Here is a 52,511-nt window from a genome sequence, read left to right on the forward strand (position 1 = left end):
CTACTTACCAGAGTAGAAGGTTTTTTGATTTCAATTATTCATAAAGATTAATATTAATCGCCGGGGTGTCTATATTGTTTAAAATAGTTTTATTTTTTGTAATCCTACCTGACAAACAATCGTTCTTTTTCAAGTACACCAAAAACATACATTTATAATACATAGATTTTGATATAATCTCTGGAACATTTCTACCCGTACTAGAGGAGCAATAGAGGGGGGGAGAAAGAGGGTCCCCCTCGCTTAACTCAGTTATATAAACAAACAATCCTCATATACATTTATTGAATGGCTTCTTTAAACTTGTCACGAAATAAAACATAATTCGATAAAGAGTACATAGGAGGAAAAAACATGTTTGTTCATATAGTTCAACCGGGTGATACCCTGTCTTCAATAAGCAGCAGATATGATTACCCCATTGCGCAGCTTAGGAGAGTAAATGGGTTAGAAGAAACAAATATTGTTCCAGGTCAAGCCTTACTTATAGCTTCTTATGTGTACACAGTTCAACCGGGTGACACGATGAGGAGTATTGCTAAAAAAGCTTATGTATCTCTAGAACAATTAAAAAGGGCTAATCCTTCAGCCCATTATCATTATTTGCAGGTGGGAATGAAAATAAAAATTCCTAATATATCAGACTATATTGCAGGTACACTGGAGTATTATGCCGTTCGAAATCCAGAATTAGATCGCGATTTAATTACTGATTTTGCAACTTATTCCTCGTCCATCTCTATCTTTGAATATCATTTTGGCAGCAATGGAGATATTATGAATGATTTAAACGATTTAGTAGCGATTGAAACGACTTGGAAAAACCGAGTTACACCGTTAGTTACGATTACTAATCTAACTTCTGAAGGATTTAGTTCTGATCTTGCCCATCAAGTTTTAAATAATCCTCAGGCACGAAAAAACCTTGTCGATAATATCTTTTATTTAGTATCTAGAAAAGGATACGGCGGGGTGAATATTGATTTTGAACGTGTGAAAACCGAAGATAGAGATCTTTTTACGGGATTTTTACGTCAGCTGAGTGAACGTTTAAAACCTGCAGGGTACGTACTGACCATAGCGGTTCCAGCCAAGACAAGCGAAGATATTCCTTGGTTAAAAGGGTATGATTACGGGGGAATAGGTGCCGTTGTTAACTATATGTTCATTATGGCATATGATTGGCATCATGCAGGCAGCGAACCAGGGCCTGTTGCACCTATTACTGAAGTAAAAAGAACAATAGAATTTGCGATAAAAAGTGTTCCGCGAAGAAAACTCATCATTGGAGTCCCTTTGTATGGATATAACTGGTCAATTCCTTACAAGCCTGGCACAGTAGCATCTGCTATATCCAATCAAAATGCGATTAAAACAGCGATGAGATATCAGTCGCCCGTCCAATATTCTAAGGAGTATAAATCCCCATTTTTTCAGTATAGAGATCAAGAGGGACAGATGCATGAAGTATGGTTTGAAGATGTAAGAAGCATGAGTGAAAAAATGGTGTTAGTTCGTAAATTTGGTTTGCAAGCAATAGGAGCTTGGCAATTAACACTTGGATTTACGCCAGGGCCTTGGCTTTTAAAGAAATTTTTCACTATTAGAACGGTATAAATAGCACTAATTTTTATGAATCAATTTAAATATTTTTCAGTTAATAGTTATTCGATATACGTTATTAACAATAAAAAAATTCTATTTATAGTAACTTATAAGAAGTTGGAGGTACTGCCATGGCAAAAAGGATAGATGTCTCAATAAAGCAGCATCAATTAAAACTATATGATGGAGCTAAATTAGTAAAGGCATATCCTATTGCTGTAGGGAAAATGATCACTCCAACTCCAACTGGAAAATTTAAAATCATTAATAAAGATACTACCCCTCCAGCTGTATTTGGCCCCTTATGGATGGGACTGTCAAAACCCACATATGGAATACACGGGACTAATGATCCAGCTTCTATTGGCAGAGATATGTCACATGGATGTGTAAGAATGGACAATGAAGATATTTTAGAACTTTCCTCTGCAGTTCCTATTGGAACACCGGTGTATATACATAAATAATAGGTTAAGAAGAGTACGACTGTTTATATTCAGCTAATTGTCGAGGTCGAGGTTATCAAAGTTTGAGTAGATGCTATACAATCGTGGGTTTTTATGTAATACAAAAAAGTACCCCGATTAACAGAGGTACTTTTAGCATTTTAACTTATTTTGATGCTGGAGACGTAGTAACTTCTGGAGACGTTACTTTGTCATAAAAATCTACGAATTTGTCACGATCTTCGCTATCCCGGTAAGCCATAGCAACACGTGGATGTTCATTCAGCACACCAGAAATCATGTAAGGAATGATATACCCCCACTCCCACTTTTGACGCATTTCAAGCATATGCTTTTCAATTACTCCAAGAATCGGCTTCATCTCATAGCTTGGTTTTGGTATGTAGCTAACAAGCAGCTCTGTGTTACAGTTACCAGCTGCACGGCCCATACCATAAACAGATGAATCAAGGAATGTAACGCCATTACGCATCGCAGTTAATGTATTGGCAAAAGCTAGCTGCATGTTGTTATGCGTATGGATCCCAAGCTGTTTGCTAGGAATCATGGCTTGGAACTTTTTCACTTGATGCTCAATATCCGCAGGGTCTAGGCTTCCAAAGGAGTCAACAATATATACAACATCTACGGGGCTTTTCTTTACCATTTCAAATGCTTCAATAAGCTGATTTTCCGGTACGCTAGATAGTGCCATGATGTTAAGTGAAGTCTCATAGCCTAAATCGTGAAACATTTTTATAAGCTCTAATCCTTTATCTACTTCGCGAATATAGCATGCCACTCGAATCATATCTAACATACTTTGTTCACGCGGCAGGATGTCATTTGGATCTACACGCCCAATATCTACTAAAGCAGATAGCTTCGTGAACTTTTTCTCAGGGATAATTTCTTTGAGAAAGTTATCGTCAAGAAATCTCCATGGATTGGGCTCAGTTGCTTGAAGAAGCTTAGGTGAATTTTTATAACCAATCTCCATATATTCAACGCCGGCTGCGCTTAGGCCGTTATATAAGTCTTGCACAAACTCAACGCTAAAATCCCAATTATTAATTAAACCTCCGTCACGAATGGTACAGTCTATAATTTTGCTAGTATGTTCCATGATAGTGATTTCCTCCTATGTAGTCTATTTATGTATTATTTTAAACTTTATCGCTTTTATGCTTTTAAGCACTAAACTCTCCTACTGTGTTTATACCATGACTGATTCAAAGGCGTCAATGTATTTTCTGCATGTGTCTCTGCTTTACTGTATTTTATGGGTAGGAGATGATTCAGCTTTTTATCCGATTGATGCTCTTAAAACAACACCAAGTTCAGCAGTACAACCCCTAGTATATACAAACACAACCTTTATTACATCACTACCTACTGCAAAAAAGGTTGTTTTTTAAGTGAAACTGTTTATTAAGGAGGGAACTGCCATTAGTACCTAGGTTATAGGTTTAGAGTGCTCTATAATTAATCGATAAATTTAGGAAGAGATTTAAAACATGAGAAATAAGAGACTTTTTCCGCATTAACAGTTGTATAGGAAGTATTAGCTGTTGCTTAATCATTCTAACTTACTTGTCTTTACATCGTCCAAAATGTAAGGAATGATAAGAGTATAGAGGTAATAAACATCGCAATCAAAGGCTTTAATGCTTTTGTTCGAAGAACCCTTATACTTACATTTAACCCTAATCCGACCATAGCCATTGTTAAAAGAAAGGTAGTTAGAGTTGAAATATTATTCATGATCGTTTTAGGTATTATAAGGTGCTTACCAACGACATAACTCCCAAAAATACTCATGATTATAAAGCCTATTAAAAACCATGGGAATTCAATCTTCGTATCCTTTTCAATTTTTCCTGTTCGCTTCATCCAGTACATTAAGATAAAGCTTAATGGTACAAGTAAGAGCACTCTGCCTAACTTAGCCAACAGGCCAATAGCCAGGGCATCGCGTCCAGCCGGTGCTGCAGCTAGAGCTACATGCGCAATTTCATGGAGGCCCACGCCTGACCAAATTCCATATTGAATATTCGTTAAATGTATATAAGGTCTTAAAATGGTATACCCAATGGCAAATAGGGTTCCCACTAAAGCAATAACACCAGCTCCGATAGCTGTATCTTCTTCTTTTGCTTTTACAATTGGAGAAACAGCTGCAATAGCTGCAGCACCGCATATTCCTGTTCCTATCCCTAAAAGAAGGGATAAACCGCTATCAGCCTTCATCCATTTGGCTAGAAAAACCGTTAAAACAATCGCAAATATAGCCGTTCCCACATCGCGAAGCAACAATCCTAACCCGTGATGAATAACAACATCAATATTAAGCTTTAGTCCATATAAAACAATCGCATAGCGCAACACCTTTTTAGAAGAAAACTCAATTCCACATCTTATTTTTTCAGGGTACCCCCAAATTTGACGATAAATGACTGCTATTATAATTGAACAGGCTAGTGGACCAATATGATCGAATCCCGGGACTTTCGCTAATCCATAAGCAAGTAAAGCAAAAAGAAAAGTAAAAGCAATTCCTCCAGCCCACAAAAAAACATTCGGTGACATCTGGACATTTATTCGCGAGAATAGATTTTGTTTGTGAGCTTTATTTATATTTATCATACCTTTCATCTCCAATATAGATTTTTATCAAGCAAAGTTTCACACAAGAAATATGTACTTTAACTATAAAAGACAGTTTATTATTAGTAAAATATAGATAAATCATAACTATAATTAAAAATATTAATAATAGACACAACAAAGCAGCAACTTGATTTTCAATGACTCTGAAGATCAAGCTGCTGCTTTTATTGGTTTTTATTCTTTAATACCCGCTTTTATATTTAAAGCATCGTCCATAGACTACTAATTTCACAGCCAAAATGAAAATATATATTCTTATGAGAGAGAGGCAGCCTTGCTAGTTGCTAAACCTTTTTTGCGTCTATACCATAGCAATATCAAACTGCCTAATACGCAAAGGAAAGACACTAATTGAGCTATTCTGATATGAGAAGTTAGCATTAAGCTATCCGTACGCAATCCCTCTATGAAAAATCTTCCTATCGAATACCATAGTAGGTAAGTAAGAAAGACTTCGCCTCTTTTTAACAAGGATTTTCTTAGTACGATTAGGACAAGAACACCTATGATGTTCCAAAGTGATTCATAGAGGAACGTAGGATGATAATAAGTTCCATTGATATACATTTGATTAACAATAAAATCTGGTAAATGTAAAGCTTCTAAGAACTGCCGTGTAACAGGTCCGCCATGTGCTTCTTGATTCATGAAGTTTCCCCACCGGCCAATAGCTTGGCCTAATAATAAGCTAGGAGCTAAAACATCAGCCATTTTCCAAAAAGAAAGATTCTTTTTTCTGCAAAACCATATAGCTGTTAATACAGATCCAATAATTCCACCGTGAATAGCTATGCCTCCATGCCAAATTGCGATAATTTCACTCGGGTGTTCTTTATAATAACTCCATTCAAAAAGTACGTAGTAAATTCGAGCTGTAATGATAGCAATGGGGAGTGCTAGCAGAAGTAAATCAGAGATGGTTTCTGAAGAGATACCTCGTTTCTTTCCTTCTTTCGAGGCTAACAAAAAGCCTAAGAAAGCTCCTATCCCTATGATAATTCCATACCAATGGACCTCAAGTGGGCCAAGGTGGAAGGCGATAGGGTTTAAAGGTTGTGTGTGTTGGTTCATGTTTTTTCTCCTTTACTTCATATCGGTTTTCTTACATTTTTTAGAGTAATATTAAATTAGAGTGCCTTTTTAGTATATCTAATTAAATAAAGAAAGGACAACTTTTGCTTACGAACGTCCACTACTTCTTTGCCTACTTTAGTGTAACAGAATAGTCTCCTTAGAATTGTCAAAATTAAAATAGACAGTACATTGACTTAATTACCAAAATACACTATTCTTGTTTTAGACAACATACTGTCTAAAATGGAGTGTGAATATGAATATTTATAAAGAGCTTTTTTTAATGCAGCAAACTTACGCTACTTTATTTTCTCTGGCAAATAAAGTCCAGGTGAAAGGAGATCAATCTCTTGAGCTCTTAACATCAAGACAGCATATGGCGATGGTGGCAATTGCTCATTTACCTGAAGATGAAACAACGTTAAATAATATTTCCAGAAAATTAGGAACTACAAAACAAAGCGTCAAACAGTTAATTACCATTATGGAAAAGAAGGGGTATATTGACGTGGTTCCTAGCAGTAAAGACAAGCGTGCAGTTAACGTAAAAATTACAACAGCGGGAAAAGAGGCACTGCTTGTTGTTTCAGAAAAAGGAATCTTCTTTTTAGAAGAACTTTTTAACAAGTTTTCAACCGAAGAGCTGGAAATAATGTGGAAGCTTTTAAAGAAACTTTATAGCTTTGATGGGGAAGAACATGACGGATTTGAAGAAGAAGGCAACATAAAAATGGATGAAGATCACAATGAATTACAGTTGAGAGTGATAAGGGAGCTTGAAAGTCGCAGAGTTCAAGCAATTAATAATATAAAAAAGAACATATAAAAATAAATCTGATAGGCTCATTTATCTTAAAGCATATCGATCAATTCTTTTAACAATTTTTAAATGAAGGGTGAGGGAGAGCACTCATTATGTTCGAAATCAGCGATGAAACAGTACGATTAATTAACAAGACCTGCAAAGGAAAAAAGCATTTGAAATTAACCGTTGGCTACTTAACGGACAGCCAATGTGTTATCAAAATTTATAATGAAAGCGGTGAAATTGACTCATCCAAAAAATATCATTATGAAATTGGTTCTATTACCAAGACTTTCACTATATCACTGCTATCAAAATACATATCTGAAAACAAGTTGACACTAAACGATTCTATACAAAAGTACATAAAAGAACTTAAGGAAGACATGCATTATCCTACATTGCTCCGCCTCGCTACTCACTCTTCTGGATATTCAGGAAGCTTACCTTTAAATAAACGGGAATATTTTAAAATAATTTTAGGTTTGATTTTTGGCGGAAGTGATTTGAACAAAGATAATCCGTTGCATATGGATTTTAATAAAATGAAGATGCTAATCGAAAGTAATAAATTGAAAGAAGTAGATTATTCATGGAAATATTCCAATTTCGGCATCTCACTTATTGGATACGTGTTGGGAACGGTATCGGGCAGGGGATATTGGGATACTATGAATGACTTTTTTCATAATGAGCTTGGACTAAAGAATACTTGTTTAGGCGCTTCAAACAATAATCTACATGGCTATGACCGCAAAAATAATGATTGCGGCAACTGGCAGTGGGACAAAGAAAACTTTATATCACCTGCAGGGGCAGTATCCTCAACCGCTGACGATTTACTTAAATACGCAAAAATAAATATGGACGAAGATAAACCATATTTGTCTTTTTGTCATAAAAAACACGGTAATGGAACAAAGAAGTTTGATATGGGGCTTGGGTGGTTGCTTTTAAAGAAAAACAATAATGTGATATTACACGGCGGTGGAACTGGATGCTTCAGCTCATTTTTAGGGATTGATAAAGAAAAGAAAGTTGCTTCCGTCGTTTTGGCTAATTATAGACTAGGCAGAAATAATGATGAACATATAGGGATGGCTTTATTAGAAAGCCTGCAAAAGTCAAAAGAGATATAAGAAGGGTCTACAAAAGTGATGAGAATTAATCGATAAAGTTATTGAGACGCCTTCTTAACTAGAAGATAATTTGAAAGGCTATCGCCGAATATAACAGATCTTCAAGAAACGTAGATACCGCTTCTTTTTTTGATGAAACCGTGCTATTATCATTAAGGTTTGTAAGGAACAGAAGATTTTTGTCTTTCCGTACATTCTTTTGGTATAGTGTTAGAAATAAGGAGTGGGTAAGTTGGCTTTTACTGAATTTTTTCAGCAGTTTCCCGTAAAGGTTTTAACGGTAGGGCTGCTGATTGTACTTATCGTTTATTTTATTCGCAAATTCATTAAGCTTTTCTTTGATAAAACGAGCTTTTTAGATGAAAAACGAGAAGAGACGCTCATGCACTTTTCTAATCAGGTCACAAGAGTATTGGGGCTGACTTTTTTCTTTATTTATGTGCTTAGCCATTTCTTTGACTTCGGAAAGATTCTCACTAGTTCGGTAGTGTTGGCCAGTGCCTTGGCAATAATCCTTCAGCATATCATCCGTGATTATATAATGGGACTGACTTACTTGTTTGAACGCCAGATCCACCACGGAGATTATGTTATTCTCAACGGAAATCGTCAAGGGAAAATAGAAGAAATTACGATGCGCTACTTAAAGATTCGCCAGTATGACGGCTACCTCTATACCGTCTCATATAGCAACATTACAGAACTTCAGAACGGAACCCGAGGAAGACGCCGGGTAAATGAAAGTCTTATTCTCAACTATAGACAAAACCCGGACGATGCTTTCAAAGTAATGGAGCAGGTAGCACAAACATGTAACGAGAAATATGGCCAATATTTGCTGAAAGATGTGAATGGAATTCCTATAGAAAGTTTTCAATTCAATCAAATTACTGAACTGAACGTAGGTTTTAAAGGTCATCAATATTCATTATCAGGCCTTGTGAAGGAAGCTGATTTTGTTGAAGCGAGCCAAAAGGTGCGATATGAACTCGCAATGGCTGCCTACAAAAATGACCTAATGATGGCTGAAAGCTTCGAGACAAGCCATTAAAAATAAAACTCGTACCTTGTTTATATACAAGCTTTTATATTTAAGATACAAACACCCTTGTGATTTTTCAAAAGGGTGTTTTTTATTTTTAAAAATATCTATTAAGTACTTCTCCAGTAAAGATTAATTATCTGAAACAGAACAAATTAATTAGTACATCTAAATTATTCTTCTAGTGACATGGTAAAATTAAACAAAGAACGTAAAAAGGTAAAGGGGGATTAACTATGGCGCAAAAATCTAATTATACAAAAATTAACTCCAAAATGTGGGATGAATGGGCTTCAGCTGGAGGAGAATGGTCATTAGCTATTAATCATCAAGATTTTGTAGATGCAATTCAAGGTAATTTTAATATCTACTTAACACCTTGTAAGCCTGTTCCACATAACTGGTTTATTCCATTTGAAAAAGCGAAAATATTGGGACTTGCTAGCGGAGGAGGACAGCAGTGCCCAGTCTTTGCAGCCCAACATGCGCAAGTTACGGTTTTTGACTACTCTGATAAGCAATTAGAATTAGAAAAAATGGTGTCCACTAGAGAAGGTTATTCTATTGATTTAGTTAAAGGGGATATGAGTAAGACATTTCCCTTTGAAGATGAGACGTTCGATATGATTTTTAACCCTGTATCAAACTGCTATATTCAAGATGTTGAACACGTCTGGCAAGAATGTTTTAGAGTTCTAAAAAAAGGTGGCGTTCTGCTATCTGGCTTTGCAAATCCTGCTCTTTATTTATTTGGAGAAGATGAGGAAGCATTACAAGTGGTTAATAAATTACCTTATGATGGAACGAAAAACACCGTAGAAAATGATGAAGAACTTATAAAAAATGGCGGTGTACAGTTTAGCCATTCATTAGAAACTCAAATTGGCGGACAACTAAAAGCTGGATTCACCTTACAAGATCTTTATGAAGATCATCATCACAAGGGGAAAATCACTGAATATATGCCTTGTTATATTGCTACTAAATCTATTAAATATTAGTTATCATATCGAATGAGCTACCTCAATTTTTTCCAATACGGCATCATAGTAGAATAATGGCTCAAAAATGAGATGCCATGTTCACCGAGAGAAATGGTAGAAAAAGTGGGAGAGCTTTTAGAAAGAAACTTATAAGCCTATGTTTGGTTGAACGGATGCTTCAAAAGAATGAAATGGTCTACCTCCTATTTTTAATTACAGTATTTTTTGTTTTAACGTGGAAAAAAAGGGTAAATATTCTAAGAATCACCTAAAAATAGGAGGAGATCAAATGAGAAGAGCGAAACAAGCTGTTGTAGCTTCTGCCGTAGGTTTAGCTGTGTTAGCGACGCCATTAGCTCTACCGAATTTAGGAGGTTCTGCAGGCTCCGCAGAAGCTGCAGAAGTTGGAGGAGACGTAACAGTTGATCCCGTAGCCATAGGACAAGCGATTGCAGATGCGGCTAAAACAGCCGACAATCGAAGTGGGTTCGTCAAGGGAGCAATGGAAAAAGCGTTTTTTGAATCGGGTCAACAATATAATGTAATGGTCATGAATTTGAGTCAAAGTTATAATTCAGATCAATTACAAGGTGTTCAGTATTTTGATACCGTAGATTATGATGGCATTACGTATGGAGTCTGGATATTTGAAGAAGGAACATTTATTAATGAAGGTGATGGAGGTTATGATAACTGGGCCTTCAGAGGTTGGTTTGAACGCACAGGAGAGGACGAGAAAACAGTCAATTTTCATAGACCTTAATTAAAAATAGAGATGAAGATAACACAAGATTCCCTTCAGGGAAGAGCGTATGAAGAGCCTTTACCGTCATGGTAAAGGCTCTTCTCATTTAATAAGCTTTCGTTTTAATTAAAGAAGAGGTGAAATTAGTATAGTTTCATGGACACCACTTAATTAATTTCCTAGATTATAAAAAACAAGCCGTCATTAAAACGCTACCTTTAGATGTATATTTAACACCCGGTCATACACCAGGACATGTGATATACCACCATAAAGATGACAATGTGCTGCTGACTGGAGACTTATTCTTTTCGAAGGCTGAATCTTTACATCCACCGATTCGAAAGTTCACAGTTGATATGAATGAAAACATTAATAGTGGACGAATTATAGATAAATTTCTTCATCACATGGCCAAGATGTCAAATATAACTGTGGTTTATATCCTATTTATAAACTTATATATGAATAAGAGGGAGGAGATCAAGAAGAGATTGATTATAACAGCGGAAATCCATATACAGAAAGTGACAGAGCAACAAAAATACATCCTAATATTTAGAAGTCTGAGACCGGATGTTTATAAGCATGCAGAATAGAAATTTGTATATCATATACAGCTTACAAAGAGAAAAACTCTTGTTGCGTCTGAACAGGAGTTTTTCTCTTTGTATTAACAGAAGCCCACTCTCATTCTTTCTTCTTTTTTAATGAGCAGGAAGCTTATACTAATTCAACCTTAGTTTTTATTTTTGGTTTGTAAATATTCTTTTTGAAACATACACATTCTTATAGCGTTATGATAGCTTCCATCAACAAAAAATTCATCCTTTAACTCGCCTTCAATAGAAAAACCAACCTTCTTATAGATATGAATGGCTTTTTCATTTTCCTTGTCTACAATTAAGTAAAGTTTATGCATATTTAATACCGAAAAGGCATAATTCATTGCTAGGTTTGTGGCAACCATGGCGTAACCATGACCTTGATATGTAGGGTCAATAATAATTTGAAACTCTGCTCTACGATGAATATAATCAATTTCGACTAATTCCACTAACCCAAGCATATCCCCGTCTTTTTCAAGTATGAAACGACGCTCACCTTGATCGTGAATATGTTTATCATATAAATCCTGTAGCTCTACAAAAGCTTCATAAGGCTCTTCAAACCAATAAGACATAATATTTGCATCATTATTGAGTTCATGGACAAATTTTAAGTCTTCTCTTTCCAAAGGACGTAACTTAAGTTCCTTATTCATTTCTCAAACCTCCACATTCTAGCATTACTTTAGCACTTTCCGTTTTAAATGTAAAAATTGCTGTAGTTTTAAAAAATAATAAGACATAGTGCGATTATTTACATCCTTATTAAAAGAACCATAGTATAATTTAAAAATCTCGCAAGTGAAATTCATTAACTTTAAGGAGGATCTTATGAAAAAAGCAGTTGGTATTCTTCTTCTTTTACTATGCTGTATAAACCAAAGGGTTGAGGCAGCTAATCAACCTTCAGCAGCTCCTATAATACATCATGAAATTTATGTTTCTCCTACAGGGGATGACAAAAACCTAGGTACTAAAAGCAAACCTTTTAGAACATTAAGAAAGGCAAGTGAAGCAGCTCAGCCCGGAACTACGGTTTACATCAGAGGTGGTATTTATTACGAACAATTAATTATTAGCCGTTCAGGTACTAAACAAGAGCCTATTATTTTCAGGAACTATAAAAGTGAAAAGCCCCTTATTAGTGGAGAAAAAATAAAAAGCCGTTCTATAGATGGAGGGCTAGTTAGCATAAAAAATAAGAGCTACATAACGATTCAAGGTTTGAATATAGGTCATTTTTCTACTTCTAAGGAACAAAATACACCATGTGGTATTTTAGTAGAGGGAAGTGGAAAGAACCTTCGAATCATTAATAATCATATTTTCGATATTAAGACTGCACATAAAAATGGAAACGCTCATGGAGTAGCTTTTTATGGATCTAAAGCGCCGCGTTCATTAGAAAACATTGAAATATCGGAAAACCTACTTGAAAACCTAACCTTAGGTTTTAGTGAAGCGTTGACTCTAAATGGGAATGTTAAAGATTTTATGGTCAATGCTAATATAATTCGAAACGTTGATAATATTGGGATTGACGTAATTGGCTTTGAAAAAGTAGCTCCTATTGAGAAATATGACCAAGCCCGTGAAGGACTTATTAGTGAAAACCATATTTACAATGTCAGCAGTTATTCAAACCCTGCTTACAAACATGAATACTCCGCTGGCGGAATCTACGTAGACGGAGGAAAAGATGTTGTTATTGAGAATAACGTTTCAAGTCATAACGATCTAGGAATAGAAATCGCAAGTGAACACCATGGTAAACAAACTAGAAATGTTCAAGTCATACGGAATATGATTTATAAAAATCGTTTTACAGGAATTTCAATTGGAGGCTATGATAAAAAACGTGGAGGAACGATAAATACTCTTATTGAACATAATATTTTATATGGAAATGATACGATGAACATGGATGGCGGTCAATTACTGATGCAATATCATGCAACTCATAACACTATCAACAATAATATTATGGTTTCAATAAAATCTAATTTGCTTCTGGCCAATCTTCATTACTCAAATAAATATAATCAGCTTAATAATAATATATATCTAAATAAAGGTAGAGATACAGCGAACCGATGGATATGGAAGGGGCAAGAAATACAAAGTTCTACCATCATATCTCCTAGGCTTTTTTAACGACAGTTTCTTTTCAGAGGATATCCTTTAGGGAGTTGCTTACTGGGATTCTGTTTGAGGCTGGAAAATTATTTACTGCACTATCTGCTAGTTATACTTTTTATTTTAATATAAATAATTACTTGTTAGGAAGAAATAAAGCAGTCTACACAAATAGACTGCTTCTGGATTAATTATTTACCTGTTTCGGCAAAACGCTGAATACGCTCACCAATTTCATCACGGACGCGTTGAAAGAACGTCCATTTCTCTTCGTCTGTTCCTTCTGCTTTTGCAGGATCATCAAATCCCCAGTGTTCACGCTTCACATGAGGAGGCGTTACGGGGCAATGATCAGCTGCATGGCCACATAATGTAACCACTAAATCCGCATTATTTAAAATTTCAGGATCAATAATATCAGATGTTTGGTTTGAAATATCAACACCAGCTTCTTTCATTGCTTTTACAGCGTTAGGATTTAATCCATGAGCTTCTAATCCTGCACTGCGTACATCCCATTCATCGTTATTTAGATATTTTTTTGCCCATCCTTCAGCCATTTGGCTACGGCAAGAGTTACCTGTACATAAGAAATAAAGTGTTTTTTTAGACATGTGTAAAATCTCCTTTATGATGTGTTAAGAAATAATTGATAACCAAATATATAAACCAACAAGTGTAATAAACAATGTTGGGATGGTTAAGATAATACCTGTTTTAAAATAAGTTCCCCAAGAAATCTTAACTCCTTTTGTCGAGAGAACATGAAGCCATAAGAGCGTCGCTAGAGAGCCAATAGGTGTAATCTTTGGTCCTAGATCCGAACCAATGACATTTGCATAAATCAGAGCTTCTTTAATCGTACCTGTTGCAGAAGTTGCATCAATGGCCAAAGCATCAATCATCACGGTTGGCATGTTGTTCATAATCGATGAAAGAATGGCTGCAATAAATCCCATGCCAATGGTTGCTGCAAACAATCCTTGATCAGCGGTTGTTTGAATAAGGCTTGCTAGTACTTCAGTTAGCCCCACATTGCGTAATCCATACACAACAACATACATACCAATGGAAAAGAAAACAATTGCCCATGGAGCTCCTGCTAACACTTTTTTCGTGTGAACAGCTGGGCTTTTTCTTGCTATTCCTAAGAATAAAATGGCGATAATTCCTGCAACAATAGAAACGGGAATATCGAAAAACTCACCAATAAAGTAACCAAGAACTAAAATGAATAAAACAATTCCTGATAAACGAAACATTTTCTCATCTTTGATGGCCTCAACCGGTTTCTGTAAATCAGCTAGATTGTATTTCTTAGGGATGCTTTTGCGAAAATACAAATACAAGACAGCAATACTTGCCAAAAGTGAAAATAAATCTGGCACAATCATGCGTGAGGCAAATTCAGAAAAGCGAATTCCAAAGAAATCCGCTGATACAATATTGACCAAGTTACTTACCACAAGAGGTAATGATGTTGTATCCGCAATGAATCCACTGGCGATAATAAAAGGAAAGACCATTTTATCTTCAAATTTAAGTGCTCGCACCATAGCAAGTACGATAGGTGTTAGAATTAAGGCTGCCCCATCATTAGCGAATAATGCGGCTACTACAGCTCCTAGGAGGGATACATATACAAACATGCGAACGCCATTACCTCCTGCAGCTCGTGCCATATGTAACGCTGCCCACTCAAAAAATCCAATTTCATCTAAAATTAAAGAAATAATAATAACTGCAATAAACGTTAACGTTGCGTTCCATACAATTTGAGTTACATCTAGCACGTCATGGAAATCAACCACACCTGCTAAAAGAGCTATTACTGCGCCTCCACACGCTGACCAACCAATAGACAAGTTCTTTGGCTGCCAAATGACAAAAATCAATGTCAATAAGAAGATGAAGGAGGCTACTATAACTGATACCACTTTACAAACCTCCTACTATTAGCAACAACTAATGCGTAATCCTTGCTTTTCTAGTTCTTTTAATCGTCCATCTTCGCTTGGTAAAGATTCAAGTATATTCAGGACAAACTGATAATAGCCGTTTTCTTTATTTAATGAATAGAAAATCCAATGTCCTTGTCGTCTTTCCTTTACAAGTTCGATATCTCTTAATTTACGCAAGTGTTGGCTAATAGCCGGTTGACTTGCTTTATAAATTTCAACTAGCTCACAAACACAGCACTCGTTATTTTGGAGCAGTTTCATCATAGATAATCTTGTCTTATCGCCAAGCAGCTTCAGTATCTGTGCTGCTTTCTCCATTTCTATTTGTACTTTTACATCCAATCCAACTCACCTCCTTATTTCCAAATATAATTATATAAGTATTTTATTATATATTCAACAAAAATATACACTACTATTAAACAAAAAAAATTGATTAATGTCTTGATTTATCTAAATTTTCCAGATATGATGAATACATCAAAAAAAATTGATTTATAAAAGTGAGGGTGAAAGCAGTGAGAGTCAACAACTCTGGAAACTTATCAGTTACGTACTTTCGAACCTATTTTCATTTAGTTATGAACACTCAAGGGATGAACTATAAGGAAGCACAAAGTCTAATCTTTCAGCGTTTTTTTCATCAAGATCCTACGTTAAGAGGGGAAACTACATACAGTAACTTTAAAAAAGCTGCCGAGAGCTTCGAACTTTAAATCAAAAAAAATTGATGAAGGAGAATGACAATGGAAACAGTCAAGGAAGGAAAGCACCCATTTAAACAGTACGAACAAAAATTTAAAGCTCTTGCTGATCAAAAGAGATTAGAAATTATGTATGAGCTCTGCCAGCGAGGACAGACATGCGTATGTGATCTAACTGAATTCTTTGGGATGTCTCAATCTAAACTTTCCTACCATTTAAAGATTTTATTAGAAGCAAACCTCATCACAAAAGAAACAAAAGGGACATGGAGTTATTATGATTTAAATGATAAAGAGGTGAACCACCTCTTATCAGAAGAACTTTGCTGCTTGTTTAGAAAAGATACAAGTAAAAGCGGCTCATGCTCGTAATTTACTACATTCAAAATAAGATTGTTTATCATGCGAAGGAGGAAGTGTAAATGAAATATGTTCATGTAGGAATTAATGTAACAAATCTAGAGGCGTCCATTAAGTTTTATCAAAAGGTATTTGGCGTTCAACCTGTGAAAACGAAAATAGATTATGCTAAATTCCTGTTAGATGAACCGGGATTAAATTTCACCTTGAGCGTACGTGACGATGTAAAAGGTAATCAAGTGAATCATTTCGGCTTCCAAGTAGAAACTCCTGAGGAGATTCATTCTCATAAATCACGACTAGAAAAAGAGGGGTTCTTTGCTCGTGAAGAAATAGATACGACCTGCTGCTACGCTGTACAAGATAAATTCTGGGTAACAGATCCTGACGGGAACGAGTGGGAGTTTTTTTATACGAAATCTGATAGTGAGGTTCATAAGACTGAGGATAGCGTTGAGGTGAATGAAAAGTCACCTGCAAGCAACTCATGTTGCTGATGCTTAAATGACAAAAAAGACAGGAAGAAGTAGACTCTTTCTGTCTTTTTTGTTTAACATAAAATCGATTATGTTTAGTGGAGTTTTCTTGCTAAGAAAGCTAACTGTAAGCAAGAAAATCTCGTGAGGCACGTCCTTTAACTCGACTAAACAGTTATTTTGTTTCTGTATGAGAAATATTCCAAGGGTCAACAAACATCATTCTTTCTTCTTTAATTGAATCTGTTTTACCTTTTGACGAAGATGATCTGGCCACCATGCTCCACAATCATCGGATACAATGCAAGCAGCGCATGTTTTGAAATCATAAACCATCATCTCCTTGATTGGGGGAGAGTAGAGATGAAGAGTAACTAGACCCGCGCCTTCAGCACTCTTCATCTTGTGCACACCTTTCTTGGGAGCAAAAAAAAGCTTACCTTTTCCCTGATGCTGAGAAAACAGCTCTTCTGGCATTTGGTTTTCTTTAACTTCGTAAACCGTATTTATAGTTGTACCATTTACTACTTGAATCCATCCATGCGAATAACCGTGATCGTGAGGAGCACACTCTATTGCTGACCAATTCATAACAAGTAATTCTACTTCGTCATTTTGGTAGAGAAGCTTTCTATAGTATGGCTTGTCTTTTGCCGACTGCAATAGTGGTTTTAAATCATTAAAGTTTATATCTAAAGCCAAAAGAGCCTCTCTCAGTTCCAATTTGGTGGGGGAGTCCAACTTATCTAAAATATGCTTTACCTGTTTAATTAAGCTCATACAAGCATTACCTCCTTATGAGCAGAGCAAATTTTGTGTTTTTCATATGGTTACAAATGTTTGTTTCTCCACGGCAAGTACCTTAAAAAAGTTAGTAGTCTTCCATTGGCTACAATCACTCCCACTATAATTATGAATCCTCCTAATATGCTGACGGGAATAATCTTTTCCCGTAACAGTAAAACAGCTGTTATCAATGTCGCTACGGGTTCTAAATAAAGAAACACAGATACCTGGGACGCCTCTAAAACTTCTAATGCCTTTGCCCAGTACCAATAGGCAACACCTGAAACGAATACACCGAGAAATAGTAAATGAGCCCACTCCACGCTCGTTAAAAAAGGAATGATCTCCCATCCTTTATTTCTTACGAGAAAAGGAGTTGTTAGAGTAAACCCTATTAAACACATATAAAACGTAACAACAAGAGAGGGAAGTTGGATATTCAGCTTTTTTAATAGGACAGAATAGATTGCCCAGTTTAATGTACTTAAAATCATTAACAGGTAACCGATATTAACCGGAAGCTGAAGTGAATGCTGATTGCTAGAAGTGGTCACCAGCAGAACGCCAATAATAGCTACAATAATCCCTGATGCTTTTATTAAAGTCATCTTTTCATGCAAAAAAAATACGGAGAGAATGACCGTAAATACAGGAGAAAACGAAATAATCCACCCTGCTGCAGAAGCATTTATTGTGAGAAGTGCTGTTGCCTGAATAACTTGATGAATGAATACTCCAAGGATACCTAACACAATTAAATGAGGAATATACTTAAGTGGAATGTTTAATGGATATCGCTTTAGCACTAATAATACCAATAAAAAAAGTGCCCCAATTCCAAAACGAAGAACAAGGAGTGTGTATGGATCCAGTTTATCTAAAACAGCTTTGGTAGAGACAAAGGAAATTCCCCAAAAACTAATAGACATTATTGCATATAACGAGGCAGTAAATTTAACCTTTGACGCAATCATAGGCACAATTTTCCTTTCAACAATTAAGGTAGCTTCTATTAACTAACATATGCCTTTTCTAGAGGAAAATGAAAAAAATCATGCCATTCTAAAAAAATTAGTAGAAACTTTAGTATTTGTATCGTTATCACTATCTCTTAATTAAAGTAACTATAGTTGTCATTTATAGAAAACTAAATTTGGAAGTTTATAGTCATGTATAGGCTAAATCCTAAAGAGTCCGTTACCAAAAGTAATCATGCCAACTTTCATAAGGAACTTTCAGACTTTTAAAAGGTGCACAGTATTCTCTATTTATATGTATTAATTGTAAGTCATAAAACTTTTGTCATAATGGAACCATTTTGTCATGAAGTAGGATGCTGCTGTCCAGAACAGCAGCACCAGCATATGATTAACTTTCGTCAAGGAGACGTTTGGACAATTACAAATCACCGCAAGTACGTCGATTGCTTAGGTTGGCATTGTTTAATCGATATTAATAACGAATTTCAGTTCTTTATCTATGTAGATGATATTCACGAATTACATATTAAGGGAAGTATTTGCTCTATTTCAGATTTGGACCTAAAGATTAATTATTTGAACTTCAAAATAAACGAATTGCTCGATGCACACAATAGAGAAGCGTTTCTTTCTCTTTCTAATAAATTACAACATGCACAATGGGTAAAAAGTAAAATCCCCAACGCTGCGGGGACAGATTTTTTGAACGACTTAAACAGAGACCTCTAACGCTCATTTGTTATAATAGTCATTTAATATATATTTTCTTGCTTATAGTTAAAACTTATTCCTATGCCTAAACTTGATTATGGTAAATAGAAATGGATGCTTGTATGAACGATAGGTTTGATTGTATGTTAAATATTAAAGGAATAAAGAGAGGAACTCTCCTTAATTATTGGGACTCTTTTATTCCTTCTTCCTGCTGACTTATATAAGCATTGCCCCATTTCTCTAAAGATTTAAGTATTGGGATAAAACTTTCTCCAAGCTCTGTTAAATAATATAAAACTCTTTTAGGGTTATCGCTTGTTTCTTCTCTTTCTATTAATCCGTCTTTTTCCATATCGCGAAGCTGGAGTGTAAGAATGCGCTGAGTAATGCCCGGTATTTCACGGCGCATTGCATTATAGTACATAGGTGATTTTGATAATAAAGATAAAATAATGCCTTTCCATTTACCACCCATAATATGCATCGCTAACTCAATTGGACAGGCTTGCTTTACAGTTAACGTACAAGGACCGTATTGATCACTTTTAAAGTCTGACATTCTCTCACCTCAATGGGTAGTAACAAATTTGTGCCTTCTTGTTACTCCTATTTTTTCTGACTACACTTATGATATCAAATAAATCAAAAGAAGGTGTATGAATTGGAATTCGTCCAAATCTCTGAGCATATTTATAGGCTCACTTATGAAACTGTCGTCGGTATTCCAGTTAAGATTAGTACATGGTACGTAGTGGATGGTAAGGATGTTTATCTCATTGATACCGGAATGGAAGACTATGCGTATGCACAGTTGAATGCAGCAAAATCTTTAGGTATCCCTAACAGTATCTTACTGACACATGGCCATTTAGATCACATTAATGGTGCCAGGTATTTAAAAAACCATTTAAATATTCCTATTTACGCCCACGAAATTGAAATTCCGTTTATCAATGGTGAGAAGCCTTATCCAAACAAGATAGAAAAAGAAACAACAGGCGTGGAACATCAAGTTGAAAGTTTAAGTGATAACATTATTAAAACGTTACCTTTAGATGTATATTTAACACCTGGTCATACGCCCGGACATGTGATATACCACCATAAAAGTGACAATGTGCTGCTAACTGGAGACTTATTCTTTTCTAATGCTCAATCTTTACATCCACCGATTCGAAAGTTCACAGTTGATATCACTGAAAACATTAATAGTGGACGAATTATAGACGAAATTAAGCCGTCTATAATTTCATCTTCACATGGTGAAGATGTCAAATACAATAATAATTTATATTCTATTTATAAATTTATATATGAATAAGAGGGAGAAAAATGAAAATACAATTATTTCAAATGGAGATTATAGAAGGAGAAATTAAGCAAAACGAAAACCGTATTGAGTGCTTATTTGAAGAAAAGCTGGATATAGATACTGAGATTGTTGTAATACCTGAAATGTGGAATACGGGTTATGATTTAAAAAATGTAGCAGAAAAAGCAGATATCGATTTAAAGAGAGCTTTTCCTTTTATTCAAAGTTTAGCAATTAAACATCAAGTGAATATTATTGCAGGTTCAGTTTCAAATAAAAGAAATGACAACATTTATAATACAGCTTTTGCTGTATCAAAAACGGGTGAACTCCTCTATCAAAAAGATAAGATACATCTCGTGCCGATGTTAGATGAACACCATTATTTAACCGGTGGAGATGAAGTTCCAGAAGTATTTGCGGTTAACGGTATTAAAGCTAGTCAAATTATATGTTACGACTTACGTTTTCCAGAAATCACACGCTATCCAGCGTCTCAAGGTGCAAAAATTATATTCTACGTTGCACAATGGACTACCAAAAATATAGACCATTGGAAAACACTATTGAAAGCAAGAGCTATAGAAAATGGTGTATACGTTATTGCATGTAACAGCGTGGGGAAGGTGAATCATAAAAATCATGCTGGCAACACATATGCGGGACATTCAATGATCATTGATCCAAATGGAAACATTGTAAAAGAGGGGAGAGACCAAGAAGAAATCATAACAGCGGAGATCCATTTACAGAAAGTTAAAGAACAACAAAAAAGCATCCCAATATTTAAAAACTTGAGACCGAATGTTTATAAGCATGCGGAATAGAGATTTATATATTATTTATAGCGTAAAGGCCGGCACATGACTGTGCCTCATTGCTTTTCCATACTGAAAAGCGCCTTTTTTAAAATACTAGTATCAGTATGGAAAAGTTATATGTTTCTTACATCAGCACTGAAAACTCTACATCTTTTCTTGATAATATTTCCGATAGACGTTAGGAGTTATATTTTCATATTTTTTAAATGTCTTGATGTAATATCCAGGATCATTAAAACCTAATTCATCGCTAATCTGTGCAATAGACAAATCCGTTTTTTCTAATAATTGCTTGGACCACTCTATTTTTTTGAGCGAAATAAAAACAGAAAAATTCATACCCGTTTCTTTGGTAAATATACGGCTGAAATAACCTGTGCTAATGTGACATAAATCAGCCATCTTTTTCTGAGATATTTTTTCTCTTTTATGTTTATAAATGTAGTCAAAGGCTGGCTGTAATACTTTGTTTTTACAAACTAAGTGATCATTAATAGACGTTGTTACGTAAGCATTAGTAACTGTGTTGGCTAATTCCTTTTTTATATTTTGAATATTATCTAGAGAATAACCGTAAGAAATATCTTCAGTAGAAAGGTCTTCTTTTACGGGAGCCATCTTTTCATATACTTCTAAAATTAAGTTTTTATTCATAGCTTCCTCTACAATGTAGTTACAAAGCCTATATAACATTTGAGCAGCCTCGTTAATTTCTGTATAGGATAGAGTAGGAATAGAATCATATAGACACTGTATTTCCTCATTATTATTTAACTTCTGTTCAAATCCCTTCGATGGAACAGTAAGCATTTGTTCCAATTGAGGATGTTTGTCACCATCCTCAATTTTCACTTCTCCCGCCATGATGGCGCCTACATATTTATCATCAATTATAATGGGAATGGCAATATCGACAATATTCCAGTGGCATAAATAGATATAAGGAGCATTGGTTCTAACTGCCTCTAATCCTCCCCGCGCATCGCACTTTTCACAAAGTTTTGCTGTATTAGGATTTTTACGCATAGTCTCACAAAATGGACGTACACCACTGTGTTGAGAAATTGGCACTCCTTTATAGTTAACCGTGACAATCGCTAATTTTGTAACAAGCGCAAGCGAATCTTGAAGATTTCGCCATTTCTTTAAATCTAGTATTTTATCTAAATTCATGTAAGTAGTTTTCAATGATGTTTTTATCTCCCTTGCTTCTACTTCCCGTGTGGTAGTTTAGATTACCTATTTGAGAATACTTTTATTTTATTCCTTAGTTCGTAAAATAAAAGAGTGTTCAGCGATAAAGGTAACCTCTTTTCAACGTGAACCTAGTAGTATTTTTACCTGAAATGATGTCATAATAATACCATATTAAATAAAGAGAGCAAAAAAATACGATAAAAGGTTGTAAAAACTCGTCATTTAAGACTAATGTAATCTTACACAAAAAATAGTAAAATTCCGATTGTAAGGGATTACAAAGTTAATTGGGAGGTTTTATTTATGAGAAAAGCATTTATTAGTCCTTCAAAATACATTCAAGGTGAGAATGAGATTTTAAATCTAGGTTATTTCGTGAAAACATTTGGTACGTCTGCACTTTTAATAGCACATCCTGAAGATATTAAACGTGTAAAAGACAAATTAGATGCAACAGCAGAAAAATATGGTATTACATTTTTTGAAGGCGGATTCAATGGCGAATGTTCAAGACCAGAAATTTCTAGATTGCAGGAAATAGCAAAAGAAAACAACTGTGATTGTACAATTGGTTTAGGTGGTGGGAAGGCAATTGATACAGCAAAATGTGTAGCAGAGGGAGAGGGATTAATTATCGTCCCAACAATCGCTGCTACGGATGCACCTACAAGTCACTCCGCAGTTATCTATACACCAGAGGGTGCTTTTGATGATTACGCATACTTTAAGCAAAGCCCAAGTGTCGTATTAATTGATACAACAGTCATTGCTAATGCACCTACTAGATTCTTAGTATCTGGTATGGGGGATGCGTTATCCACTTATTTTGAAGCAAGAGCAACAGCACGTTCTTTTTCTAATGTAAATGCTGGATTACCTTGTGGAGTACGTGAGGACTTATGTGCACCAGCAAAAGGTACAAATGCAGCGTTAGCTTTAGCGGAACATTGCTACAACACTCTATTAGAGGACGGGGTTAAAGCAAAAGCTGCAAGCGATCATAATGTTGTTACTCCAGCCTTAGAAAACATTATTGAAGCCAATATCTTATTATCAGGATTAGGATTCGAAAGTGGTGGATTAGCTGGAGCACATGCGATTCATGATGGGCTTACTCTTTTAGAAAGTGCGCACCACTACTTCCATGGTGAAAAAGTAGCTTTTGGTACATTAGCACAATTGGTATTGGAAAATGCGCCAACTGAGGAAATAGAAGAAGTGTTAGATTTCTGTTTAGCAGTAGGACTCCCAGTTTGTCTTGCTGATATTGGAGTAGAACAAATTACACAAGAAGAGTTAATGGAGGTAGCTAACAAAGCTTGTATTCCAGAGGAATCTATTTATTCTATGCCATTCCCTGTTACTCCAGAGTCAGTAGCTGCAGCTATCCTTGCAGCAGATCAAATTGGAAATGATTATAAGAAGAGGTTAATATAAGATGAAAAAAATTATTAATAAACCAGAAGATGTCGTACTTGAGATGTGTAAAGGGATGGTTCTAGCACATCCGGAACTGAATTTAATTGAAAAATATAAAATCATTAAAAAAGAGCAAATTAATAAAAATAAAGTAAGCATAATTAGTGGGGGCGGTAGTGGACATGAACCTGCTCACGCTGGATATGTTGGGAAGGGTATGTTAGATGCAGCAGTTTGTGGTGATGTATTTGCCTCACCTTCTCAAATACAGATTTATCAAGCCATTAAAGAAACAGCTAGCGATAAGGGAACTTTACTCGTGATTAAGAACTACAGTGGTGACATGATGAATTTCAAGAATGCTGCTTATCTAGCAGAAGAAGATGGAATTCAAGTAGATTATGTAAAAGTAGATGATGATATTGCTGTACAGGACAGTTTATATACAGTTGGAAGACGTGGAGTGGCTGGTACTGTTCTTGTCCATAAAATAGCAGGTGCTGCAGCAGAACGCGGATATGATCTACCAAAAGTGAAAGAGGCAGCAGAAAGCGCTATTGCGAATGTTAAAAGCATTGGTATTGGACTAACTTCTTGTACAGTTCCTGCTAAAGGAACTCCTACTTTTGAGATTGCAGAAGATGAGATGGAATTTGGCGTTGGCATTCATGGAGAACCTGGTATCCGTCGTGAAAAAATTATTTCAGCAGACGAACTTGCAGAGCGCATGGTAACGGCATTATTAAAAGAAATAGGGATAGAAGATGGAAAAGGAGAAGTGGCTGTCCTAATTAATGGATTTGGAAGCACACCTCTTCAAGAACTGTATTTATTAAATCATTCTGTCATTCGTGAACTGTCACGTAGAAAAGTAACGATTGCAAGAACGTTTGTCGGAAACTATATGACAGCCATTGATATGGCCGGTGCTTCTATTTCAATTATGAAATTAGATGAAAACTTAAAGAGTCTTCTATCTGAAGAGTGTGATACTCCTGCGCTAAAAATCAAAGGTGAGGTACCAGCTGTCACTTATGATGAAATCATCGGTACCGCGGAGGCCCCGAAAGTGTCTTATGAGGTGCAAACCAACAAAGAACATTCCGTAATAACGGAAAATCGATTGACGTTGAATAATATTATTTTTATGGTTGACCAAATGAGTGAATGTATCATTAGAAATGAAATTCCGTTCTGTGAACTAGATTCCCATGCTGGTGACGGAGACTTTGGTATGAGTGTTGCTAAAGGATTCAAGCAGTTGAAAGCTGAATGGCATGAAATTCTAGAAAATAAATCAAATAATATTGGCAACTTCTTAGAGGCGTGTTCCATCGTTATCATGGAGCATTGTGGCGGGGCATCAGGGCCTATTTGGGGATCAGCATTTCGTGCGGCTGGAAAGAACACCGAATCTAAAACCGAACTGACTTTAACAGAATTTGCTGAAATGATCCAAGCAGCTGTAAAAGGCATTCAAGCAACAGGAGAACGTTCTTTTGGACGTGGAGCTGTTGTGGGAGATAAAACTTTAATCGATGCCTTAGTACCTTATGCAGATACGTTAACATCAAGTGCTGCTGAAGGGGAAAGCTTGAAACATGCTCTTGTCAAAGCAGCAGAAGCTGCTGTTGAAGGTGCAAAATCAACCGAACAAATTGTCGCACGTATGGGGCGTGCTGGTACGGTTGGAGAGAGAAGTCTTGGTTATCCGGACGCAGGTGCACATGGCTTAGGCGTAATTTTTACTGAAGTAGCTCAAGTAATGCGAGAAAGTAAGTAAAATTTGGTATTATCTCCTCTAAATATAGTATAAAGAAATTACTCCTTGAGAGTGAAGGTTACACTATATTTGGTGGGGATTTTTTATGGGGTACTAATAACAAGCTTTTACAACCCAGTTTAAGTTAGATGTAGTAAAAATGTACAATAACCAATAGTATTTCACGGATAAAAAAGAAAAACAAAAAGTGGACGAGCCCTTGATAATCAAGGGCTCGTTTTTCGCATGTCTTCCGGAATTACGAGTTATGTTAAGTAAAACGTAAAGTACTTGATGAAAATAATCAGTTTGACTATTTACTCTTAGTGATGACAAATGGATGGATGTCACCAAAAAGTTGGCTTACCTACCATAAACCAAAGCATAGTCATTAATAGAATGATATAAATCCAAATAGATCGCTCTAGTTTAGTTGCCAGTTCTTTTTTATTTTGCCCTTCCTCCTTGTACTTTCGAAGTGTTGGTGAAAAAGCACGGGCCAGAAAGAACAAAGAGCAAGAAAGTAAAATCAGTGTCATTATAATCCACGGCGTAGTCCACGTCCATGGGCCACACATAACGAGGAGTATCCCAGTTATAACAAGAACATGGCCCATATGTTTTGCGAGCCTAACAACAGATTGAAATGTGATCAAATAGGCATTCATTTCTTGTTCTCTTGAACTATGTAGTTTTTTAACAATTGGTAAGAGAATAAAGAAAGGCCCAATCGATAAAATGACACTAGAAACATGAATATATACTAATATACGGTACAACAAATCCATTTCTTTTACCTATCAATCGTTAAATAATCTGAACTCATGCACCCATACCCTCATTTGCGGAAGCCAAGGCATCCCAGGATGATAAGACAAAATAGATTGTTTATATTCCTCTATTGTAGCATAGCCTTCCTGGCGAGCATTTTCATCTGTTAATTCACCTAGTGATTGAGAATAAACTCGTTCCACTACAAACTTTTTATCTTTTAAGACCATTATCTCTCCTACATCAGCATATCTTCCATTTCGGCGAGTTGCTGTTTTGCTGCCCTTGATTACTTTATCTACATCATCCGGCATTGTTACAAGTCGATCGATTGTACATGTTTTTGGTGGCAATTCATTTTGTGCTTCATGATTACTCATTAAAAAAACTCCTTTCATTTCTTGTCTCTTATTTAATGTATCACATTTTTAATAATGAATTTCATTTGAATTTATTAGGTTGAAAGTTTCTCTAATAAATTTATTGTAATTTATCTCTTTTCTTATTCGATAGTCTAAGTACATGACATAATGTATACAAGAAGATGAATTATTTTTTGAGCGTATAATAAGGGTTATTTTATAGATTAAAGGTATAAACTTACTTTTTACAAAAAAAAGATATTTCTTTAGCTAGTTTGTAGAAAACTTTCTCCTTTACAACTAGATGCGGTTATTGTATGATTAAACAACAGGAACATTTGTTCGATATTAAGGGTTTAGAGATAAATAAAGGAACAACAGAATAAACCAAGACAGTTAAACACAAAATTTTCTCGCACGGAGCAAAAACATTTGAGCCAACTCTTATTATTTATCGAAATACCTTATCGTTTATTGTAAACGTAATAACAATCGGAGGTTTTAAATTATGAATGATAAACAAGCAGCACTAGATATGGCTCTAAAACAAATTGAAAAACAATTCGGTACGGGATCAATTATTAAAATGGGAGAAGGCACACATGCAAAAGTTGAGGCATCTAGCTCAGGCTCATTAGCTTTAGATATAGCTCTTGGAATTAATGGTTATCCCAAAGGAAGAATCATGGAAGTGTACGGACCCGAAAGCTCGGGTAAAACAACAGTTTCCTTACACGCAATTGCAGAAGTACAAAAAAATGGAGGTCGAGCTGCCTTTATTGATGCTGAACACGCACTTGATCCAGTTTACGCAAGAAAACTAGGTGTAGATATTGATGAGTTACTTTTATCTCAACCAGATACTGGTGAACAGGCACTTGAAATTGCTGAAGCATTAGTTAGAAGTGGTGCTGTAGATATTATTGTTGTTGACTCAGTAGCAGCATTAGTTCCTCAAAAAGAAATTGAGGGCGAAATGGGAGATTCTCATGTAGGTCTACAAGCTCGTTTGATGTCTCAAGCACTTCGTAAACTATCTGGAGCAATTAATAAGTCTAAAACCATTGCTATCTTCATCAACCAAATCCGGGAGAAGGTAGGCGTTATGTTTGGAAATCCTGAAACAACGCCAGGTGGAAGAGCGCTAAAATTCTATTCTTCCGTTCGCCTTGAGGTTCGCCGCGCTGAACAACTTAAACTGGGAAATGACATAGTTGGTAACAAAACAAGAATTAAAGTAGTCAAAAATAAGATGGCACCTCCTTTTCGCATTGCTGAAGTAGATATTATGTATGGAGAAGGTATCTCAAGAGAAGGAGAAATCTTAGATATTGGTTCTGAAGTAGATATTGTTCAAAAGTCTGGATCTTGGTTTTCTTATAATGGGGAACGTTTAGGGCAGGGACGAGAAAACGCTAAGGTTTTCTTAAAAGAAAACCCTGAAATTAGAGAAGAAATTAGAAAAAACATTATTGATTTTAAATATGGTAATACTGACAACGATAATGATATTGATAACGATAGCGAAAACGAAAGCCAATAAAAGCATAAAATGCCTTTCCCGGTAGCTTCAAGTCTATTCGTTTCATTGGAAGCATAAAAAGTTAAAAATTATTCCACTTCCTAGACAATTATTAAGAATTAAAGACCTCTTAATCATATACCTTTTATGGATAGGCCAGTCCTTTAAAATATAATTGTGAATCCTACTAAAAAGCTACCTTGCTTGCTGAGGTAGCTTTTTAAATTTACTTTTTGTATGATGATCGTGGATGTGATGTCTTGGCCTCCAATAAAGAATCTATACGTTTTCTTTATGAAGAATATAATCGTTGGATTTTAGATTATGACCGAGAGGAAATTGACCTTTTATTTACTTGATGGAGTAAGTGATCCTGCCTTAGAAAAGGGTAATGATATTTGGTCTGGTTTGAAGTTGATAGAAAGGCAGGAAGAGGAAGAAGAGTTTTTACATGATGAACTATATCAGTCATATTGGGATTGGGAAAAAGCCGCTAATAAAAATAAATAGATAAATGCAGCGCGTATAAAAGCCCTTTAGAAGGGGGCTTTTTTTATCGCTTTAAAATGTATCGGGGTGGAGGACCGTAAACTTGTTCAGCTTCAAAATAGGCAAGTTTGTTTGGAATACATACAATAAGAGAAGGAAAGCCATAGCCTACTGCATGCTCTAAAGCAGTAAGTAAAGGTAGTTCTTTTCCATCGATATCTTCATTAAAAGAAAGGGCATAGCACTGCTTCCCTGCACCATGTTTTTTTAGTAGATTAGCTAATTCACTAGCACATGAATTAGGCGTCGGAATTTCAATCATATGTTGTTCACATAGATTTCTTTTATAATCGTGGTTAAGGCGATGTAATGCTTTATCCCGTTTTTCAGGAGAAAAAAGTTCAAATATGACTCTTTCTTGAATTCTTTTCGCAAAAAAGGATTTCACAACAATTTCTTCTATATCTTTATTCATTTAATGCCCTCTTTCATACACCCTTATTATACAAATTTTTTATTCGCGACTGAAATCATGCCAACCTTTTAATAAAATGTAACGATAAGGAAGGAGAAAGAAGTAAATGGATACTAATCAACTACCGACAAGAAGTGAAAGACATAAAACGAAAGAGAACTCATCTCAGCTTAGTGCTGCATTGGAATCTTATCAAACATAAGTTTTTATAAACTTTATGTTTGGTTGTTATCTTTTTAATAATTCTGCTAAAGAGGAATGAAAGATAAGATAGTAGATGGTGAGAAGGGAGGTATTAGTTTTTTGACCAAAGTAGATGTTTAGAAGAAACATGAATAGGTAACTTTTTCCTTACATTCAGAAAGATCAAGTCACCTACGTTTTTTTTTCATTCATTATTGGTAATCCTTTCAGCTTTTAAAATTTATTGATTTACATGTTCTTCTTCTAACTGATTTACTGTACTTTCTTTACATTCATTGATAAATAGATAAGTAAGATATGAATGTAAGTCAAATCCATCTTCCTTAATAAATGTAGAGAAAACCTGTTTATGTTCGCCCAATATCTTAACCTCCTTTGTTTCGTGCTCTTATTTTTCATTATTGCCTAACTAGCAATCTCTTATACACACAAATTAACAACGTATTTTATAGGACAAAATAGTGACATCCTGTACTGGCCCCGCCTACGCCACGTACGATGACAGCACGCTTGCTATCCAACCTAATTTTATTATAATTGAAAACGATTACAAAATGAAGTGGTTAATTGAATATTCTGTCTATTATTTCATTATATTTACCTCGTCTAGTACGAATAATAACAAATATGATGTGTAAACTACATAAGACGCCGTGAGGCCTCGCACCAAATTTCCTATTCTAAACAAGGGGAACCCTACTGTACAGGAGCAGAAGGGTTTTCTATTTTGGGCTGTATATAAGATACATTCTTAGTTACCATAAAGCGTATTAAAGGAACCAATCAAGTAAAAGAATCTTTGGAGGAGTAAGGCCTCTAAGGATTCTTTTGCTGGTGTATGAAACTTTTTGTGCATCCTTGATTTCTCAACTTTTCTGAGATAACCAACCTTAAAATCTTTGAAGAAAAGTAGTTATTTTAATCATTTTAAATTAAGAATAAACTACTTCTAAATCTTTTAAGAAAAAATTTTCCCTTTGTAAACGTTAGGAATTTATTTAAGTAGTTCTACCTTCTAAAAGCTTAACAGGCAGATATGTTTCAAGTTCTATATTATTGAACTCTCCCTCGATCTCTTTAGATAAAATGTCTATTGCTACCTTTGCAATAGAATCAATAGGTTGTTGTATAGTCGTTAATTCTGGTAGTATAGCCTTTACTGTTTCCGTTCCATCGTAACCAATCACTTTTAATTGAGTGGGTATATCTTTTCCTCTTTTTCTAGCTTCTGTGATGACAGCAGCCGCAATTAGATCATCACTTGCAAAAATACCGTCTACTTCTGGATGTTCATCAAAAAGCTTAGCAATTACCTCCTCACGGCTCTTTTGAGGGGAGACTTCGTATGTAATTGGTAATTTTCCGTATTCCTTCATGATATCCTCATACGCTTTTCTCCTTAAGTTTGCTGGTGTTTCCAGATCAAGTGGCCCATTAATATGAATAATATTTTCACACTGTTTCTTTATTAACAATTCTGTGGCTTTTTTTCCTCCGTCATAATTATCGGACCCTACAACAGGAATCTTTTCAGACAAATAATGATCAATTGCTACGATAGGTAAATTTTGTTTGTGATAATCTAGGACTCCTCGGTTGTATGTTACAACAATGACCCCATCTACCTGGTTTCGTATAAGCATTTCTAAGTATTTTTCCTCTTTATCCATACGGTTTAAACTATTACAAAGCAACAATTTATAACCTAGTGAAGTACAAATGCTTTCAATATGAAAGGCTAGCTCACCGAAAAACGGATTACTTGAATTGGGTATAATTAACCCTATTAAATTTGTTTTTTTATGAAATAAGGAACGTGCTAAATCGTTTGGAAAATAATTAATTTCCTCCATCGCTTTATAAACTTTATCCTTTGTTTTTTCACTTATGTAACCTCGATTATTTAAGACACGTGAAACGGTTGTTGATGAAACTCCTGCAACTTTTGCTACGTCATGAATATTAGGTTTCATTCTATTTCCTCCTATCCTACTAAATACCACTTTTAAATATTATATTAGGATTTTTTTCTTTACTATTTAAGTAAGCCTTTATATTTTTTAGTTGCATAATAATTTTTTTATTTAGGTTAGGGAAATAGCTTATTAAACATTAGATAAATACTCTATAACAATTAAAATTGATTCCTCCTTTGACAGCTTTATAATTTCTTGATTAATAAAATTTCTGTATTTTGAAATACTTTATTGTGAGGAATGTTTTAATTAATTAAAATTTACTGGGTACGGACTTATTGTAGAAAATATCTCTAACATGTGCAAGAAGTAGGGAGTAATTACTATTACCTAATATCGAACAAACTTTAACTTTTATTATGAGTGAAATATTGATAATACATATATTCTAATATATTATACCTTCGTTTTAAGGATAGGAAAGAAAAGTTTGATATTTCAAAAAAAACATGTCAACCCGTTGACATGTGTAAACGGTTGACATAGAATACTTCTTGAAAGCGCTTTTATATATTTGTTGTGAATAAGGAGAAATAAGGGGGACTGGAACGTATGAAGAAATGGTTTTTATTAGGTATATCTTTATTACTAATTTTTGCTGTAGCAGGTTGTAGTAAGGGTAAAAGCGTAAGTAGTGACGGTAAACAAATGATTACAATGTGGGTACACGTATCAGACGATAGTGAAGAAGGTAAGGTGTATAAAAAACGAGTAGATGCTTTTAACAAGAAGTATGCATCTAAAAATGTTAAAGCTAAAATCGAATTTATTCCACGAAGTGGGAACGGCGGCGGGTATGAGGATAAAGTAAACGCAGCGTTGACAACTGATACATTACCCGATGTTATTACGTTGGATGGTCCAAATACAGCTGCTTATGCAAAATCTGGCATCATTGCTCCACTAGATGATTACGTGAAAGATCAAGATGATTTACTACCAAGTATCAAGCAACAAGGAACATACAAAGACAAATTGTATGCGATTGGTGCGAGTGAATCGTCCGTGGGAATTTACTACAATAAAAAAATGCTACAAGAGGCAGGCGTTGATTTAAATACGTTACCGACAGTTGAAAACCCTTGGACATGGGATCAGTTCATGGCCCTATGTAAAACGTTAAAAGAAAAATATAATAAACCAGCTATTGATATGCAATTACAATCAAAAGATGAAATGTTAACGTATGCACTAACGCCATTTGTATGGTCTGCAGGTGGAGAAATTCTCTCGAAAGACGGTACTAAAGCAGAAGGTGTGTTTAATAAAAAGCCTAGTATTGAAGCTATGACTTTTATTCAAAAGATGTTAAAAGAAGGTTATACAACCCGTACTCCGGTCAAACAAGCTTTTGAAACAGAAAAATACCCAATGAAGTTTAGTGGTGTATGGACAGTAACGGATATGAAGACAAATTTTCAAAAGGTTGATTATGGTGTTATGCCTTATCCAGTATCACCAAAGACAAAGAAACTGGTTTCACCTTCAGGAAGTTGGCAGTTTGCAATGACACAGAAATCCGAAAATAAAGAATGGTCTGCTAAACTAGTAGATTGGATGACAAATAAAGATTCGAATTTAGAATTAAGTCGTACAATTGCAGCACTACCAGTTCGTTACTCGTCCGAAAAAGTACTTACAAAAGAATTTTCCAATCAAATGAATGTGTTTATGAAGCAATTAAAGGAATCAGGACACGCACGACCAGTAACACCAGCATATCCACAAGTAACACGTGCTTTCCAACAAACAATTGATGATATCAGTTTCTATGATCAAAATAAAAACATAAAAAAAGTCTTAGATACACGTGCTACAGAAATGCAAGCAGCTATCGATAAGGCTAATCGATAAAAGCAGCTAGAGGGAGGCATTATGATTAAAACCGGATTAAAAGGAGATAAGACCGTTTACACATTCCCGAGAACTGAAAAAAAGATCAAAAATAAAATTAAATGGAAAGAAAATGTAGTAGCTTATACATTTTTAGGACCAGCATTATTACTTTTGTTGCTGTTTCTTATTATCCCAGCTATTATGTCTGTCTACTATGCATTTACGGATTATTATCTTTTAACACCCGATACGCGCAAATTCGTAGGATTAGATAACTTTATCAATTTATTTAAGGATCCTATTTTCTTGAAAAGCCTGGTGAATACACTGAAATTTGTCGTTTGGGTAATTCCTTTACAGATAGGGGCAGCTCTTGGGCTGGCCCTCCTGTTAAACAAACAACGTAAAGCTAACACATTTTTTAAAGTAGCTTACTTTAGTCCTGTGGTAATGTCGCTCGTTGTTATCTCAGTTCTTTGGCTTTACTTGTTAAATCCAAATGAAGGAATTATCAACAATGTACTCACTTATTTTGGCGTTTCAGCTCAACCGTTCTTAACAAGCCCTAAACAGGCTATGTTTACAATTGTTTTCGTTTCAGCATGGCAGGGAGCTGGCTTTCAAATGTTAATTTTTCTAGCAGGTTTGCAAAATATACCTGGAGACGTCTACGAAGCTGCACAATTAGATGGAATGAATAAATGGCAACGATTTATTTATATTACGTTACCATTATTAAAGCCAACCTCTATTTTTATATTTATTACGACATTAATTGGTGCGTTTAAACTATTAGTCCAACCAATGGTTATGACACAAGGGGGGCCAGTAAACTCCACGATGACGGTTGTATATTACATTTATCAAACTGGCTTTACGGATCGAATGGTTGGATATGCTAGTTCCATTGCCCTTCTATTTGGAACAATTATTGGGCTAGTTACGTTAGCGCAACGGAAATTAGTAAAGGAGGAAGATGACTAATGAGACGAAAATTCGGGCCTTTAACAATCCTAGAATACATTTGTTTAGTTTTGCTGGCGGTATTATTTATATTCCCATTGTTTTGGATGATCGCATCCTCAATGAAACCCGAAGCAGAAGTTTATAATAATATGAACAGTATCAAGGCTTTCCTACCTTCCTTTCATCCGTCAGATTGGTTTATATCCTATAAACAAGTTCTGTCACGTTTTCATTTACTTGGTTATATAATAAACAGCTTGTTTTACGGTTTATGTGTAGCAGCAGGTGCTGTCATTATCAATGGGATGGCAGGTTATGCGTTTGCTAAATTGAATTTTAATGGAAAAAGAGTTCTGTTTGGTCTTTTATTGGCTCTTCTAATCGTACCACTGGAAACAATCTTAATCTCACAATTTACTATAGTTCACAAACTGGGATTAGTAGACACTCGTCTTGCTGTAATTCTGCCTGCTTTAGCAGGGGCATTCAATATCTATCTATTCCGAAACTTTTTTATGGCTATTCCAGCAGAAATTATTGAGTCAGCCAAATTGGATGGAGCAAATACTTGGCAAATATTCCTGAGAATTATGCTACCAATGTCTAAACCGGCTGTTGCTACAGTTGGAACTTTAGCCTTTATCGGAAGTTGGAATGATTATATCTGGCCTTTAATGGTTTTAACAGACAAATCAAAATTTCCCATTCAAGTAGCAATTACAGCTATCAATAGTACGGAGCCGGTTTACGCAAATCAAGTTATGGCTGTTTTAACAATATCCACCATTCCCTTAATTCTTATCTATATAGTGGCCCAGCGTTATATTTTAGAAGGGATTGGTGGTTCGGGAACAGGTATTAAATAAGAAAAAAACAGGTTATTGTTGTGAAAACAATACGTGTGTATAGGGAATTTAAAAAACAAATGTCAACCGGTTGACATAAAAAGCATTGACTTGTGAAACCGGTTGACATAAAATGAATTTGAAAGTGCTTTCAGTTTTTGTTTCAAAGATTCTTTATATCTAGTTAAAGGAGCAACAAACATGAAAAGTTCAAAAGTTCTCTATTGGAAGTTAAGTGCTTATTTTTTCTTTTTCTTTTTTACTTGGTCTTCTAGCGCCTCTTTATTTCCTATTTGGTTAAAGCAAGAATTAAATTTAAGTGGATCAGCCACAGGTTTGATTTTCTCTGTAAACGCTATCTTCGCATTGTGTATACAGCCTGTATATGGTTATATCTCCGACAAGATAGGTCTAAAGAAAAATATATTATCTTTTATTAGTTTACTGCTTGTATTTGTAGGACCATTTTATATTTATATATATGGACCACTATTAAAATATAATGCGATTTTGGGAGCAGCTGTGGGAGCTATTTATTTAGGTATTGGTATTTCTGCAGGTATTGGCGCCATTGAAACCTATGTTGAAAAAGTTAGTCGCAAATACAATTTCGAATACGGAAAGTCTAGAATGTGGGGTTCGTTAGGTTGGGCGTCAGCCACTTTTTTTGCAGGTCAGCTATTTAATATTAATCCAAATATCAACTTTTGGGTGGCATCTATTTCAGCAATTATCTTAGTTGCAATTATTTTATCAGTAAAAATAGAAGTTACAAACTTTGAGTTGGAAAAAGCTGAATCCGTTAAATTAAAGGATGTTGGACAACTTTTTCTTTTAAAAAAGTTTTGGTTTTTGATGATGTATGTGATTGGAGTAACGTGTGTATATAGTGTGTACGATCAGCAATTTCCAATTTACTACACATCTTTATTCGCCACTGAAGCCACAGGGAATCAGGTGTTTGGATATTTAAGTTCTTTTCAAGTATTTTTAGAGGCTGGAATGATGTTTATTGCACCTTTTATTGTAAATAAAATTGGAGCCAAAAATGGACTACTATTAGCCGGTCTTCTAATGGCACTTCGTATTATTGGTTCGGGGCTTGTAGTAGGGCCCGTCGGTATTTCTTCAATGAAATTAATACATGCATTAGAATTACCCATTATGTTGATTGCTATTTTTAAATATTTTGCAGCTAACTTTGATACACGACTATCTTCCGTTTTGTATTTAGTTGGATTTCAAGCTGCCTCTCAAATAGGTGCATCTTTGTTATCTCCTCTTGCAGGTAAATTATACGACATGATAGGCTTCCGTCATACTTATCTTATTCTCGGAACAATGGTCCTTTGTTTTACGATTATTTCAATGTTCACTTTATTAGGTTCTAATAAAAGCAAAGGGTTAGAAGGAAATATAACGGACATAAAACAAGTTATATAAGGAGATGTTAGAATGTTCACAATAAACAAACTTCAACAAGCGCAAGATGCATTGGATACTGCAAAAGAAGGAGTAAATAACCGTTATCGATTAGGTTATCATATTATGGCACCTGCCAACTGGATTAATGATCCAAATGGTTTGGTACAGTATAAAGGAGAATATCATGTATTTTATCAACATCACCCTTACAATGAAAACTGGGGTCCGATGCACTGGGGGCATGTAAAAAGTAAAGATCTTGTTCATTGGGAACACTTGCCTATTGCTTTAGCTCCTGGTGGTGCTTGTGATAGTGAAGGGTGTTTCTCGGGAAGCGCTGTAGATAATAATGGGGAATTGACATTAATCTATACCGGACACAATTATATTGATAAGGAAAAAGATATTTTTTATCAAAATCAAAATATTGCTGTTAGTACGGATGGTGTCACATTTCATAAGATTGCAGAAAATCCAGTAATTCCTGAACCACCTACGGATAGTATTCATCATTTTCGTGACCCTAAAGTATGGAAACACAAAGATAGTTGGTATATGGTAGTAGGGAATTCGACCAAGGACAATGTAGGCAGAGTAATTTTATACCGTTCTCCAGATTTACGTAAGTGGTCATATATAGGTGTATTGGCACAAGGAAACGAAAAACTCGGATTCATGTGGGAATGTCCAGATTTCTTTGAATTAGATGGAAAATACGTTCTCATGATCTCTCCACAAGGTATTAAGAGAGATGGGGATTTATACAACAATCTATTCCAGACGGGATATTTAATTGGAGATTATAATTACGAAACAAACGAGTTTATACACGGATCATTTAATGAGTTAGATAATGGACATGACTTTTATGCAGTTCAAACGTTATTAGATGAAAAAGGACGTCGAATTGCTATTGGTTGGATGGATATGTGGGAGTCAGATATGCCAACAAAAGAAGATGGATGGTGTGGAGCACTTACATTACCACGTGAAGTGACCTTAGGAAAGAATGATAAAGTTCTAATGAATCCTGTGGAAGAATTAAACTTATTGCGCGAGGTTGAACATAATATACTTACTAATGTGATTTCTAATAGTTATTTAGTAGAAACGAACGAGGATTTACTTGAAATAAAAGCTGTGTTTGACTTAACTAATTGTAACGCTCAGTCGCTTGGAATAAGAATTCGTGGAATTAACCAGGAAGAGACTGTATTAACGTATCACTTGGACAAACAAACACTAAAACTCGATTGTTCTGAGTCTGGTAAAGTTGAAGATGGTGTAAGAAACACCATTCTTAGGGCAAATCAAGAGCTTTCCTTACGCATATTCCTTGATCGATCCTCTATTGAAGTATTTGCAAATGAAGGACAAGCAACTATGACAAGTCGTATTTATCCAACTGAAGATAGATTAGGCATTGAAGTATTTGCAGATGTTGAAGATGTAAAGATTAAGGAATTAACATATTGGAAGTTAAAAGATATCTGGAAATAAACTATGAATGAACAAGTGTACAAACGCTTGTTCATTGTTTTGGGGTGAAGATGTTGAAAAGAGTTTTTTGTATTGGTGAAACATTAATTGATTTTATTCCTGTTCAAAGAGAAAAGTCTTTAAAAGAAGTTACTAGTTTTGAACGTGTGGCTGGGGGAGCTCCTATGAATGTTGCAATTGCGATTGCAAAATACGGGGGAAATTCTGTTATGCTAACGAAAATAGCTAATGATAGCTTTGGTGATTATTTAGTAGATGTGCTTAAAGGAAATGGGGTAGATACTTCATATATTATTCGATGCGATGAAGGAGAGACCGGTTTGGCATTTGTATCTGTAGACAAATTGGGAGACAGAGATTTCAGTTTTTATAGAAAGAATTCAGCTGACTTATTACTTTTACCAAACGAGGTGAAAGTAGAGTGGTTTAATAAGGGAGACCTTCTTCATTTTTGTTCTGTAGATTTAGTTGAAAGTCCAATGAAACAAACTCATATCAAAGTAATAGATGGTTTTCAAAAAATAGGGGGGATTGTCAGTTTTGATCCCAATGTTCGTCTTCCCTTGTGGCCTGAAAAAGAAAGCTGTCGTCGAACAATTCTAGACTTTTTACCTTTAGCAGATATTGTGAAAGTATCGGATGAAGAATTATTTTTTATAACCAATATTGAAGGAGAAAGAGAAGCTATTAACTCTCTTTTTGTTGGCAATGTAAAATTAGTAGTTTATACAAAAGGAAAAGATGGGGCTATTATTTATTTGAAAAATGGAGACCAATTTGAGGATAAAGGATTTAAAGTAACTGTTTCAGATACAACCGGTGCAGGTGATGCATTTATAGGTGGTTTTTTATATCAATTGCTTTCAATTGATATATCGAGCGAAAATCTATGTCAAAAAGTGAGTGAACACCATCAACAATTGCTTACCTTTGCTAATGCAAGTGGGGCACTTACTGCCTCAGTAAAAGGAGCGATTCACGCAGCACCTGGAAAACAACATATAATGAATTTTATTGCTACTCGAAGAGGCAGATTAGCATAAGAAAATATGTATTTATAATTAGGAATTAGTATGAAATTCACGATATAAGAAAGGGTTAGAAGAAAGGGTTTAAATAATGAGGACTGAAAAAGAAAAGATGTTAGACGGAGAAATGTATAATCCTGCAGACGCGCAATTAAGAAAGGATCGAGAACATGCTAGAAGGCAGGTTAGAATATATAATGAAACTTTAGAGAGTGAAGATAATAAGCGTATTAAATTATTAAAAGGTTTATTCGGTTCTACTGGGGAAAACGTATATGTTGAACCAAATATTAGAGTTGACTATGGCTATAACATATTTGTTGGCGAAAACTTTTTGCAAACTTTGATTGTGTCATCCTAGATATTTGTGAAGTGAGATTTGGAGATAATTGTTTACTTGGTCCCGGTGTACATATCTATACAGCAACTCATCCAATTGACCCAAATGAACGGAATTCAGGAAAGGAATATGCAAAACCAATTATTGTTGGAGATAACGTATGGATTGGCGGGAGTTCAGTGATAAATCCAGGAGTGTCGATAGGAGACAATGTGGTTATTGCATCTGGCTCAGTAGTGACTAAAGACGTACCCAACAATGTAGTGGTGGGTGGTAATCCCGCAAAAATCATTAAAAAAATTGGAAATTAAGGATATATGGATATTTCACTAAATTTTAGAAACAGTACTCTAAATGAAATTTGAATTTCTAACTTATTAGTTAATTGGTGATTAAATTGGATATATGGATGGGGAAAATTAGAGATTATAATCATTTGGGTCATTATTTAGGGACATATCTTATGATATGCCCTTTTAATATGGCTAATTTTCATCTTTTTTTCACCATTAAATGATAAATTAATTGCTAATAGTATATATGGAGAAAACATGTTATTATGTTTCTGCACATGCATTTTAATAGTAAAAAGCCACCTGTCCTGCAAATACTGGGTGGCTTTTTATTTTGTTAACGATAATAATTACTTTAACACTCTATAATAGATTTAAATATCTTGTCCGAAAAGTATACGTTTGTAGTTAACATAAAACGGCTCATCGGCACAAAGAAGCCTTTAAGAGCCTTTTATCTTAAATGCTTTTTTTCTATTCTTTATATTTCTAAGTCAAATACTAATTATGAGAAAAGATTTTCAACAAAGATAATCCATCCAGTAAGTACAATTAATACGGCACTAAGTATAGTGGTTAAAACACTTCTCACAGCTGATTTGAAATTATGCACTCCAAAGAAACCTATAATACCAACTAAAAATACAACAATTGCTACATAAAAATTTAATCTTAATAATGATGGATGAGCAAAAGTAATGAAAGTCAGACAGACACTTAGCAATGAGAAAACGAATGACCAAAGGTTTATCGCTTTTGTCATCTGAATTTATCCCCTTTATCTATAAAATCTACTGTATTATCTCATATTTATAATCTACAAATCTAGTTACCATAATCACAGTTCCAAGAACAAAAAACAGCCTTTAAATGGCTGTTTTTTTCCTGTGATAAGTTATTTATTAGCTTAAAATATAATTTCGTTTACTTGTTTTAGTGTAACGAATCTGCCACCTAGCATATTATTATGATGTTCTACTATTTTAGAAGCTGAAAGCACAGCCGTATCAAATGTGCTATGGGCATCTTTTACTAAGATATTCTCTTTATAACCTAAGCTATATGCTCTTCTACAAGTAGTATCCAAACAAAACTCAGTTTGCATACCTGCAATGACTAATTTTCCGATTTCAAGTTCCTGAAGTTTTTTATATAAAGTTGTTTGATAAAATGCGTCCCAAGAAGATTTTTGAATAACTGTGTCTGTTGGTAGGGGGCGAACATCCTGATGGATTTCCCATGTGACTTTTCCTTCACTAAGCATACTATCCGAACTAGGGTCTGTATGCTGGATATAGATAATTGGTACGTTAGATTGATGCGCTTTTTCCCTTAGAGAAGTAATATTTTGAAGCACTTGCTGTTCATTCCATAAAGATCCACCTTCATAAGAAAACATGATGTTTTGAACATCTATAAGCAACAAAGCTGTTTTTTTACTCATTTGATTGTATCCCCCTATTGATTTTTGTGGTAAAAAATTCAAAATAATATTATATCAAATTAAAATCCTATATTATATAGCTTGAACTTACGAAATCTATCCTTCTTCGAAGTGCATATAGTACGCACCAATAGCCCATATAATAATGATTCTAAGAAGTTTATATACTTAAATAAAATTCTTATTTTTAATTCACCAATCTAACATAAATGTTAAAATATGTAGAAAAGAGTAGAGGAGAATTACATATGAGAAAAGGTTTCAGCAATACGGCTTTAATTATTATCGATGTTCAAAGGGCTTTTGAAGATGAAAAGTGGGGGATAAGAAATAACCTTAATGCTGAAGACAATATTCAAGTTCTTTTAAAGACATGGAGAGAAAAGAAATACCCAATTATACATATTCAGCACTTATCTGATAACGACCATTCGATTTTTCATTCTAGTAAACTAAGCTCAGATTTTAAAGATGTTGTATTCCCAGCTGAAAATGAACCGATCTTTAAAAAGAAAGTAAATAGTGCATTTATAGGAACTGGACTCGAAAAATATTTAAAAGAAAACCAAATAGAAAAGGTTGTAATAGTAGGGTTAACAACTCCACACTGTGTCTCAACTACTACTCGAATGAGTGGTAATTTAGGATTTGAAACGTACTTAGTATCAGATGCAACAGCTGCATTTGCAATAAAAGGGGCAGACAATACGTATTATTCAGCTGAACAAATACATAATGTGTCACTAGCTACTTTAGACAATGAGTTTGCTACGGTTTTAACCACAAAAGAATTAATCCAAACTTTAGCCCAAGAAATAAAGGCTTAATACTTTTGTTTTAACTATATACAATATACAGAGTTAGTTAACGAAACACAAATTTTTGGAAAGGTCATAAAAGAGCCAGTTCCCTTATAAGGTCTTGGCTCTTTTGGGCTAATTATATTTAATTCATAGCTCAATGATGGAATACACGTATGCCTGAATGCGCCATAATCATTCCATATTCATTTGCTGCCTGTGTAACTTGTTCATCTCGTAAAGAATTTCCTGTTTGAACCACATACTTAACGCCACTTTGAGCTGCACGATCGATATTATCACGGAACGGTAAAAAAGCATCGGATGCATAAGAAACGTCTTTTAATCTTTTTAGCCATTCTTGTTTTTCACTCTTACTTAGCCTAACTGGTACCTCTTCAAAACACCTTTTCCATTGTTCATTTTCTACTTCAGTAATATCATCATTCAGCCATCCATCAATTGCATTATTCACTTCTACACGAGAAATACCTTCTTTGAACTTCATATTAAGAGCTCTTGGATGTTGTCTTAACCACCAGTTATCAGCTTTTTCAGCTGCCAACCTTGTACAATGAATACGGGACTGTTGTCCAGCACCAATTCCAATCGTTTGGCCATCTAAAGCAAAACAAATAGAGTTTGATTGTGTATATTTCAATGTAATAAGAGCAACAAGAAGATCCCTCTTTGCATGATCAGGGATATCACATTGAGTCGTAACAATATGATTAAAAATTTCTTTCCCAATCTGTACATCATTTCTTTGTTGTTCTAGAGTAATGCCAAATACCGTTCTTTTTTCAATTAGATCAGGCACATAATTTAGATCAATCTCTAAAATTAGATATTTTCCTTTCTTTTTCTGTTTCAAAATCTCTAGTGCTTCTTGAGTGTAGCTTGGTGCAACAATCATATCAGAAACCTCTGTTTTGAGGAGATTAGCTACAGTTATATCCACTTCATCACTAAAAGCAGCACAATCTCCAAATGAAGACATCCTATCTGTCCCACGCGCTCTTGCATAAGCAATGGCTAAAGGAGACAGCTCTAGGTCTTCAACAAAATAGGATTCAGTAAGTGTCTCATTTAGTGGAGAGTACACAGCTGCACCTGCTGGACTTACATGTTTAAAAGAAGCTGCTGCAGGTTGATCAGTAGCCTGTCGAAGCTCCCGAACCAGTTGAAAAGCGTTTAATGCATCTAGAAAGTTAATATAACTCGCTTCTCCATTTAAGATTTTAATAGGAGTGTTCTTAGCATTCTGAACTTTAGCTTTACTTTGATTTGGATTCATCCCATATCGTAAACCAATTTCTTTCACTTAAAAATCTCCTTTCTAAATAAAAAAAGTATTTGAACTCATGTTCAAATACTTTGCCCAGGCGTACGGCCGTTATCTATGTGCTTCCTCATGGTCCTCCATGTTTACGCCAGTAACACATAGTCTGTTTTATAATAAAATTTTACATAATAAAATTAATTTTAACAATACCTTTATCCAAATTTTACTTTTTTTATTATATATCATATACAAATCTAATTTATATAACAGAGCTTATCGGAAATCAAATAGGCAGAAGCCTTTTTAAAATAAAAAGCTTCTGCCTATTTGGTTTTTATTTAATATGGTTAGCATATGGATCGTATATTCCAGTTAACAATAGAATGCTTGTAAATAAGGCAACTGTTCCTACTGCCAATAATGTACTACTTACAATTCTATTCTTTTGCTTACGTGAGAATATCCCCCATAAAATAAAGATAATTGCAACGAATATTAATATAACTCCTAAGCCCATATTCAAAATTCTCTCGCCTCCTGGAATATAATAACATATACCTTTGTTTCTAGTTACCATAATATTTCTTCTCGGTAATCAAAAAAGCCCTTGGCATTTGTTTAAATTCAATGGCTTTGAAATATAGCATAGTCGTTATTATATTACATTTGGTTTCGATCTATTTTTTTCCTGAAACCATTACGAACCATGGAAACTAAAAACATTAACAAGGGTATAAGCAGATGAAAACCAATGAAATAATAGTGCAAAACGTCATGACCTTCTTCTAAATGTTCTGGAAAACTGGAGGCCATGGTCATGGATAAAAAGATGACAATTCCCCCGGTTGGTAAAAGAATTTGTTGACGATTGTTTAACTTGAATAAATCCACTATTCCGATGACAGCCCCATACAAAAAGATAGAGACTTTAAAAAACACTGTCAGCAACATCGTAAACACAACAACCGCATCGAGTCTTTCTATAAAATCTAAAAGGTTCACCTTTCCAATGGTTACTAACGTCGGAAAGACGGATCTTTTTGTTACATCAACACTAAGAACGGCAATATTTAAGCTTGCTGTCCAACTTAAGATCAGACCACTTGAAACGATGGCAGATAGCCATACTCTTTTCACTAATTTAGGTCTGTTTAAATGAGGGAGCAACATTGTAAAGGCAATCATTTTACCAAAAGGAAAAAAGAAAACGTCTCGAAAAGCCACCTTTAAAGGTAGTTTCCATCCATTTTCAAGAAAGGGCTGCAACTTATGAAAATCAACATTCCCTGAAATAAAAATAAAGAAGTTTCCTGCTATCCCCAAGAACAGCAAGACAACAATAAATACTTCTGCTGTTCTTCCTAACACTTCAATACCTAAATAAAGAACATAACATATTACAAGAACCAGTGATAAATTGACAGCTAATAATGGGGTCTCTGTCAATGTTGATGAGACTAGTAAATCGCCAAAGTCACGTGCATTTCTAGCAGACATATACAAAAAAATTAGGACGTATAACAAACCAATAATCCACCCTAAATATTTACCAAATATCTTCCTTGCGTATCCAGTAAGAGGGAGAGTTGGATATTGACGGAATAAAGAGTAATAGGTGAAAAATAAAACCATCCCCATGCACATCCCTAAAAGGATAGCAAGCCAAGCATCTTTTTGTGCGTTTATTCCATAAGCTACGATTAATGAGGTTCCTAGGTTGAAAATAAACATCATGGCAAATAATTGAATAACACTAACTTTGGCTTTCTCCATTGTTTAAGGTATCCTCCTCTTTATCGATTACATGGATGAGTATGTATATGTTTATTAAGTGAGTGCTGCTAAAATACATTTAGCCTATTTATTCTATTTATTCATCCTATCCTACTTTCTATTTTTAATACTTTTAAGGGTTGAGAAGTGCATACTATATACAACGTTAGTTAACATAAACACTCTTAAAGGAACCAACCAGAAAAACCCCCTTGTTCAGCAACAGGGAATTTCATAAGAGTCTCTATTATGGATTGTGCAGCTTTTTAGATATTCATTAGATTTTTATGTCTATCTATGGGGGAGATTTAATAGTGTGTGGTCTTTACTATGAATGCGATTTGTTACCATAATGCATAAATGTAATATATCGGGATAATATATTTGTAGCATTTATATCCTATTGGAGGTAACAAATTTGAGCAGAAACGACAGTAGATTAACTTCCTCAGAAATTACAAGCCTGTGGGTACAATATATTCGGGAAACAATGGCGATTTGCATTAGCAAATACGTATTAGCAACCGTTAAAGACTCCGAAATTCGTTCCCTTTTTGAATTTTGTTTAGGATTATCTGAAAAGCATCTTAAAGTGTTAACGAAGATTTTAAACAACGAGGATTTTCCTCTACCAAATGGCTTTACAGATAAAGATGTAAACCTGCAAGCTCCTTCTTTATTTACGGATTCCTTTTGGCTGCAGTACATACATGATATGACAATTCATGGATTATCAGGACATGGTATGTCGTTTAGTGGTTCAGTTCGAAAAGATATACGGAACCATTACTATCAATGTAATATTGATGCAATGGACGTTTATAATAAATCAATTGATATTCTCTTATCTAAAGGAATTTATGAAAGAGACCCTTATTATTCTACGCCACAAAATAGTGAAATCATTACGGACTTAGGATATGCAATGGACATATTAGGGAAGAAGAGGCCTTTAAATACGATGGAGGCTTCAAATATATATTTTAATTTGAGAAAGAGTATTGCAGCAAAGGGGATTATTCTTGGTTTTCAGCAAGTAACTAAGGATAAAAAAGCATATAAATTTATGGGTGATGCTTTAAATTTGTGCAACAAACATATTGGTATCTTTTCTTCGATATTACATGAAGACAACCTTCATTCTCCAGGGTTATTAGACACCCAAGTTACAAATTCGAAAATAGCTCCTTTCTCAGATAAATTAATGTTATTTCATGCCGGTTTTATGTTTAATTTAGCAATGGTATATTACTCCAATGCTATGGCTGTAAGTATGAGGGTAGATGTAATAACACATTGTGAAGCATCTATTCTAAGGGATTTAAAACTTACTACAAGTTGGGGAAACATTATGATTGAAAGAGGATGGATAGAGAAACCCCCTCAAGCAAATGATCGAAAGGAATTACCTCATAATTAAAGTTTAGAAAAAGACATCAGGACGTTAATCGAGCATCTTACTTTACCAATGCACAGGTTGAGATTTATTTAAATGGTTTTTTCTGAAAAAACTATAGTTTAGGGAATAGAAGAATAGATATTCTTTTAATGGTAAATCTAAGAAAAAATCGATTTAGGAGATTTTATATGGAAAAATTAAATTCTGCGGAAATGGGTAAACTTTGGGCTACATATATGGGTAATAGCATGGCTACATGTATTCTAAGTTATTTTCTCCGACATGTTGAAGACCAAGATATAAAGAAGTTATTGGAAAATGCATTAAACTTGAGCAAAGAATTTCAGAGTACTATAAAAGATACTTTCGTAAAAGAGAACATTCCTATTCCACATGGCTTTACAAAAGAAGATGTTAATCTTGATGCTCCAAAATTATTTGAAGACGAGTTTTATGTACATTATTTAAGATATGTAACTAAAGTGGGACTTAGCCTTTATAGTGTAGGAATACCATTAATGTATAGAGAAGATATAAGGGAATTTTCCCTTCATTGTATGGAATCAACTATAAAATTGGAGGAACATATCAAAGATATTTCCATAAATAAAGGAGTTATTGTTAAATCACCTATTATTCCGACACCCAAAAAAGTAAAGATAGCACACAAAAATTATTTAAAAGGTTTTATTGGAGATGTGCGACCTTTACATGCATTAGAAATTGCTCATTTATACGATAATTTAGAGACGAACGTGGCAAGTAAAGCCTTAGTAATGGCATTTAGTCAAGTTACAAAAACGAAAAAGATTCGAAATTTATTTATAAAAGGAGAAGAACTTACTTATAAAGCGATTGAAGGTTATATAAAAAAACTTCACGATGATAACTTGCCTTCCCCAGGACTAATTGATCATTTAGTGACAACTTCAACATCTTCTCCTTTTTCCGATAAATTAATGGTATTTCATAAAATGGATATGTTTTCAATGAGAGTAAGAAATTTCGGAAATTCAGTAGCAGTAAACGGAAGACGCGATTTAGCGCTAATGTATGCAGATTTTTTAAAGGATATATCAGGATTTGTTAATGATGCAGCCGATATCATGATAGAAAATGAATGGATGGAAACACCACCCGAAGCTGCGGATAGAGAAGATTTATCTTCAAAGTAGGGAGTACACAATTGTCAACGGTAGTCGGGACGAGAAGCATCATCATGGTAATTCTCCAGTCTCCTTACAAGAACAGAAAAAGCTACTGTTGGGGACAGTAGCTTTTTTCTGTTTTTAACCTGTATATTATAGGCCCCAATTCTTATCGAACTAAACAGGTTATCATTATTTTAAAATGAATACATAAGGTAGCTATAAGAAATAATAGGTGAGGTGAATATATGGCTACTTTCGTCCTTTGTGATGGAGCTTTTGGTGGAGCCTGAGCATGGAGAGAAGTTGAAAAAGAACTGATAAAACAAGGACATGTAGTTTTTTCATTAACTTTAACTGGATTAGGCGATCGAAATCATCTTTTAACACCTGATATTAACTTAGAAACCCATATTACTGACGTAGTAAACATCATACTCTTTGAGGATTTAAACAACATTTACTTAGCAGAGCACAGCTACGGTGGTAGGTTTATTATTGGTGCTGCAGATCAACTACTGAATAGGATTTCCAAACTCATCTTCTTTGACGCTCTAATACTTGAAGATAATCGATCAATTAATGATCTATATTCAGAATCATTCATAAAATAAAAGAAAGAGATTGTTCATTCAAAAGGAGATGGATTCAGACTTCCAAAACCTCATAGTGGATCTATCTATAACACAGATCATCCTTTTAAAGCATTTGAACAAAAGATTAAATTAATGAATAAAGCAGAACTGAGACAAATTCCGCGTGTATTTATTAATTGCACCCAAAAAAGTAGTCATCCTGTTCTGGAGCCCATCAATAAATTTGCGAATAGAGCTAAATAAGAAAATGGGAATACATTGGAATTTCCGCCGGACATAACGCGCATTGGGAAAAACCGGTTGAATTAGCTAAAATATTTATAAATTTGGCTGGTAAGAATGCTGCATATGATTTACAACCTTAGTTACCATAATAGAACTTTCCAGCACACATGAAAAAGGAAAACCTTTGACGTAGAAGGATTTTACCTTTTTAAGTTCAAGTAAGATAATAATAGTGACTTATAAAGCAATTGAAGGATGCAGAAATGGAGGGAGGTAAATTGCCTAACAGAGAGTATCCATACTATTTTATAAAGTTAGGTAAATTATATTACGTATGTCATTCGTATAAGAACGTAAAAAAGAAAGATGTATCCAGTTACGAATTTACTAATGATGAATCGTTAGCATTTCCCGTTGATAAAGAGTCTGCTAAACAATTGGCAGATGAATGTGGAGGTCATATTGTAATGAAGAATGCNCGAATTTACTAATGATGAATCGTTAGCATTTCCCGTTGATAAAGAGTCTGCTAAACAATTGGCAGATGAATGTGGAGGTCATATTGTAATGAAGAATGCTACGTTTAGTGATTATATTTGCCAAGGAGAAAGATGGAGTAATTTTATAGATAGTAAAAAGAAGAACATATGGAGAATCTATATGATTAATTAATATAGACGGATGGCTGGGCTAGCTGGATTCGAACCAACGCATGACGGAATCAAAATCCGTTGCCTTACCGCTTGGCGATAGCCCAATAAAAATGGTTGTGGAACAGGAGTTGAACCTGTGGCCTTTGGGTCTTGAGCCTGATGAACAACTTGGCTACTCCCTCAATATAATGAACTAAAAGATTCAAAGCATTAAATCACAATAAATATTATCTACTCTATGAGCTATTTTCATTCAAAATAAAAAAATTATACTGAATTTCACAAGATACAATCTTGAACTATTTAGCATTAACTTTATATTTCCCATTCATTTTTACATAAGCAATAGACAAAATATAGCTATCTTTTCTTCATTTCTTGACATGATTGGAGACTTTTTAGAACTATGGGATTACCGATATGAAGTATTTCCGTTAACTTCTAACTAACCCTTGATAGAAAAGGGTTCGCAGGAAGAAGGATTTTTTACTTTATACATCTTTTTATACATCGTTGATTTAACAAGGTTTCTCTTTGAGACAGAGCTTAGAGAAGTATATAAAAAGCGCACCTTCTGTATGCGGTTTTCTCTTTTTTGAAAATTCAATAAATTACCGCTATATTTTGTTTACATAATCCCAGTATAATGAGAGAGCGAGAAGAAAGAAGGGATTATGTGTTGAAAAGTAAAATGAATCAGTTGTTTGCAGAAAAAAAGAGTATTCATATACTGTATTCCTACGACCAGCAAGAAAATTATATACGACAAGTTGTAAGTTATATCCAAGAGGGGATTTTTGCTGGAGATTGCATTCTTCTTATTGAAAATGACCGTTTTTATCCTTTTATTCATGACCATTTGAAAATACTATTGACCACAGATCAAATGAAAATGATACATCGTATAAACAACTTTGATTTCTATTATTCAAGCGGTAGTTATCATCCTCCTGCCATTCTTAATTATTTTAATAAGAGCGTTCAGCCCTACTTAGAAAATAGAATTTCTTTCAGATCATGGGCACATGTAGAATGGAGCACAATGGAAGATCCTTTACATCTAATCGAAGATTTTGAAAAAATAGTGGATAGTGCGGTGAATAAACTCTCATTCCCATTAATTTGTGCATACAAAGGAGAGAGGATGCCAGAGTATCTCAAAACTATTCTGATGAAAACACATCCTTATGTTCTCATTGAAGGTGATTTAATTACTTCTAAACAATACCGGCCATTAACTGATTTGGAATAAAGATAAAAAACGCTTAGGCAATCATACTAAGCGTTTTTTATTTTTAAAGAAATCAATGGGTCCTTTTCATCCATTCAGTTTATTTACCACCATAAGCTCTTTCCTCGTTTTCTTATGTCTCTTCTGGTTAGTTTTTCTATTTCGAGGTAGCTCTTTTTATTGTAAAGAAAGTCCGGTTTAATTATTTAGTTAACCTAATGGAAATCATAAATACAAAGCATAGAAAAGTATCATTCTCTTATACAGCCCTCATAAAATTACCGGTTTTGATAGGCGAAAATGTGGAATATCAAATGTAAGATTATTTTAAGAGGAAAGGGAGACAGGTATGTTTGGATGGAGTGATATGCCAAAATTATTATTTTCTTTTTTGATTGTCATTCCAATTGTGTCTGTTATTCACCAACTGGGGCACTCACTTATGGCTATTGTTTTAGGAGGAAAGGTCGATTTTACCATTGGACAAGGGAGAACGATTTTTAGGTGGAAGAAAATTAAAATAAAATCTATTTATTTTTTGCACTCTTTTTGTATTTACGAAAAATTAAAGTATGATAACCGGTTTACTCATGCTTGTGTTTATGCTGGAGGTACCATAGCTAATTTAGCGTCTATCCTTCTTGTGTATGGTTTAATTATGTTGGGTGTTTTCTCAAAGAACCTCTTTTCTTACCAATTTGTTTATTTCTCTATTTATTATATTGTTTTCTCGCTCTTACCCTTTGAATATTCAGAAACGAGTTTAAGTGATGGGCGAGCTATCTATGATGCATTGAGATATGGAAAGATAACATGTAATCCGGATTAACAAAGGAAAGAAAAATGGCTAATTAAAACTGTACGTCCACAATGTGTATTAACGCGGCAACGGTACTAAAATAGATATTGATTAGTAATCAAGTCGTAATTCTTTAGATACTTTGATGTAGCTACTGCAGTAAGCTTGCCTGTCCACTCAAAAAATAACAAGGAGCTCTTACTGCAGCAGGTAAGGCGTAGATGGTTATATAGGAGGTGCTGGTTTTTTGTATGCTGAGAGCTGTCCTAATCGTTTATCTTTTTCATGAAACAGTCGAGAAATGAGAGGGTGTCCTTTTATATACGAGAAAAGCTCCAATCAGGAAAAAAATAACAAGATTAATGAGTTTTAGTGAGGGGTAAAGTTAACTAAACAATTTAAAAGGAGGAAAATAGTAATGGAGATTCTATGGATGCTAATTGTAGGTGGAATTATTGGGTGGCTCGCCGGTTTAATTACAGGACGCGACGTTCCTGGAGGTATTATTGGTAATATTATCGCTGGCTTTATTGGTTCTTGGTTAGGCGGCCTTATCTTGGGAAGTTGGGGACCAGTCATTGGCGGTTTTGCAATCATTCCAGCAATTATTGGATCAATCATTTTAGTATTAATTGTAAGCTTGCTTTTAAGAAAAATGGGTCAAAAAAAGAATCATGGTCATCATGTATAAAGATTGAAAAAACTTAAATTGGAGTGACTAAAAATGAGAGAAGAAAATAATTCTATGCTATATGATTTTGTTGAAGGTAATCAATTTGAACTAGATTCTTATCTTACTTATTTGTTCGATCAAATTAATAATGATAGCGAAATTCTGTCAGAAGATTAATGAGATTACAGATATTTCATTATAAAGAAACAGACAAAAAAATAATAAATCAAAATATAGTATAAGCGACCTTGGTAACTTTGTTTACGGTATATAGGGTCGCTTATTATTATGGAAAATATTTAGATAAGGTTGCTAAGATAGTAAATATAAGAAAGCGCTAATTTTTTGTTTTTCCTACATGAATTTTTTCTACCTGGAGCAAACTACACAAGATGTCCCAAACATTGACTCATACAACTAAATTCTGCAACAGAAAAACCTACCTCTTTTGACTGAGAAAAGATAGGTTTTTCTGTTTTTTTAGATGACTATGATATGCTTAGTTAACATAAACGGCTTTCTCGGAAACTATAAGGGCAATAAAAGTAATGACCATCTTTTGAAGTAAATGGGTATATTATATAATAAACTTTTACTCAAAACATTCTGAAGGGAAATGTAATATGCTAATTTCTAAACCACGTAAAAAACATAAAGTGAAGCATCTCGAACCTGCAAGTATCTTGTTCTTAGGGTTTTTAGGATTAA

At 34.6% G+C, this 52,511-nt stretch carries 52 protein-coding genes, 1 tRNA gene, 2 pseudogenes and 1 riboswitch; of the genes and pseudogenes, 33 read left to right on the forward strand and 22 right to left on the reverse strand.

What is annotated here, in order from left to right:
- Nucleotides 1-354: 354 nt before the first annotated feature.
- Both ACOZIR_RS18085 and ACOZIR_RS18090 read left to right on the forward strand, forming a co-directional pair.
- Nucleotides 355-1,617 (forward strand): glycoside hydrolase family 18 protein, encoded by a 1,263-nt coding sequence (locus tag ACOZIR_RS18085; RefSeq protein WP_045289769.1) that lies wholly within the window; start codon nucleotides 355-357, stop codon nucleotides 1,615-1,617.
- Between the two features lie 119 nt (nucleotides 1,618-1,736).
- Complete coding sequence (locus tag ACOZIR_RS18090; RefSeq protein WP_045289767.1) at nucleotides 1,737-2,072, forward strand: L,D-transpeptidase; 336 nt, start codon at nucleotides 1,737-1,739, stop codon at nucleotides 2,070-2,072.
- Between the two features lie 145 nt (nucleotides 2,073-2,217).
- On the opposite strand, the gene ACOZIR_RS18095 is transcribed toward ACOZIR_RS18090, so the two are convergent.
- The 3 genes from ACOZIR_RS18095 to lgt all read right to left on the reverse strand — a co-directional run bounded on the left by ACOZIR_RS18095 (nucleotide 2,218) and on the right by lgt (nucleotide 5,792).
- On the reverse strand, nucleotides 2,218-3,177 hold the full coding sequence (locus ACOZIR_RS18095; RefSeq protein ID WP_310878078.1) for an aldolase catalytic domain-containing protein: 960 nt from the start codon (nucleotides 3,175-3,177) through the stop codon (nucleotides 2,218-2,220).
- Nucleotides 3,178-3,650: 473 nt separating this feature from the next.
- Nucleotides 3,651-4,697, reverse strand: a complete 1,047-nt coding sequence (locus tag ACOZIR_RS18100) for a YeiH family protein (RefSeq protein WP_421535728.1) — start codon at nucleotides 4,695-4,697, stop codon at nucleotides 3,651-3,653.
- 279 nt (nucleotides 4,698-4,976) lie between these two features.
- A complete protein-coding gene (lgt, locus tag ACOZIR_RS18105) occupies nucleotides 4,977-5,792 on the reverse strand; it encodes a prolipoprotein diacylglyceryl transferase (RefSeq protein WP_421535729.1) in 816 nt (271 codons plus the stop codon).
- A 259-nt stretch (nucleotides 5,793-6,051) separates the two neighbouring features.
- Here lgt and ACOZIR_RS18110 point away from each other — a divergent pair, with 259 nt between their 5' ends.
- The 6 genes and pseudogenes from ACOZIR_RS18110 to ACOZIR_RS18135 form a co-directional block, all read left to right on the forward strand.
- Complete coding sequence (locus ACOZIR_RS18110; RefSeq protein ID WP_045289761.1) at nucleotides 6,052-6,621, forward strand: MarR family winged helix-turn-helix transcriptional regulator; 570 nt, start codon at nucleotides 6,052-6,054, stop codon at nucleotides 6,619-6,621.
- An 89-nt stretch (nucleotides 6,622-6,710) separates the two neighbouring features.
- Nucleotides 6,711-7,739, forward strand: a complete 1,029-nt coding sequence (locus tag ACOZIR_RS18115; RefSeq protein WP_421535730.1) for a serine hydrolase domain-containing protein — start codon at nucleotides 6,711-6,713, stop codon at nucleotides 7,737-7,739.
- Nucleotides 7,740-7,962: 223 nt separating this feature from the next.
- Nucleotides 7,963-8,790: a mechanosensitive ion channel family protein gene (locus ACOZIR_RS18120; RefSeq protein ID WP_328121366.1), complete on the forward strand. Its 828-nt coding sequence runs from the start codon at nucleotides 7,963-7,965 to the stop codon at nucleotides 8,788-8,790.
- 227 nt (nucleotides 8,791-9,017) lie between these two features.
- Nucleotides 9,018-9,782, forward strand: a complete 765-nt coding sequence (locus ACOZIR_RS18125) for a class I SAM-dependent methyltransferase (RefSeq protein WP_310878074.1) — start codon at nucleotides 9,018-9,020, stop codon at nucleotides 9,780-9,782.
- A 271-nt stretch (nucleotides 9,783-10,053) separates the two neighbouring features.
- Nucleotides 10,054-10,527: a stress protein gene (locus ACOZIR_RS18130; protein WP_421535731.1), complete on the forward strand. Its 474-nt coding sequence runs from the start codon at nucleotides 10,054-10,056 to the stop codon at nucleotides 10,525-10,527.
- A gap of 194 nt (nucleotides 10,528-10,721) precedes the next feature.
- A pseudogene (locus ACOZIR_RS18135) lies at nucleotides 10,722-10,981 on the forward strand (MBL fold metallo-hydrolase); the annotation flags it as partial.
- A gap of 267 nt (nucleotides 10,982-11,248) precedes the next feature.
- Here the strand turns inward: ACOZIR_RS18135 and speG are convergent.
- On the reverse strand, nucleotides 11,249-11,773 hold the full coding sequence (speG, locus tag ACOZIR_RS18140) for a spermidine N1-acetyltransferase (protein WP_013056444.1): 525 nt from the start codon (nucleotides 11,771-11,773) through the stop codon (nucleotides 11,249-11,251).
- Nucleotides 11,774-11,948: 175 nt separating this feature from the next.
- Here speG and ACOZIR_RS18145 point away from each other — a divergent pair, with 175 nt between their 5' ends.
- Complete coding sequence (locus ACOZIR_RS18145; protein WP_045289734.1) at nucleotides 11,949-13,271, forward strand: DUF1565 domain-containing protein; 1,323 nt, start codon at nucleotides 11,949-11,951, stop codon at nucleotides 13,269-13,271.
- A gap of 173 nt (nucleotides 13,272-13,444) precedes the next feature.
- Here the strand turns inward: ACOZIR_RS18145 and arsC are convergent, their stop codons facing one another.
- From arsC to ACOZIR_RS18160, 3 genes are read right to left on the reverse strand one after another with little or no spacing between them, the layout of a single operon-like run.
- Nucleotides 13,445-13,867: an arsenate reductase (thioredoxin) gene (arsC, locus tag ACOZIR_RS18150; RefSeq protein ID WP_045289732.1), complete on the reverse strand. Its 423-nt coding sequence runs from the start codon at nucleotides 13,865-13,867 to the stop codon at nucleotides 13,445-13,447.
- A gap of 24 nt (nucleotides 13,868-13,891) precedes the next feature.
- Nucleotides 13,892-15,190, reverse strand: coding sequence for an arsenic transporter (locus tag ACOZIR_RS18155; RefSeq protein ID WP_421535732.1), 1,299 nt, complete (start codon nucleotides 15,188-15,190; stop codon nucleotides 13,892-13,894).
- An 18-nt stretch (nucleotides 15,191-15,208) separates the two neighbouring features.
- Nucleotides 15,209-15,556 carry an ArsR/SmtB family transcription factor gene (locus ACOZIR_RS18160; RefSeq protein ID WP_014460639.1) on the reverse strand — a complete coding sequence of 116 codons (348 nt, stop codon included), beginning with the start codon at nucleotides 15,554-15,556 and terminating at the stop codon, nucleotides 15,209-15,211.
- Nucleotides 15,557-15,960: 404 nt separating this feature from the next.
- On the opposite strand from ACOZIR_RS18160, the gene ACOZIR_RS18165 reads away from it, so the two are divergent.
- Nucleotides 15,961-16,290 carry an ArsR/SmtB family transcription factor gene (locus tag ACOZIR_RS18165; protein ID WP_045289726.1) on the forward strand — a complete coding sequence of 110 codons (330 nt, stop codon included), beginning with the start codon at nucleotides 15,961-15,963 and terminating at the stop codon, nucleotides 16,288-16,290.
- A 50-nt stretch (nucleotides 16,291-16,340) separates the two neighbouring features.
- Complete coding sequence (locus ACOZIR_RS18170; protein ID WP_045289724.1) at nucleotides 16,341-16,775, forward strand: ArsI/CadI family heavy metal resistance metalloenzyme; 435 nt, start codon at nucleotides 16,341-16,343, stop codon at nucleotides 16,773-16,775.
- Nucleotides 16,776-16,973: 198 nt separating this feature from the next.
- Here the strand turns inward: ACOZIR_RS18170 and ACOZIR_RS18175 are convergent, their stop codons facing one another.
- Both ACOZIR_RS18175 and ACOZIR_RS18180 read right to left on the reverse strand, forming a co-directional pair.
- Entirely contained in the window at nucleotides 16,974-17,534 is a 561-nt protein-coding gene (locus tag ACOZIR_RS18175; protein WP_045289722.1) for a cysteine dioxygenase, read from the reverse strand.
- 50 nt (nucleotides 17,535-17,584) lie between these two features.
- Nucleotides 17,585-18,514 carry a DMT family transporter gene (locus tag ACOZIR_RS18180; protein WP_045289720.1) on the reverse strand — a complete coding sequence of 310 codons (930 nt, stop codon included), beginning with the start codon at nucleotides 18,512-18,514 and terminating at the stop codon, nucleotides 17,585-17,587.
- Between the two features lie 390 nt (nucleotides 18,515-18,904).
- Here ACOZIR_RS18180 and ACOZIR_RS18185 point away from each other — a divergent pair, with 390 nt between their 5' ends.
- On the forward strand, nucleotides 18,905-19,249 hold the full coding sequence (locus ACOZIR_RS18185; protein WP_045289718.1) for a hypothetical protein: 345 nt from the start codon (nucleotides 18,905-18,907) through the stop codon (nucleotides 19,247-19,249).
- 166 nt (nucleotides 19,250-19,415) lie between these two features.
- On the opposite strand, the gene ACOZIR_RS18190 is transcribed toward ACOZIR_RS18185, so the two are convergent.
- Nucleotides 19,416-19,793 (reverse strand): winged helix-turn-helix transcriptional regulator, encoded by a 378-nt coding sequence (locus ACOZIR_RS18190; protein ID WP_045289717.1) that lies wholly within the window; start codon nucleotides 19,791-19,793, stop codon nucleotides 19,416-19,418.
- A 102-nt stretch (nucleotides 19,794-19,895) separates the two neighbouring features.
- On the opposite strand from ACOZIR_RS18190, the gene ACOZIR_RS18195 reads away from it, so the two are divergent.
- Entirely contained in the window at nucleotides 19,896-20,555 is a 660-nt protein-coding gene (locus tag ACOZIR_RS18195) for an MBL fold metallo-hydrolase (protein ID WP_421535733.1), read from the forward strand.
- Nucleotides 20,556-20,566: 11 nt separating this feature from the next.
- Entirely contained in the window at nucleotides 20,567-21,373 is an 807-nt protein-coding gene (locus tag ACOZIR_RS18200; protein WP_045289712.1) for a carbon-nitrogen family hydrolase, read from the forward strand.
- A gap of 138 nt (nucleotides 21,374-21,511) precedes the next feature.
- Here the strand turns inward: ACOZIR_RS18200 and ACOZIR_RS18205 are convergent, their stop codons facing one another.
- A complete protein-coding gene (locus tag ACOZIR_RS18205) occupies nucleotides 21,512-22,555 on the reverse strand; it encodes a PocR ligand-binding domain-containing protein (RefSeq protein WP_152640825.1) in 1,044 nt (347 codons plus the stop codon).
- 312 nt (nucleotides 22,556-22,867) lie between these two features.
- On the opposite strand from ACOZIR_RS18205, the gene ACOZIR_RS18210 reads away from it, so the two are divergent.
- Together ACOZIR_RS18210 and dhaK are read left to right on the forward strand one after the other, a co-directional pair.
- The gene (locus tag ACOZIR_RS18210; RefSeq protein WP_045289710.1) at nucleotides 22,868-24,001 is read left to right on the forward strand and encodes a glycerol dehydrogenase; all 1,134 of its coding nucleotides are present in this window, start codon (nucleotides 22,868-22,870) and stop codon (nucleotides 23,999-24,001) included.
- 1 nt (nucleotide 24,002) lies between these two features.
- The gene (dhaK, locus tag ACOZIR_RS18215; protein WP_045289707.1) at nucleotides 24,003-25,766 is read left to right on the forward strand and encodes a dihydroxyacetone kinase subunit DhaK; all 1,764 of its coding nucleotides are present in this window, start codon (nucleotides 24,003-24,005) and stop codon (nucleotides 25,764-25,766) included.
- Between the two features lie 326 nt (nucleotides 25,767-26,092).
- Here dhaK and ACOZIR_RS18220 read toward each other — a convergent pair whose 3' ends face one another.
- On the reverse strand, nucleotides 26,093-26,527 hold the full coding sequence (locus ACOZIR_RS18220; protein ID WP_045289908.1) for a DUF2269 family protein: 435 nt from the start codon (nucleotides 26,525-26,527) through the stop codon (nucleotides 26,093-26,095).
- Nucleotides 26,528-26,545: 18 nt separating this feature from the next.
- Nucleotides 26,546-26,896 (reverse strand): ASCH domain-containing protein, encoded by a 351-nt coding sequence (locus ACOZIR_RS18225; RefSeq protein WP_045289705.1) that lies wholly within the window; start codon nucleotides 26,894-26,896, stop codon nucleotides 26,546-26,548.
- Between the two features lie 490 nt (nucleotides 26,897-27,386).
- Here ACOZIR_RS18225 and recA point away from each other — a divergent pair, with 490 nt between their 5' ends.
- The 3 genes from recA (at nucleotide 27,387) to ACOZIR_RS18240 (ending at nucleotide 28,910) form a co-directional block, all read left to right on the forward strand.
- Complete coding sequence (gene recA, locus ACOZIR_RS18230; RefSeq protein WP_045289702.1) at nucleotides 27,387-28,421, forward strand: recombinase RecA; 1,035 nt, start codon at nucleotides 27,387-27,389, stop codon at nucleotides 28,419-28,421.
- A gap of 239 nt (nucleotides 28,422-28,660) precedes the next feature.
- On the forward strand, nucleotides 28,661-28,759 hold the full coding sequence (locus tag ACOZIR_RS18235; protein ID WP_237758362.1) for a DUF3885 domain-containing protein: 99 nt from the start codon (nucleotides 28,661-28,663) through the stop codon (nucleotides 28,757-28,759).
- Complete coding sequence (locus tag ACOZIR_RS18240) at nucleotides 28,725-28,910, forward strand: hypothetical protein (RefSeq protein WP_045289700.1); 186 nt, start codon at nucleotides 28,725-28,727, stop codon at nucleotides 28,908-28,910. Before ACOZIR_RS18235 ends, ACOZIR_RS18240 begins: the two co-directional genes overlap by 35 nt.
- A gap of 43 nt (nucleotides 28,911-28,953) precedes the next feature.
- Here ACOZIR_RS18240 and ACOZIR_RS18245 read toward each other — a convergent pair whose 3' ends face one another.
- The 3 genes from ACOZIR_RS18245 to ACOZIR_RS18255 all read right to left on the reverse strand — a co-directional run bounded on the left by ACOZIR_RS18245 (nucleotide 28,954) and on the right by ACOZIR_RS18255 (nucleotide 31,541).
- On the reverse strand, nucleotides 28,954-29,364 hold the full coding sequence (locus ACOZIR_RS18245) for a hypothetical protein (RefSeq protein ID WP_045289698.1): 411 nt from the start codon (nucleotides 29,362-29,364) through the stop codon (nucleotides 28,954-28,956).
- A 424-nt stretch (nucleotides 29,365-29,788) separates the two neighbouring features.
- Nucleotides 29,789-29,929 carry a hypothetical protein gene (locus ACOZIR_RS18250; protein WP_169746646.1) on the reverse strand — a complete coding sequence of 47 codons (141 nt, stop codon included), beginning with the start codon at nucleotides 29,927-29,929 and terminating at the stop codon, nucleotides 29,789-29,791.
- 637 nt (nucleotides 29,930-30,566) lie between these two features.
- On the reverse strand, nucleotides 30,567-31,541 hold the full coding sequence (locus tag ACOZIR_RS18255) for a LacI family DNA-binding transcriptional regulator (protein ID WP_045289696.1): 975 nt from the start codon (nucleotides 31,539-31,541) through the stop codon (nucleotides 30,567-30,569).
- Nucleotides 31,542-32,096: 555 nt separating this feature from the next.
- Here ACOZIR_RS18255 and ACOZIR_RS18260 point away from each other — a divergent pair.
- The 7 genes and pseudogenes from ACOZIR_RS18260 to ACOZIR_RS18290 all read left to right on the forward strand — a co-directional run bounded on the left by ACOZIR_RS18260 (nucleotide 32,097) and on the right by ACOZIR_RS18290 (nucleotide 39,795).
- Entirely contained in the window at nucleotides 32,097-33,398 is a 1,302-nt protein-coding gene (locus tag ACOZIR_RS18260; RefSeq protein ID WP_045289694.1) for an ABC transporter substrate-binding protein, read from the forward strand.
- A gap of 21 nt (nucleotides 33,399-33,419) precedes the next feature.
- Complete coding sequence (locus ACOZIR_RS18265; protein ID WP_045289692.1) at nucleotides 33,420-34,364, forward strand: carbohydrate ABC transporter permease; 945 nt, start codon at nucleotides 33,420-33,422, stop codon at nucleotides 34,362-34,364.
- Complete coding sequence (locus ACOZIR_RS18270) at nucleotides 34,364-35,212, forward strand: carbohydrate ABC transporter permease (RefSeq protein ID WP_045289690.1); 849 nt, start codon at nucleotides 34,364-34,366, stop codon at nucleotides 35,210-35,212. Before ACOZIR_RS18265 ends, ACOZIR_RS18270 begins: the two co-directional genes overlap by 1 nt.
- A 180-nt stretch (nucleotides 35,213-35,392) precedes the next feature.
- Nucleotides 35,393-36,634, forward strand: coding sequence for an MFS transporter (locus ACOZIR_RS18275; protein WP_045289688.1), 1,242 nt, complete (start codon nucleotides 35,393-35,395; stop codon nucleotides 36,632-36,634).
- 21 nt (nucleotides 36,635-36,655) lie between these two features.
- Entirely contained in the window at nucleotides 36,656-38,116 is a 1,461-nt protein-coding gene (locus ACOZIR_RS18280; protein ID WP_045289906.1) for a glycoside hydrolase family 32 protein, read from the forward strand.
- A 53-nt stretch (nucleotides 38,117-38,169) separates the two neighbouring features.
- On the forward strand, nucleotides 38,170-39,159 hold the full coding sequence (locus ACOZIR_RS18285) for a carbohydrate kinase family protein (protein ID WP_045289686.1): 990 nt from the start codon (nucleotides 38,170-38,172) through the stop codon (nucleotides 39,157-39,159).
- Between the two features lie 76 nt (nucleotides 39,160-39,235).
- A pseudogene (locus tag ACOZIR_RS18290) lies at nucleotides 39,236-39,795 on the forward strand (maltose acetyltransferase domain-containing protein).
- A gap of 487 nt (nucleotides 39,796-40,282) precedes the next feature.
- Here ACOZIR_RS18290 and ACOZIR_RS18295 read toward each other — a convergent pair.
- On the reverse strand, nucleotides 40,283-40,540 hold the full coding sequence (locus ACOZIR_RS18295) for a hypothetical protein (RefSeq protein WP_045289682.1): 258 nt from the start codon (nucleotides 40,538-40,540) through the stop codon (nucleotides 40,283-40,285).
- Between the two features lie 144 nt (nucleotides 40,541-40,684).
- Complete coding sequence (locus tag ACOZIR_RS18300; RefSeq protein WP_045289680.1) at nucleotides 40,685-41,221, reverse strand: cysteine hydrolase family protein; 537 nt, start codon at nucleotides 41,219-41,221, stop codon at nucleotides 40,685-40,687.
- Nucleotides 41,222-41,469: 248 nt separating this feature from the next.
- Between ACOZIR_RS18300 and ACOZIR_RS18305 the strand changes: the two genes are divergently transcribed.
- Nucleotides 41,470-42,048, forward strand: coding sequence for a cysteine hydrolase family protein (locus ACOZIR_RS18305; protein WP_421535734.1), 579 nt, complete (start codon nucleotides 41,470-41,472; stop codon nucleotides 42,046-42,048).
- 130 nt (nucleotides 42,049-42,178) lie between these two features.
- On the opposite strand, the gene ACOZIR_RS18310 is transcribed toward ACOZIR_RS18305, so the two are convergent.
- From ACOZIR_RS18310 to ACOZIR_RS18320, 3 genes are all read right to left on the reverse strand, one after another.
- On the reverse strand, nucleotides 42,179-43,345 hold the full coding sequence (locus ACOZIR_RS18310) for a phosphoribosylaminoimidazolecarboxamide formyltransferase (RefSeq protein ID WP_045289678.1): 1,167 nt from the start codon (nucleotides 43,343-43,345) through the stop codon (nucleotides 42,179-42,181).
- 48 nt (nucleotides 43,346-43,393) lie between these two features.
- Nucleotides 43,394-43,472: riboswitch (ZMP/ZTP riboswitch) on the reverse strand.
- Between the two features lie 168 nt (nucleotides 43,473-43,640).
- Complete coding sequence (locus ACOZIR_RS18315; RefSeq protein WP_237758370.1) at nucleotides 43,641-43,823, reverse strand: hypothetical protein; 183 nt, start codon at nucleotides 43,821-43,823, stop codon at nucleotides 43,641-43,643.
- Between the two features lie 143 nt (nucleotides 43,824-43,966).
- Entirely contained in the window at nucleotides 43,967-45,079 is a 1,113-nt protein-coding gene (locus ACOZIR_RS18320; protein ID WP_421535735.1) for a GerAB/ArcD/ProY family transporter, read from the reverse strand.
- Nucleotides 45,080-45,497: 418 nt separating this feature from the next.
- On the opposite strand from ACOZIR_RS18320, the gene ACOZIR_RS18325 reads away from it, so the two are divergent.
- Nucleotides 45,498-46,499 (forward strand): DUF3231 family protein, encoded by a 1,002-nt coding sequence (locus tag ACOZIR_RS18325; protein WP_045289671.1) that lies wholly within the window; start codon nucleotides 45,498-45,500, stop codon nucleotides 46,497-46,499.
- 167 nt (nucleotides 46,500-46,666) lie between these two features.
- Entirely contained in the window at nucleotides 46,667-47,653 is a 987-nt protein-coding gene (locus ACOZIR_RS18330; protein ID WP_237758361.1) for a DUF3231 family protein, read from the forward strand.
- A gap of 1,476 nt (nucleotides 47,654-49,129) precedes the next feature.
- On the opposite strand, the gene ACOZIR_RS18335 is transcribed toward ACOZIR_RS18330, so the two are convergent.
- A tRNA-Gln gene (locus ACOZIR_RS18335) sits at nucleotides 49,130-49,204 on the reverse strand.
- Nucleotides 49,205-49,776: 572 nt separating this feature from the next.
- On the opposite strand from ACOZIR_RS18335, the gene ACOZIR_RS18340 reads away from it, so the two are divergent.
- The 4 genes from ACOZIR_RS18340 to ACOZIR_RS18355 all read left to right on the forward strand — a co-directional run bounded on the left by ACOZIR_RS18340 (nucleotide 49,777) and on the right by ACOZIR_RS18355 (nucleotide 51,980).
- Nucleotides 49,777-50,352 carry an MEDS domain-containing protein gene (locus tag ACOZIR_RS18340; RefSeq protein ID WP_080890118.1) on the forward strand — a complete coding sequence of 192 codons (576 nt, stop codon included), beginning with the start codon at nucleotides 49,777-49,779 and terminating at the stop codon, nucleotides 50,350-50,352.
- Between the two features lie 328 nt (nucleotides 50,353-50,680).
- On the forward strand, nucleotides 50,681-51,160 hold the full coding sequence (locus ACOZIR_RS18345) for a site-2 protease family protein (protein ID WP_045289664.1): 480 nt from the start codon (nucleotides 50,681-50,683) through the stop codon (nucleotides 51,158-51,160).
- Nucleotides 51,161-51,548: 388 nt separating this feature from the next.
- Nucleotides 51,549-51,821 (forward strand): GlsB/YeaQ/YmgE family stress response membrane protein, encoded by a 273-nt coding sequence (locus tag ACOZIR_RS18350; RefSeq protein ID WP_045289662.1) that lies wholly within the window; start codon nucleotides 51,549-51,551, stop codon nucleotides 51,819-51,821.
- 33 nt (nucleotides 51,822-51,854) lie between these two features.
- A complete protein-coding gene (locus ACOZIR_RS18355; protein WP_255219823.1) occupies nucleotides 51,855-51,980 on the forward strand; it encodes a hypothetical protein in 126 nt (41 codons plus the stop codon).
- Nucleotides 51,981-52,511 lie beyond the last annotated feature (531 nt).

The organism is Priestia sp. D3YE.R1 (genome assembly GCF_049199565.1).
Lineage (GTDB): Bacteria > Bacillota > Bacilli > Bacillales > Bacillaceae_H > Priestia > Priestia aryabhattai.

Coding starts and splice junctions, on each gene's coding strand:
- ACOZIR_RS18085 (WP_045289769.1), top strand. CDS start 355: ATGTTTGTTCATATAGTTCAACCGGGTGATACCCTGTCTTCAATAAGC.
- ACOZIR_RS18090 (WP_045289767.1), top strand. CDS start 1,737: ATGGCAAAAAGGATAGATGTCTCAATAAAGCAGCATCAATTAAAACTA.
- ACOZIR_RS18095 (WP_310878078.1), bottom strand. CDS start 3,177: ATGGAACATACTAGCAAAATTATAGACTGTACCATTCGTGACGGAGGT.
- ACOZIR_RS18100 (WP_421535728.1), bottom strand. CDS start 4,697: ATGATAAATATAAATAAAGCTCACAAACAAAATCTATTCTCGCGAATA.
- lgt (WP_421535729.1), bottom strand. CDS start 5,792: ATGAACCAACACACACAACCTTTAAACCCTATCGCCTTCCACCTTGGC.
- ACOZIR_RS18110 (WP_045289761.1), top strand. CDS start 6,052: ATGAATATTTATAAAGAGCTTTTTTTAATGCAGCAAACTTACGCTACT.
- ACOZIR_RS18115 (WP_421535730.1), top strand. CDS start 6,711: ATGTTCGAAATCAGCGATGAAACAGTACGATTAATTAACAAGACCTGC.
- ACOZIR_RS18125 (WP_310878074.1), top strand. CDS start 9,018: ATGGCGCAAAAATCTAATTATACAAAAATTAACTCCAAAATGTGGGAT.
- ACOZIR_RS18130 (WP_421535731.1), top strand. CDS start 10,054: ATGAGAAGAGCGAAACAAGCTGTTGTAGCTTCTGCCGTAGGTTTAGCT.
- speG (WP_013056444.1), bottom strand. CDS start 11,773: ATGAATAAGGAACTTAAGTTACGTCCTTTGGAAAGAGAAGACTTAAAA.
- ACOZIR_RS18145 (WP_045289734.1), top strand. CDS start 11,949: ATGAAAAAAGCAGTTGGTATTCTTCTTCTTTTACTATGCTGTATAAAC.
- arsC (WP_045289732.1), bottom strand. CDS start 13,867: ATGTCTAAAAAAACACTTTATTTCTTATGTACAGGTAACTCTTGCCGT.
- ACOZIR_RS18165 (WP_045289726.1), top strand. CDS start 15,961: ATGGAAACAGTCAAGGAAGGAAAGCACCCATTTAAACAGTACGAACAA.
- ACOZIR_RS18170 (WP_045289724.1), top strand. CDS start 16,341: ATGAAATATGTTCATGTAGGAATTAATGTAACAAATCTAGAGGCGTCC.
- ACOZIR_RS18175 (WP_045289722.1), bottom strand. CDS start 17,534: ATGAGCTTAATTAAACAGGTAAAGCATATTTTAGATAAGTTGGACTCC.
- ACOZIR_RS18180 (WP_045289720.1), bottom strand. CDS start 18,514: ATGATTGCGTCAAAGGTTAAATTTACTGCCTCGTTATATGCAATAATG.
- ACOZIR_RS18185 (WP_045289718.1), top strand. CDS start 18,905: ATGATTAACTTTCGTCAAGGAGACGTTTGGACAATTACAAATCACCGC.
- ACOZIR_RS18190 (WP_045289717.1), bottom strand. CDS start 19,793: ATGTCAGACTTTAAAAGTGATCAATACGGTCCTTGTACGTTAACTGTA.
- ACOZIR_RS18200 (WP_045289712.1), top strand. CDS start 20,567: ATGAAAATACAATTATTTCAAATGGAGATTATAGAAGGAGAAATTAAG.
- ACOZIR_RS18210 (WP_045289710.1), top strand. CDS start 22,868: ATGAGAAAAGCATTTATTAGTCCTTCAAAATACATTCAAGGTGAGAAT.
- dhaK (WP_045289707.1), top strand. CDS start 24,003: ATGAAAAAAATTATTAATAAACCAGAAGATGTCGTACTTGAGATGTGT.
- ACOZIR_RS18225 (WP_045289705.1), bottom strand. CDS start 26,896: ATGAGTAATCATGAAGCACAAAATGAATTGCCACCAAAAACATGTACA.
- recA (WP_045289702.1), top strand. CDS start 27,387: ATGAATGATAAACAAGCAGCACTAGATATGGCTCTAAAACAAATTGAA.
- ACOZIR_RS18240 (WP_045289700.1), top strand. CDS start 28,725: ATGACCGAGAGGAAATTGACCTTTTATTTACTTGATGGAGTAAGTGAT.
- ACOZIR_RS18245 (WP_045289698.1), bottom strand. CDS start 29,364: ATGAATAAAGATATAGAAGAAATTGTTGTGAAATCCTTTTTTGCGAAA.
- ACOZIR_RS18255 (WP_045289696.1), bottom strand. CDS start 31,541: ATGAAACCTAATATTCATGACGTAGCAAAAGTTGCAGGAGTTTCATCA.
- ACOZIR_RS18260 (WP_045289694.1), top strand. CDS start 32,097: ATGAAGAAATGGTTTTTATTAGGTATATCTTTATTACTAATTTTTGCT.
- ACOZIR_RS18265 (WP_045289692.1), top strand. CDS start 33,420: ATGATTAAAACCGGATTAAAAGGAGATAAGACCGTTTACACATTCCCG.
- ACOZIR_RS18270 (WP_045289690.1), top strand. CDS start 34,364: ATGAGACGAAAATTCGGGCCTTTAACAATCCTAGAATACATTTGTTTA.
- ACOZIR_RS18275 (WP_045289688.1), top strand. CDS start 35,393: ATGAAAAGTTCAAAAGTTCTCTATTGGAAGTTAAGTGCTTATTTTTTC.
- ACOZIR_RS18295 (WP_045289682.1), bottom strand. CDS start 40,540: ATGACAAAAGCGATAAACCTTTGGTCATTCGTTTTCTCATTGCTAAGT.
- ACOZIR_RS18300 (WP_045289680.1), bottom strand. CDS start 41,221: ATGAGTAAAAAAACAGCTTTGTTGCTTATAGATGTTCAAAACATCATG.
- ACOZIR_RS18305 (WP_421535734.1), top strand. CDS start 41,470: ATGAGAAAAGGTTTCAGCAATACGGCTTTAATTATTATCGATGTTCAA.
- ACOZIR_RS18315 (WP_237758370.1), bottom strand. CDS start 43,823: ATGGGCTTAGGAGTTATATTAATATTCGTTGCAATTATCTTTATTTTA.
- ACOZIR_RS18320 (WP_421535735.1), bottom strand. CDS start 45,079: ATGGAGAAAGCCAAAGTTAGTGTTATTCAATTATTTGCCATGATGTTT.
- ACOZIR_RS18330 (WP_237758361.1), top strand. CDS start 46,667: ATGGAAAAATTAAATTCTGCGGAAATGGGTAAACTTTGGGCTACATAT.
- ACOZIR_RS18345 (WP_045289664.1), top strand. CDS start 50,681: ATGTTTGGATGGAGTGATATGCCAAAATTATTATTTTCTTTTTTGATT.
- ACOZIR_RS18350 (WP_045289662.1), top strand. CDS start 51,549: ATGGAGATTCTATGGATGCTAATTGTAGGTGGAATTATTGGGTGGCTC.
- ACOZIR_RS18355 (WP_255219823.1), top strand. CDS start 51,855: ATGAGAGAAGAAAATAATTCTATGCTATATGATTTTGTTGAAGGTAAT.